This window comes from Capnocytophaga cynodegmi DSM 19736 (assembly GCF_000379185.1).
GTDB lineage: Bacteria > Bacteroidota > Bacteroidia > Flavobacteriales > Flavobacteriaceae > Capnocytophaga > Capnocytophaga cynodegmi.
In genome coordinates this window covers 193,050-235,235 of sequence record NZ_KB900715.1, presented here as the reverse complement: position 1 = coordinate 235,235, position 42,186 = coordinate 193,050, and the positions used below count along the sequence as shown (strand labels likewise).

Sequence of the window (42,186 nt, the reverse complement as noted above, 5' to 3'; positions counted from 1 at the left end):
AAAAGTCTCAAAAATTTTTAGCATTTTTGTTTTATATAACAAAATGAAAATCAGTGAACCTTGAGTAAAGATATGATAAAAAATGGATTATTTCCTATTTGAATATTGGAAAAAGAGTATTTAAAACAAAATTTGATTTATTTTTAATTTTTCTTCTGATAATCAAACGATTAAAAATAGGTTACCAGTGGAGGAGTTTCCAACAGGAGTGTATTTTAAAGACTAAAAAATAAGCTGATGCAAGTTTTGATAGTCGAGATTTGAGAAGTTTTTTACAGAAAGAAAAGATAATACCTAATATCAAACAAAATCCCAGAAATGGACAAAATGAAAACATTTATTTTGACGAAGAATTATATAAAAATCGGTTTAAAATAGAGGGTAGTTTGCGTGGCTTGATGGTTTTAAAGGGTTGATTGTAAGATATGAAACCCTAACATAACTTGGATAGCTATGTTGTGTTTAGGATTTATACCAACATTTATTCGAAAAGTTTAAACAAGTTCAACGAGAAATCTGAATTTAGTTTTTAGGTTTCTCGTTTTTTATTGTCCTAAAAACGATTGAATTTTGTCTCTTTCTTCTTTTTTATGTACTTTTGCCAACATAATTCAGGTATCAGCAGATGTTAAAACAAAATTTACAACTCAAACTTTCACAAAAACTTTCGCCTCAGCAAATTCAGTTAATGAAATTGGTGCAATTGCCAACACTTGCTTTCGAGCAACGGATTAAGCAGGAATTAGAGGAAAATCCAGCTCTGGAATCGGGACGTGAGGAAGATGAGTTTGACGAATTTGCCGATGAATTTGACAATTCCAAAGATGAATATAATGATAGTGAAGTGATTGATATGGAGGATATTAACATCGATGAATATCTTAGCGATGATGAAATTCCTGAGTATCGATTGCAAGCAAATAATTATAGTGATGACGACGAGGAGAAAGAAATCCCTTTCAGCGCTGAAGTTTCTTTTCATCAATCTCTTCTAAATCAGTTAAATACATTTACACTTAATGATGAAGAATATCTGATAGCTGAATTTTTGGTTGGTAGTATTGATGATAGCGGTTACATTCGCCGAACTATTCAAGATTTAACCGACGATTTGGCTTTTACTCAAAATATTTACACAGAGGAAGATAAGGTAAAACAAGTTCGGGAACAAATCATTTTCCATTTAGACCCATCAGGCGTTGGGGCTTTTGACTTGCAGGAATGTTTGTTGATACAACTACGCCGAAAAAAAGCGACTCCATCAATTCTTTTAGCAATTGAAATTATTGATAGTGGTTTTGAGCAATTTTCTAAAAAACATTATGCGAAATTACAGCAAAAATTTTCCGTTTCGGAAGATGAACTAAAAGACGCGATTCAGGAAATAGAAAAACTGAATCCTAAACCAGGGAGTTCATATTCAGGAAGTAACGTTCATACAGAGCAGGTTATTCCCGATTTTACGGTGCGTGTTAATGATAATGAGTTAGAATTGACTCTTAACGGAAGAAATGCTCCTGAATTACACGTTTCGAAGGATTATTCCATAATGTTGGATACGTATAAAAAGTCGAAAGAGAAGAGTGCTTCTCAGAAGGAGGCTGTCTTTTTTATAAAACAGAAATTGGATTCTGCCAAGTGGTTTATTGATGCTATAAAACAACGTCAACAAACGCTTTTGGTTACAATGGGGGCTATAATGGAACATCAGCGTGAATATTTCCTTACGGGTGATGAATTGAAAATTAAACCTCTTATTCTGAAAGATATAGCTGATAAAGTTGGAATGGATATTTCTACCGTTTCACGTGTGGCGAGTAGCAAATATGTTACAACGCCTTATGGAACCAAGTTAATTAAGGATTTCTTTTCTGAATCAATGAAAAACGACCAAGGAGAAGATGTTTCGACGCACGAAATAAAGCAAATTCTACAAAAAATCATTGCCTCTGAAGATAAAGGCAAGCCTTATCCTGACGATGAATTAGCACAACTTCTTAAAGAAGAGGGGTATCCAATAGCACGAAGAACCGTTGCGAAATATCGTGAACAGCTGGATATTCCTGTAGCAAGGCTCAGAAAAGAGTTATAATTATTTCTTAAAAGATTTTATTGGTAAAACTATCCAAATGTTGGATAGCTTCTGCTAAATTGTCGCGCATTTTTTTACAAAATGGTTTGTTATTTATATTGAAACGTATTATTTTTGCACGTCGTTTAAGATTAGATAGATGAGTTTACAGACAAAAGTAATGGAGGCATTGAAAGATGCTATGAAAGCTAAAGATACAGTAGCTTTAGAGTCTTTACGTGCAATTAAGTCAGCTATTTTATTAGCCAAAACAGAATCAGGAGCTTCTGCGGAACTTTCTGAAGCAGAGGAGTTAAAAATCTTACAAAAGCTTGTGAAACAGAGAAATGATAGTGCTGCTCTGTACACTTCTCAAGGGCGTAATGATTTGGCAGAGCCTGAGTTAGCACAAGCCGCCATTATTGAGAAATTTTTGCCTAAACAGCTTTCTGAGCAAGAAGTTTCTTCTGAAATTGCTGAAATTATATCAAGTGTTGGGGCTTCTGGAATTAAAGATATGGGCAAAGTAATGGGGGTTGCTACCCAAAAATTAGCGGGAAAAGCCGACGGAAAGCTTATTTCGACTATTGTAAAAAAATTATTGTCATAACATATAGATTAAAGGCCGCGTAGTTCAACTGGATAGAATATCAGATTTCGGCTCTGAGGGTTAGGGGTTCGAATCCTCTCGCGGTCACAAGTAGATAAATAACTCTTTGTTTTACAGAGAGTTATTTTTTTTCTTTATATAATATCTCCATTCTTGTAGTAAATTACTACCCAAAAGTTTTTCTTCCCAATTCTAATCAAAAAATTTTTTATCTTTGCTTCCTATGGATACAGTTAAAACCTACACCGTTGAAGAAGCAAAACGAAAGTTGGAGGCTTTTTGTGCCTATCAGGAACGTTACCATAAAGAAGTGATTGATAAACTCCAAAAAATGCGTATGATTCCTATTGCTATTGACGAAATTGTAGTGCATTTAATTCAAAATAACTTCTTAAATGAAGAACGTTTTGCTAAAAGTTTTGCCAGAGGAAAGTTTAGGTATAAAAAATGGGGACGTATTCGTATTGTACGAGAATTAAAACAACGAGGTCTTTCCACGTATATCATTCAATCAGCTTTAAAAGAGATTGATAATGAGGAGTATATTGCTACTTTTGAAATTCTAGCTGAGAAAAAACAAGCAGAAATAAAAGAAAAAAGCGTATATAAGGCAAAACGAAAACTTGCTGATTATCTACTTTATCGTGGCTGGGAGTCAGATTTAGTTTATGACAAGGTAAATGAATTATATGAATAAATTCAATTAACCTATTTCTTATTAAAATAATATGGAAAATTTCAGAAATCAAACTGTGCAATTGCTTGAAGAGTATGGATTTAGTAATCTATGGGCTGTCGTTATACAATCTGTAATTACTTTTGCAATCATACTCATTGTAGCTTGGCTGATAGATAAATTGGCAACTTTTATTATGAGGCGAACTATCCCGAAATTGGTGGGACGTACTGCAACCGAATGGGACGATATTTTTATGGAAAATTTAGTTTTCGCCAGATTTGCACACTTCTTTCCTGGATTATTAGTACTTTCTTCGTATCACATAATTGCCTCAGAATCGTTAAGATGGCTGATTCAAACATTAATAAGTACTTATTTCATCGTAGTTCTAATAATATTTTTGAATGCGGTGCTTAATGCCATAGAGCAACTTTATATACATTTGAAAGGCATTGAAGTAACTATTAAAATATACATTCAACTTGCTAAAGTTATATTGTATTCACTTGGTGGTGTTGCTATCATTTCTATTTTTGCAAATAAAAATTTTATTGATATTTTAACAGGTTTGGGGGCAATGATTACCATTCTTTTAATTGTTTATAAAGATATGATTATGGGATTTGTTGCTGGTATTCAATTGTCTGCAAACAAAATGCTCTTTGTGGGTGATTGGATAGCCTCTCCAAAAGACGGAGCTGATGGAACTGTAATTGATATTGGGTTAACAACCGTAAAAGTTCAAAATTGGGACAGAACTATAACTACAATTCCCACTTACAAACTCACTTCGGAATCTTTCACAAACTGGCGAGGAATGGAACTATCGGGAGGTAGGCGAATTAAAAGACACGTAAGTGTTGATATTGAGTCAATTCACTTTTTGTCGGAAGAGGAAATAGAAAATTTTAAAAAGATACGATTAATTTCGGATTATATCGAAGAAAAGGTAAAGATAATTAGTGAAGTAAATGCCAACGAAACGGAATGTTTCAATCAAAGAAGGCTTACAAATATTGGAACTTTCCGAAAATATGTAGAAAATTACCTTCGAGAATCGGATTTTGTGAATTTAGATATGATGTTTGTTGTTAGGCAATTACAGCCTACAGAGAAAGGTGTTCCGATTGAGATTTATATGTTTTCAAAAGTGAAGCAATTTGTTACTTATGAGCAAATACAGGCTGATATTTTTGATCATATCCTTGCTATTGTTCCTACATTTAATCTTCGATTATTTCAAGAGCCTTCAGGGCATAGTTTTTCAAAATATGGAAAATAGGTTATTTTTCTGTTTTTGGAGTATCTAACGTGAATGAAAACTCTGAGCCTACGCCATAAACACTTTCTACATAAACTTTTTGTTTATGAGCCTCGATAATATGTTTCACGATGGAAAGTCCTAACCCTGAACCACCTTCCTTACGACTTCCGCTTTTGTCCACTCGGTAAAAACGTTCAAATAAGCGTGACAGATTCTCCTCAATGACTCCTTCACCATTATCCATAACGCGAACAATTATCTTTCCTTTAGGTAATTTGTCGATACTTATTTCTGTTGTTCCGTTGTATTTTCCGTACTTTATGGAGTTAACTATCAGGTTTGCAATTACTTGTTGTATTCGTTCTCGGTCGGCATAAACGTAAATTGGAAGATATTTTTTATCAAAAATGAGTGAAATTTCCTGCTTAGCCGCTTGCATTTCAAACATTTCAAATACATTCTGAATTAACTCAACGATGTCAAATTCTTCAAAATCAAGATTAAGTTTTCCTGTTTCCAGTTTTGAAATCATTTCGAGGTCTTTTACCACATAAATTAATCGTTCAACTCCTTTTGCTGCACGTGAAAGGTACTTTTTACGAACAGATTTATCTTCTATTGCACCATCTAAAAGTGTTAAAATATAACTTTGTACGGTAAAAAGTGGTGTATTCAACTCGTGTGAAATATTTCCGATGTATTCTTTTCGATATTTTTCTTGGTCTTTAAGGGCTTGTATCTCAAGTTTTTTTCTACGTGCAAATTTGTTTATATCTTTACTTAAAGAAGCTACATCTGTGATAATGGGCTTACTTCCAGTGCTTGAACTTTCCAGAAGGGATACGTCCTGATATATTCTCTTAATCCTTTTGTACATAAATCTTTCCACTCGATATTGCAATATAAAAAAACAAACTACAAACAAAACTAAAGCGTATGAAATTATAATCCACAAAGAGACTTTTTCAAACAAAAAACTTACAATTCCGAGTAAAAAAATAGAAAAAAATGTAATGTACAAGGAAGACCTTAATGCAAATCGATATGATTTTTTTAATTTCCACATATTTAAAAAAGATAGGGATTAGCAAAAACTAATCCCTAATTATAAATCTTATTTAATAAGCGACAAACTTATAGCCCACGCCTTTGACCGTTTTGAAATAACTATCTTTTGTTTTTTCTCGCAGTTTTCGGATGTGAACATCAATAGTTCTATCGCCAACAACAACCTCGCTACCCCAAACTTTGTCCAGAATATCTTCTCGTTTGAAGACTTTTCCTGGTTGTGAAGCTAATAACCACAGGAGTTCAAACTCCTTACGAGGTAAAATTATCTCTTCTCCTTCGTGAGTTATTTTGTACTCGTCTCTGTTGATAATGAGATTGTTTACTTTCAAAATTGAGTCACTTTCTTCATTTGTATTAAAGCGACGTAATAGTGCCTTTACTTTACTCACAAGCACTTTAGGCTTTATGGGCTTTGTGATGTAATCATCTGCACCAGCCTCAAAACCTGCGAGTTGAGAATAATCCTCGCCTCTGGCTGTTAAGAAAGCTATTACCGTTTTTGATAATTCAGGTTGTTTTCGGATACGCTCACAAGCTTCAATGCCATCCATTTCAGGCATCATCACGTCCATAATGATGAGATGGGGTTGCTCCTTTTTCGCTTCTTTGACTGCTTCTAAGCCATTCTTTGCTGTAAATACACGGAAGCCTTCTCTTTCTAAATTGTAGCCTACAATCTCTAAAACATCAGGCTCATCATCAACCAATAAAATTTTCAATCCCTTCATAATATCCTCCAAAAATTGGTAATTTACAACAAAACTATAAGTATTTTTCTAAGACGATTTATTTCTATTCAAAATAATCATCTAGCATTGTTCCAAATTCTGCTTTACAACGATAAAGTAACGCTCGTGTTATGCCCAGATTTGAGTGTTCGCGTTCAAGTGCAGTAACCGAGAAAAATTTACCCAAAGCGGAAACCATAATGATAAATACGATTTTATTGGTTTCAATGATGATATCATCAATTTCCAAATTCGCTTCTGCATTACTATCAACCACCATTTTTACCTGATTTAGGATAGTTAAATGGAAGGCGGACCCGCTTTCGATATTATCAGCCAATGGGTTGTCATTAGCTTGAGCTTTAGACAGTGTAGTACCATCTGAGGAACTAAGAATACCATAGAACAAGAAACCAGGCATATTGTCCTTCATTTCTTGACAATGGTCATTTAACATTTTTTGTAATTCTAGTGCATTCATCTGTAATCAATTTTTGCGCAAAAATAAAAACTTTTTTTACTTGTGAAATAACATTTTCAAAATTACTTTGCTTTTTTACTCAAACTAAATAAATACTTTACTCCCGCAAATACTTGAAGACTATGAGCAGGATAATATGCCCATCGATTATAACTGCTTGATGTCAAATTGTTTACTTTTGCAAAAATCATCCATTTTTTGTTAATAGTGTAATCAGCGTGGAGGTTTAGGTCAAAATATCCATCTAATGTTAATTTTCTTGGGGAAGCTTGTATTGAGGAAATATAATCCTTCTCGTATCGGTCTCCTACATAGAATAAATCAACTCCTGCGAAAAGTCCATCAATAATTTTAACATCTGTAAATAATGAAACTCTTGTTCTTGGCAAATTCCAAGCTTCTTCCTGATTTTTAGTGGAATATCCGTTAATTCTTCCTTCTAAATCGAAGAAAAATATATCATCTATATTTCCTCCTATTTCTGCTAAAAATCCAAACTCGTTTACATTGTCATACACTAATCCAAACGAATTATTATGTTGGTAGGCAAGCGTTCCTACTTCTGAATAGGTCGTAAATAAAGGGAGATTTTCGTATTGTTTGTAAGCTCCTTGTAACTTATAGTACAGCCCTGTTGTTAGTTCTCCTTTAATGGAAACAGAAGCATCTACATTAATATTTGTAGGGTTAATCAATTGTGTTGGAGCTAAATGTGGATTGGCTTTTGTCAGTTTTTCAAAAGTGTTTTGCTGAAACATTCCGCGAACGGCTCCGTGTAAAATCATATTATTTTCTGAAAATTTGTATAACACTTCCACATCAGGAAATGCTTTAAAATTGCTTTCTTGTGTAGGATTAGCTCCTGCATAAGCCAAGGTTGCCCCCAATTTTAATTCCAATCCGTTAGTGGAAAAGTGATACGACGGATTAGCTCCAATCAACAACCATTTATTCTTTTGCTCGGTAGTTGTTAGGTGTCCTCTTTCAAAAGTTCCTGAATAATAATCTAAGAGAAGATTTAAACGAATTTTATGCTCATCTTTGCTAATAGGTACTTGAAATGATGGGGTTACTCTGAAATTCATTTCACTGGTATTAAACTTATCTGAAAGCCCTCTGAATGAAACATCTACACTCTCAAAATATGAGTCGGAAAGTTTTGCATATCCCGCCAGTCCGTAATCCAAGTATACTTGTTTTAAGTTTGTTAACTGCCTTAGCTGCTCTTCAGTATAGAAATCTTTTTGTACTCCGTACCAATTGTAAGCACGTCTTCCAAAATCAGCATTAACACCCCAATTAACGTCTTTATCCAGATAATCATAACGTAGTCCAGCAGTGGTTTTTGCAAAATTATTATCCAAAACTACATCTTTCACTTCTGCATTGGAAGATAAGTGATTGAACAAAAAAGCAACATTGCCCTCATCAGTTACTGGAAAATTAATAGATGCATCGCCATACAAAGTGTTCAGGTTACCAAAAGCTCCTCCCGCATACGAATCAGGATAATATTCTCTTTTGATAGTTTTTTTCATCGTTGTGGCTTTTCCCTTTTCTGGAACGAAAGTAGATGCTACAGGAACTGAATAAATTGAATATGTAATCTGTTTTTTGGTTAGGGCTAAAGAATCTTTTTTGATATTAGCATCTTCCCTTTTTTTGTAAGCATCTGCGATTGTAGGGGCATACGATTTTACCACATCAATCACTTTAGTTGTTAGGCTATCTTTTTTGTTTTGTGCAATTGATATAGAACACATTAAAAAAGTGATTAACAACGCATTAAGTTGAAATATATTTTTATTCATTATTGTCATTTTTTTATTTATAAACTACATCTTAACCGAAGAATTACTTTTTGCAGCTTCAGCTTTTACTATTTCCAGTTCTTTTTTAGCATCGCTAACTACATCAGGATAATCTTTAAAGTTATTAATCACGCTTTCAAGTATATAGGTTGCTTGGTATGAATCTTTCAAACCATAGAAATTTTTCGCCATTACTACTAACCCTTTGGCTGCAAACTCCTTATAACCACCATAATCTTTTGCTAATTTTTGAATAACCTCGTTTGATTCTTTAAATTTTCCGTCTTTATGTTTGAAGTATGCATCGTAGTACATCGCCTCGGCAGCCAAACTTCCTGTGGCTGTTTTTGCCACTTCCTGATAAGCTTTTCTTGCTTCCAACTCATTTCCTAACTGAATGTGCGAACGAGCCAGAACGTTGTAGGCATCACTCTTGATTCTGGAGTCTATTGTTTTATCTTTCAGAACTTTACTGGCGTATTCGATTGCCTTATCGTACAACTTCTCGTTATAACAAACTCGCATTAAATTGGATTGTGCATATACTTTATTTTGAGCAATCACAGCAGTTTTTTCCAATTCTTCCAGATAAGGTTTTGCTTTTAAATAACTTCCTGCATCTAACAGAATTTGTGTAAGCTTTGTTAATGACTGTTCTATAAATTCATTAACTCCACTTTTTATAACATTTTCGTATAATGAAACTGCTTTAGATTTCTGATTTGAAGCGTAATACAATTGAGCCAAGTAGAATTGTGCATTGGTATGACGCATTCCGTTAGGAAACTCTTTGATGTATTTCTCAAAACCTTGAATTGCCTCTTTTTCATTTTGTTGAATGTACTGGCGTTCTGCTGCTTCATAAGTGGCACTTTCTAATTCTAAATCAGAAACTTCCACATAACCAAGACCTTTCGCCCAAGAGGCATATTCACTAACTTTACCCATATCGATATAAATAAGTTTGGCGGTAGCTACTGCCTGTGCAGACTCATTTGTTTTTGGATAATCTCTGGCGATGGTTTTGAAAACTTGTAAAGCGTTCTGATTCTGGTTTTTATTGTAGTAAACCAATCCTTCACGCAACATTGCACGAGGCACAAAATTATTTCCTTTGTATTCTGTTTGTATTTGTTTGTAATATTCTACTCCTTTGGCTGTATTTCCTTCTGAAACGTACGTATTCCCTAACTCAAATAACGCATTAGGACGAAGATTTGAATTTCTATATTTTTTAATAAATTTCTCTAATTCATCTATCTTTTTGGAAGACCTATCAACAAATCCATAACTTATAGCTTTCTGATAGGCTGCGTAATCCTCGTCTGCTGTATTGCTGGCTATGAGCTTGTTATACCTTTCCATCGCTGGCCAATATTTGCCTTCAACAAAGTAAGAATCAGCCAAACGCAACAAAGCGTCGTTTGTCCAAGCATTTGATTTTGGATTTTCTTTCAAATATCTCTCAAAATTTTCAATAGCAGTTTTGTATTCTTTCAAATTGAAGTCAGCATATGCCAAGTTATAGTAAATATTCTTATATTCGCTTGTTTTTGAAGAATTTGGCTTGTTTAAAAATTGTGTATAATACTTTTTAGCATTTTGAAAATCTTTCAATAGATATGAAGTTTCTCCCAGCCAATACAAAGCTCTTACTGAAATAGTTGCATCTGAACTTTCAGTTGATTTTTGTAAATATTTAAGTGCTTCTTCATATTGGATTTCATTAAAAAGCTCCAACCCTCTGTAAAAAGATACTTTTCTGTAGACTTCTTGGTCTTTGGGATCAGTTGATTTTTCTAACAGATTGATAGCTGCTTGATAATTTCCTGAAGAGATGTAGGAATCAATTAATAACGATTGTATTTCTTCCTTTTTGTCGTTAGGATACGCTTTTGAATAGGAAAGTAACACGGCTGGAACACTTTCGTAAGGATTACCAATTTCGTAACTTAGACGAGCATAGTTCAGATGTGCATCTTTTTTTATTTGAGTATCAAAATTCATCTGATATGCATTACGGAAAGCGTTTAAAGCTTGTTGTTTTTGTCCTGTATTTAGGTAACATTCAGCCAAGTGATAGTATGCATTTTGTGCTACTGCATCATTTCCGCTTATAATTTGATTGAATTGCTCAATGGCATTTGTGTAATCCTTGTTTTTATAATAGGCATATCCTAAATAGTAAAAATCTGTGTTTGAGAACTTCCCTCTTTTTCCTTTATATTCTTTTAAATAAGGAATGGCTTGGTTGTATTTTCCTAAATTAAAGTAGCTCTCTCCTATGATTTTATTGAGTTCCGAAAGTTCTTGAGCGTTTTTGTTTTTGTCTTTTTGTTTAAGTCCTTCGCGTATAGCTTCTTCAAAAAGCCCTTGCTTAAACTTCATATTGGCTTGAAAATAAGAAACATTCTTATCAAGACTTTCCTCTCCTTGCACCTTTTCGAAATAACTTTCTGCTTTTTTATAATCATCTGAATCGTAGGCGATGTAACCCAAATAATAATTTGCGTCTGCCCCGTATTCTTTTGTATTTTTAACTAAATTCAAATACTTTTCAGATTCCTTTCTATTGCCTGTGGTAAACAATGAATATCCTTTTTGAAAATAGAACTTAGTCCTTTCCTCTCTACTTACACTAGCATCGTTCACTTGCTTATACCAAGTTAAAGCCTCTTTATAATTTCCTTTCTGAAAATAATAGTCCGCCATTCGCATAAAAGCTCCTGTACTTAGCGGAGATTCTGGATGTTCCTCAATAAACTTTTTCATCAGAACATCTGCCCCTGTCTCACCCAAAATAGCTGCAATCGAAGCAACATAATACTGAGATTTTATTCGCTTTTCCTGATCAAGTGATGTAGTTTGTTCAGTTCTAAATAAATGCTGTGCGGGTTTGTACATTTTCCGATTATACAAAGACATAGCCTTCTCAAAATTAACCGAAGGGTTGGTGTACACTTCTGTTTCTTGTCCCAATAAAATTTGAACAAAAAACAAGAAAAAAGAGATTGAATAAATTTTTTGTTTCATAAAGAAATGTTTTTAACGCCCAAATTTATGGATTTTTGTTTTGTAAACCAATTCTAGGTGTTTATATTTGGAAATATATGGAGTGTTGTATTTGTATGTGAAGTAAAATAACGTATTGATTACTAGTTATTTGTTTTTTAATTATCCGAAAGTTAAAAAAACGCTAAATGTTTTATTTTAATGATTATAAAAAACAAAAGAGGCTACCATTATGGTAACCTCTTTGTATTTGGTATAGTTCTTTTACGTATCTCTATGAGATTATTTTACTAAGTTAATCTCAACGCGACGATTCAAAGCTCTCCCCTTTGCATTTTTGTTAGAAGCGATTGGTTTCTCAACTCCGTATCCTTTTGCAGACAAACGAGTGTCAGAAACTCCTCTTTGAACCAAGTAAAGTCTTACAGCATCAGCTCTTTCTTGTGAAAGTGTAAGATTTTTAGCTTTGTTTCCTGTGCTATCGGTGTGTCCTTCGATAGTAAATTTAGAGTTAGGATACTGATTTAACACGCTAACGATTTGCTCTAATACTGCAGCTGATTGAGGTTTGATTGTAGCTTTACCAGTGTCGAATAAGATAGTTTTAGCGTACTCATTCAAAGTTTTTTGAACTTCTTCAGTAACTTCTGGACAACCTTTGTTAGAAGCTGGACCAGCTACCTCAGGGCACTCATCATCTTTGTCAAGAACACCATCTTTGTCTGTATCTGGCCAAGGACAACCTGCATTTTCTTTTGGACCAGCTACTTCAGGACATTTGTCATCTTTATCAGCAACGCCATCTCCGTCTGTGTCAGGACATCCGTTAAGTTCTCTAGGACCAGCTACTTCAGGGCAAGCGTCATCTTTATCAGCGATTCCGTCTCCATCTGTGTCAGGACATCCGTTGAATTCTTTCAAACCAGCCTCTTCAGGACAAGCATCATTTTTATCAGCGATTCCGTCTCCGTCTGTATCAGGACATCCGTTGAATTCTTTTAGACCAGCTACTTCTGGGCACTCATCGTCTTTATCGAAAACTCCGTCTCCGTCAGTGTCTTTACCACCAAATTTGATAGCTACACCCACTGAATGTTGGAAGAAATCGTGGTTTTTCTGATCTTTTTGGAAAGTAGAATTAAACGCAGTTTGTAAGTTCAAACCGATATTTTCTGTAAACCAGAAGTTCAATCCTCCACCTCCTAAGGCTCTGAATTTTCCTTCGTCTTCAATAGCTGCATATCCTCCACCTAATTGTAGGTATGGATCAAACCATCTTGCACCTGTCCAAAGAGAGTTCAAGTGATATTTAGCTCTCAAGTCAACTCCCCAAAAAGATTGGTCTACTTTAGGTGCATCTTTAACGTACCCATAGCCTTTTTCAATTTTGTTTAATGATCCTGAAAGCTCAGCAGAGAAGCCGCTTCCGATGTATCGACCTACAGAAAGGCGAGAAACAGCTGGAAGGATGTTTAAATCACTAGGTCCTCCCCAATCTTTCATAAACTCTCCAAATTCATCACTTGGCGTGCGGACGTCAACAGAGTTAACTCCAAACCCTATTTTCCAAGGATTATTTGCATCTTGTGCATAAGCTCCAACTGTAAGAGCCGAAGCCAAAGCAATAAAAGTTACTTTGATTTTCTTCATACTTAAAAATGAATTTTTGATTACTACTTTATTTTTGGGACAAATATAAATATTATTTTGATATATTCACAAATTCCCTTTCTTTTTTTTTACTTTTTTAACTACACTTATATAACGCCCAATTCCTTGCCGACTTCTGTAAAAGCTTGTATTGCCTTGTCTAAGTGTTCTTTAGAGTGTGCTGCTGACAACTGAACACGAATACGAGCTTTTCCTTTAGGAACAACAGGGTAGAAGAAGCCTATAACATAGATTCCTTTTTCAAGAAGTTTGTCAGCCATTACTTGTGAAACCTTTGCGTCGTAAAGCATTACTGGAACAATAGCACTATCTCCTTCAATGATGTCAAAACCAGCTGCTTTCATACCTTTTTTGAAATACTCAGCATTCTTTTCTAACTTATCACGAAGCGAAGTATCCTTTGATATTAAGTCAAATACCTTTATTGAAGCACCAACAATTGCAGGAGCCAGCGAGTTCGAAAACAAATATGGACGAGACCTTTGGCGTAACATTTCAATGATTTCTTTCTTTCCTGTTGTGTAGCCTCCCATTGCTCCCCCGAGAGCTTTTCCTAAAGTACCTGTGACAATATCAACACGCCCCATTACTTTTTTAGCCTCAAGAGTTCCTTTTCCTGTAGCCCCGATAAATCCTGCTGCGTGGCATTCATCAACCATTACCATAGCATCGTATTTTTCTGCTAAATCACAGATTTTATCCAGCGGAGCAACCAATCCGTCCATTGAAAATACACCGTCTGTAACAATTATTTTGAAACGAGCTCCAGCGGCATCGACTTCTTTTAATTTGGCTTCTAAATCTGCCATATTACTATTTTCGTAACGAAAACGTTTTGCTTTACACAAACGAACTCCATCAATGATTGAAGCGTGATTTAATGAATCGGAGATTATGGCGTCTTCATCGGTGAATAGAGGTTCAAAAACACCTCCGTTCGCATCAAAAGCTGCTGCATAGAGTATTGTGTCTTCCGTTCCGTAAAAGTCAGCAATTTTTTTCTCTAATTCTTTGTGAATGTCCTGAGTTCCACAGATAAAACGAACTGAAGACATACCAAATCCGTGTGTATCGAGCGTATCCTTTGCTGCCTGAATTACTTCAGGATGAGCAGAAAGCCCCAAGTAGTTATTTGCACAAAAATTTATTACCTCTTCACCAGAAGAAATTTTAATTTCAGCTCCTTGTTTTGAGGTTATAATTCGTTCCTTTTTGTAAAGTCCTGCTTCTTTAATAGCTTCTAATTCAGCTTGGAGATGTTGTTTTATTTTTCCGTACATAGCACCAAATTTAATTTTGATTGTCTTTGAGAGCACAAATGTAGCTAATTTCTAACATAACGTCAAAAAAATATACACTTTTATTCTTAATTTTCGTTTGCAGATAGGTCAGTTTGAAGGAAATTTTATCTTCTCGTCTATTATTCTTACCTTTGAGGCTTGATTTAAGCAGAAATTTTATGATGTTTGATGATATTCTTGGATACGATTCTATCAAAAAATACCTGAAAGATAGTGTGGAAGCTCAACGAATTCCGCACGCACAGCTTTTTGTAGGGAATGAAGGTAGTGGTACTTTGCCAATGGCTATTGCGTATGCATCTCATATTCTATGTAAAGAAGAAGGTTCTTGTCTGTTGAAATGCAATAACTTATCTCACCCCGATTTACATTTTGTTTTCCCTACAGCAATTACTACAAAAGTTAAAAAAGACCCTATAAGTGCTTTATTCTTAGATGAATGGAGAAAGTTTATAAAAGAGAAACCATACGGAAGTCTTTTCGATTGGTATCAACAATTGGGAATTGAAAACAAACAGGGCAATATTGGTGTTAACGAAGCCAAAGACATTACTTCAAAATTGTCATTAAAAGCTTTCGAGGGCGGATACAAAGTAATGGTTATTTGGATGGCAGAAAAAATGAATACTGAATCTGCTAATAAATTGCTGAAACTATTGGAAGAACCGCCTCAACGAACTATTTTTCTTTTAGTTACAGAAGACGAATCTTCGATTTTGGATACCATTCGGTCGCGTTGCCAGATTTTGCGGTTTCCTCCACTAAGTGAAAAAGCAATCAAAGAAGGACTTGTAAAAAGAGGTGTCGCTGAAAATGAAGCTGTTAAATTAGCTGTGAGAGCTCAAGGAAACTTCAACAAAGCATTGAGCTTTTTGGAAAATACTGATGAGGAGAATATCTTTGAAAAATGGTTTATCACTTGGGTTCGTTCTGCTTACAGAGCCAAAGGAAATAAATCCTCTATTCACGGACTTTTGCAATGGAGTGAAGAAATTGCGACATCAGGGCGGGAAACTCAAAAACAATTCTTGTTATACTGCATTGAAGTTTTTCGTCAGGCACTATTGATGAACTATAATTCAGCGAGTTTGGTGTATTCTGACTTTAAAGATTCGTCTTTTAAATTAGAAAAATTTGCTCCTTTCGTACACGGAAATAATATTCAACAAATTCATCAACAGTTGGAAGAAGCTCTCTTTCACGTTGAACGTAATGGAAATGCGAAAATTATCTTTACCGATTTATCAATAAAATTAACACGACTTTTACATACAAAATAGTTCAATTTTTATGGATTTTGCTTTGGTTTTTGTATTTCTATTTCTGATTATAACATTTGGATATAGTGCTTTTGAGAAGATTGTAGATTTCAGAAAATCAGTAATTTATTATAGAGATTATCTTTCAGATACTTTTTTGGAGAAATATATCGCTATAATCTTGATTTTTGTTATTGCTGCAGAAGTGATTTCTACAATTTTCTTTTTGGTTGGGATTTTTGAAATTTTCAGTTTAGGAGCTGTTTTCTATGGCTTCTATGGGCTTGTTATCGCTTCTTCTACTTTGCTTTGTTTTTTGTTTGGACAACGTTTAGCAAAAGACTATGAAGGAGCCAGAGGAATTGCTATTTACTTTATTATCTGTTTAATAGGACTTCTTGTGTGTTAAAAAGGTTTATTGAGTTGATTTTGCATCTGCTTCCAATTCTTGAAGTATTATGTTTCTGACTTTTTCTTTTAAAGAATTTTTGTCGTTAAAGGTAAGCCCTTGTGTAGGAACAAATGGATGTATTTTTACTCGCATCTTACCTGGACTTCCAGCAAAAAAACGAAAAGGATACAGTCTTTTATTATCAAAAAAAGTCATTGGAATAATAGGAATCTGAAAATCAATAGCTAAGCTGAAGGCTCCATCTTTGAATTTATCTAACACAACAGACTCATCCGGTACACCTCCTTCTGGAAATATGCAAATACTTAACCCTGAATTGAGTCTTTTTTTAGCAGAAGCATACACCTGTTTTCTACTTTCTGCACTTGATCTATCCACTAAAATGGCAAATCTCTTATAGAAATAACCAAATACAGGAGTTCGTGCAAGTTCTTTCTTTCCTACAAAAACAAACGGATTTTTACTACAAACGTACATCAACATTACGTCCGTTACACTGGTGTGATTTGCAACCAAGATATAACTTCCTCTTTTTTTAATAAATTGATTTTTAGATATTTCTGGATAAAAGCCCATTCCGTAAAGAATTGGTTTTGCCCAAAGGTTTCGTGCTACCCAGTAAAATTGTGGATACCATTTTTCTCGTAACGTAAAAACGAACAAAATTGGGGTCAATAGTAGTATAATGATTGTTACCAATACGTAAAACCATATTTTCCAAATGAGCCAAAAGGCGTATTTCAGAAAAGTCATTCCTTTTTAAAATTTTGAGGGTGCAAATATACAAATTTGTTGAATATACATTTTTTGAGGATTTTATTATACATTGGTACTGATACATAAAAAAGTAAAACACGGCAATTGAACCGTGTTTTTATGTTTCCTTTTTGCTTATTGGATTGATAAACTTGGTATTACACAAGAATAGATTTATTGTTGATGTCCAAGAAAATCATTTCCCTGTATTTTAAAAAGAGATAAAACTATAACTAATCTGACGAAATGTTTTTATTCTTTGATTTTTGTTTTTCGTTTGTTTTCGTTTCGTTCAATTTTATGTTCAGGGCGTGTCCATTTTGGATTTTCACCTAGTGCGACATATTTGGAATCTTCTGCTTCTGTGGTTGTAGGTTGTGTGTGTTTTTCAAAAGGTTTCTGTGTACGCATACCCAACATTTCGAACATCATCATATCTTCGTTAATATTCGGGTTGGGAGTTGTCAGTAGTTTATCCCCAGCAAAAATAGAATTTGCTCCTGCAAAGAAACACATCGCTTGTCCTTCACGGCTCATTTGGGTTCTTCCAGCTGAAAGACGTACTTGAGTTTCAGGCATTACAATACGAGCAGTGGCAATCATTCGAATCATTTCCCAGATTTCTACAGGTTTTTGGTCTTCCATTGGGGTTCCTTCTACAGCTACTAAAGCATTTATAGGAACAGACTCAGGTTGTGGATTTAAGGTAGAAAGAGCTACGAGCATTCCTGCACGGTCTTCTAAAGATTCTCCCATACCGATGATGCCGCCACTACAAACAGTAATGTTTGTTTTTCGTACGTTTTCAATGGTTTGTAATCGGTCTTCGTAACCTCGTGTTGAAATTACTTCTTTGTAGTATTCTTCTGAAGTATCTAAATTATGGTTATAAGCATAAAGTCCTGCTTCTGCCAATCTTTTTGCCTGATTTTCGGTTAGCATACCCAATGTACAACAAACTTCCATATCTAATTTGTTGATAGTTCGAACCATTTCCAAAACTTGGTCAAATTCGGGACCATCTTTTACGTTTCGCCAAGCAGCACCCATACAGACCCTCGAAGCTCCTGATGATTTTGCCCTGAGAGCTTGTGCCTTCACGTGTGAAACAGTCATCAATTCCTCTAATTCAACGCCTGTGTGATAGCGAGCTGCCTGAGGGCAATAACCGCAATCTTCCGAACATCCTCCCGTTTTTATAGATAATAAGGTAGAAACTTGTACCGCGTTTGGATCGTGAAACTGACGATGTATTGTGGCAGCTTCATAAAGCAAATCCATTAAAGGTTTTTTATAAATAGCGATGATTTCTTCTTTAGTCCAATTATGTCGAGTTTTGTACATATCCTTATGAATTTATTTTTATTTTATGATTAGAAAAAGCCAGAAAAGAAATGGGGTTCTGGTAAAACTTTTTCGAGTTGCAAAAATAATAAATATAATGAGTTGTTAATTCTTTTTCATAACTTTTATGTAAAAAAGACAAGATTTATAAATTTCAATTTTAAAATAATTTTGATTCTGTTTTTATCTAATTGTTTTATTTTCAGTTGTTTATTTGTTGTTTTGAGTGTTAGGAATATTGTGGTTATATTAAAACTTTTTATTTTTAAAATTAAATTCTCTACCTTTGTAGCTTCTGAAATTGTTAATAAAAACATAAGGATATTTAAAATATGGGTCTTGTAAGTGCAAAAGAGGTTGCTAAGGCTATAAACCTTGACAAATATGGTTTTATTGGGACTTTTGGAGGCTGGGTGCTGATGAAGCTACTTAGGCTTTCAAAGTTGAATGCCATTTATGACAGAAATAAACACTTGCAAGGGCTTGATTTTTTAAATACAATTTTGGATGAGTTTGAAATTCAGTTTCAAATTCCTGAGGAAGATTTAAGAAATATTCCCAAAGAAGGAGCTTTTATCACAATATCAAACCATCCATTAGGAGGAATTGATGGGATATTGCTATTGAAGTTGCTTTTGGAGAAACGCCCTGATTTTAAAATTATGGCAAACTTCCTCTTGCAACGTATTGAACCACTTGCTCCTTACGTGATGCCTGTGAATCCGTTTGAAAATCATAAAGATGCCAAATCAAGTGTAATCGGGTTTAAACAGACAATCAAGCATTTGCAAGATGGAATGCCTTTGGGGCTTTTTCCTGCAGGAGAAGTTTCTGTTAGTCGCGAAGGCAAGCTTGTCGTTGATAAACCTTGGGAAGAAGCCGCTATGAAACTTGCTAAAAAGGCCCAGGTGCCAGTCATCCCCATTTATTTTCACGCTAAAAATAGCAGATTATTTTATTCGCTTTCAAAAATTAGTGATACATTACGCACGGCAAAATTACCTTCGGAATTGCTAACTCAAAGGAAGCGAACTATCTACATCCGAATAGGAAAGCCAATATCTGTAAACGTACAAGAAGAATATAAGGACATTGATTCTTACACAGAATTTCTGCGTAAGAAAACGTATATTTTAGCAAATACATTTGAGCAAGATAGAAAATTTATCCCTTTGGCTGCTGTATTGAAAGCAAATAAATTTCCAAAAACTCCTGAAGAAATTATTAAACCTGTTGGTACAGAATTGATAGAGAAAGAAATAGAATGCATCACCGAGAAAGGGCATCGTTTGCTAAAGACAAACAATTATGAGGTTTTTTTAGCACCTTGTAAGGATATTCCAAATATAATAAAGGAAATAGGAAGGCTTCGTGAAATCACGTTCCGTGAAGTAGGGGAGGGGACGAATGCCTCCATCGATTTGGATTCGTTTGATGAGTACTATCATCATTTATTTTTGTGGGACGTTGAAGCTAAGAGAGTTGCAGGAGCGTATCGTATGGGATTGGGAGCTGAAATTTTTCCAAAATATGGAATAGAAGGCTTTTATACGCACGACTTATTCCGTTTCGAACCCGAATTGTATGATATGATGAGCAAAACCATTGAAATGGGACGAGCATTCATTATTCCTGAATATCAGCAGAAACCAATGCCTTTATTCCTTCTTTGGAAAGGGATTGCACACACTACATTACGTTATCCAGAACATCACTATTTGTTGGGAGGCGTAAGCATAAGTAATCAGTTTTCGAATTTTTCGAAATCGTTGATGATTGAGTTTATGAAATCAAATTTTTATGATCCTTATATTGCTCAGTATGTGCGTCCTAAAAAAGAATTTAAAGTGAAAATAAAAGATGCTGATAAAGATTTTATTTTTGACGAAACTCAAGCTGACCTTAACAAATTTGATAAAATTATCGATGAATTAGAGCCAGGGAACTTACGTTTACCTGTTTTGATAAAAAAATATATTAAGCAGAACGCTAAAGTAATTGCTTTCAACGTAGACCCAATGTTTAACAATGCTATTGATGGTTTGATGTACATCCGTATTGCTGACCTTCCTGAGAGTACAATGAAGCCAGTTATGGAGGAATTTCAGGCAGAACTAGAAGCGAAAATGAAAGCTAATTAACTTAAAATTAATTATGTATAGGAATTACAAACTTCAGATTTTTTTTATCCTTATTTTAGCATTGTTTGTAAATAATCTTCTTGCACAGCAACATTCGGAACTTTTCTATATCGAAAATAATGTTTTAAAAGGTTGTAATTGTGAGGAAATTCCCGGTGATGGAAAGATAAAAATCCCGTATTTTGTAAAAATGATTGAAAAGGAGGTTTTCAAAGATTGTAATCAATTACAATTTGTTGAAATTCCAAATACGGTAGAAATTATTGAAGAGAGAGCTTTTTTCAATTGTACTAATTTAACTTCAGTTGATATTCCTGATTCGGTTGTTCGAATAGGAAAGAATGCATTTACTTCTTGTGTTAATCTGACTTCTGTAAACTTTTCGGAATCATTGCAAATCATTGAAGATGAGGCTTTCAAATCCTGCTACAATATTGAGAGTATCAAACTGCCTAATTCGGTTACTTTGTTGGGAAAAGGGGTATTTATGGAGTGCTTCAATTTGAAAAATGTGGTGCTTTCCAGTAAGATTTCAGAAATTCCGCAAAAAGCATTTTATCAGTGTAAATCTCTTAAAATCATTCAAATACCTTCAGGGGTTACTCATATCAGGGCAAGTGCATTCGCTTTCTGTGAGTTGCTTAATTCTGTTAAAATATTGGGAGATTTGGAATATATTGGGAATGATGCTTTTGAACATTGTAAATCACTAAGAGAAGTGTATTTGCCTGATTCTGTGGTATATCTTGGAACGAGTGTTTTCTACAATTGTTCACGTTTAGAATCTGTTGTTCTTCCCAAAAATCTTGCACAAATTAAAAATGATACGTTTTTGAATTGCCATCGTTTGCAAAATGTTATTTTGCCAGAAAAGTTAGAAAAAATAGGAATGCATTCGTTTCGTAATTGCCATAGTATCAAATATGTAGAGTTCCCTAATAGTGTTACTGATATACTTTTTGGAGCGTTTAATGAGTGCAAGAATTTGCAAGAAGTTAAGTTGTCTAAACTATTGAGTCATATTGGCTCTTTTGCATTTGCTAATTGTATCAATTTAAAGAAGATAGAAATTCCTAATCTGGTAACAGAAATTGGAGATAAAGCCTTTTATGATTGTAAAAGTTTAGCTTCAGTTAAATTGTCAAATCAAACTCAAGTGATTGGTGTACAATCTTTTTATGGTTGTTCCTCTCTGAAAAAAATAAGACTTCCTAATACCATTGCGAAAATCGGCTTGGAGGCTTTTCGAGGTTGTTCTTCACTGCTTGAAATGCGTTTAGATGCCCCAACACCTCCCGAAATAACACGCACGATAGGTTATAAAGGAGTTCTGGTGGTGCCTCAAAAAAGTAAGGAAATTTATCAAGAAAATCCGTTGTGGAAGGATAATGTTTTTAAGTGATAAATTATTTGTTTTCAATGAAATAACTTTTCGTTGTTTCTCTTTCTCGCTTTTATAACTCCATTCAATACAATTGCTAAAAGCATCACTGCTGAAGCAAGATAGAAAACAACACTCATATGCTCCGATTCACCAAAGATAAGATACGCAAAGAAAATACCATAAACGGGTTCTAAATTCACTGCTAAGACCAATGTAAAAGGTGATATATATCGCATCAATCGGATAGACTCAAACATCGGATAAGCTGTGAAAACACTTGCTAGTAATAACGTCCACCAGAAATCATTTAGAGAAATAGTTCCTACTCCCACAAGGTCATCCGTAAACAAAAAATAGAGTGTGAGTATCAAAAATCCTCCAAAAATTTCATAGGTTATAATATTCCCCGAAGATGTTTGTCCGTGTAATCTGCCGTTAAAAACACTAAAGAGAGCTCCAAAAAAAGCACATAAAATCCCATAAATGATTCCTTCTTTGTATCGAATTTCTGTTTTGAAGATGAGTAACATACAGGCTGTAATAACAACTCCCATTAGTATTTCTGTCCAATCAATTCGTCGACGAAAAACCAAAGGTTCTATAAAAGCTACAAAAAGCGTAGCAGTAGAGATGCACGCTAACGTGATGGATACATTTGATATTTTAATTGAATGAAAAAAAAGAAGCCAGTGAATCGCCATTAACGAACCTACTCCTACGAGTTTTACCGCCAAATCTCTTTGTACAAAGATGCTTTCCTTTTGAAAAAAAGTTATGAAGGCAATAAGAAAAACAGACGTAAGCCCCATTCGATACCATACTAAATGGTTGGCATCTAATGAAATCAATTTTCCTAAAACGGCAGTAAATCCCCATAGGAAGACAATGAAATGCAAACGTAATTGTGCTGACATCTATTCTATTTTGAATTGGAGGGCTAAAATAAATAAAAAAAGTAGAACACAAAAACCAACTTAGGAAAAAGCATTTTTCAAACTAATACACTTATTTTAATGATAAGAGGAGAGTTTTTAAAAATACACTTAAAGAGAAAAACAACGGAATATTCTAAAATTAAAGTGTACCCGAACGGATGTAAATGTATCCTGTCTTTTGTTTACCATCGTCAAAAGTAATGACATAGAAATAGGTTCCGTTAGGTAAAACCTCTTTGCTTACAGTGCGTTTGTGCTCGGAGAATCCGTTGAAGCGTTCACCATCAAGCATATAGTTTTCTTTTTCGTACACTTTTACTCCCCAACGGTTAAAGATGGTAACAACGTTTTTCTTGTTGCATTTTTCGCAATACTTTTTGAGGTCTTCTAATTGCCATATGTCGTTAGCACCATCATCATTCAAAGACAATGCATTAGGGATAAACATATTTTTAAAGTCTTCCTCACACGAATTGTTGGAAATAACCTCAACTAGTAGGCTTATTGCTTGGCTTTGACAGCCTTTTTCCGTTTGACAAACAGCATAATAAGTAGTAGAATTTGAAGGAATTACTTCAGACTGATTGATTTCCTGCGTAAGGGCAGCATCTGCAAACCAACGTACAGTGTCATCACCACACTGAATACTTGTAATGCTCACCGACTGACCTAAATAGATACGTACAGGGAAGGCTGAAACATCAGGCTGTTTGGCTGGTAAATTTCGTTCAATATGTACTGTTGTAAGTTCACTTTGGATGCCATTAACAGTTTGTTGTACCCAATAAGATACGGTGTTTCCTTTTGGAATGTCTTTAGTGTCTACTACAATCGAAGACGTAGTTTCACCTGTATTCCATAGTAATGTTCCAGTATAATCGGACGCCTCAAGCAAAGCCGTAGCGTTATCACAATTGTATTTTATATTAATTTTTGGAGGAGGAACAACTTCAACTACCTCAATAGTTCCTATTTTGAAGTTAGAAGAACATCCATCAGAAATTTGTACTTTATAATAGTATTTTCCTGCTTCAAGCCACTGTACTTGTACTTGATTTCCAGTATTTCCGTTAAGAAAAATTGCTTTGGAAGGAGGACAATTTCCTGCTGTTTTGGCAAAATCTAAATTTGAAGTAGGTACATACAACTCCCAAGTGTACGTGCTTTGAGGTACGTCACTGACAGAAAATGTGGAAGTTTGCCCAACAACAATCCTACTCTGTGCAGAAATTGTACTGACAAAGCAACAAGTTAGTAGGCTTAATACCCACAAGAATATAGGAGTGATATGTCTGTTTTGCCTGAGCATTTATGTTCTCTGTGAGAGGTGTAATTTTCTGGAGTATAAAAACCTCCAGAAAACTACGCCGCATTTGAGAAAGTTATCAATTTTTTTATTGAATTTGAATTATAAACTCACCAGATTGAGCATTAACAGTTGGTCTTGCTAAAATAATTTGATTAGCTTTTCTATTGTTAGCATCATTCGTGATTTCACCACAATTGTCATCAACATCTCTTGCACCTAAGTTACCATCAGCAAGGATCATATTACCTTTAGAAGAAAGTGTAACGTTTTCTTCTGTAAGTCCCTCATAAGTACCATTATCAATAACAACCTTTAATATAAAAGAATTTTCGGTAGTAGGATTATCTGTAGTTAAATTTGTTATTTGAGAACTTACGTTGAACGAATTAGAAAAAGTTTGAAACGCATTAGTTCCTGTTTTCCACTCTATTGACTCATATGTTCTATTTGTAGCATCAGTTTCTGTTTTTGTATGTCCTAAAAGTTGAGGTAATGATATAGTTGGTTTCCAATTACCTGTGAAACCACTCATCTCAACTTTGTAATAAAGTGTGGTTTTTCCATAAACATATTTTACTTTTTCTCCAATAATAGTAGCAGAAGTAATATCCGCCGCACAAATTCTTTCTTGTCCACTAGTAAAAGCAGTTCCGTTTTCATCTTTAACTGGTGTAACATTTAGCTTGAAGTTGTTAAGAGGCTTAATTTTGATAGCTTTTATATTACTTGTTTGACAATTATCTTTTTCTTCAGTGTATTTAACCACTAAATAGAAAGGGTCATTAGTTGTCAAAGCGTCTGCTTTCCAAGTCAATTCCAATGGGTTTTTGGTGTTGTTTTCGTCGTTGTAGGAGGCTTTATCTGCTGCAGAACCAACGGAGAAAAAATTATTAGTATTTTCTATTTTTCTTCCTCCTAATAAGTCGGTTTGCTGGGTAATATACCAATGGTACTTACCATTTCCTGTAAAGCCATTGGCTGTAGGAATACTAACCTGATAGGTGTAGGTTGTTCCGACGGCAGGTTTGTTTTGGTCTGGAGTACAATCATTTGCTGGTGTATTCTGTGCATAAGCACTTGCTGAAAAAATGGCTAAAGCCGTACTTAAAATTAACTTTCTCATTGTTAAAAAATTGGAGTTAATAAATTATTTGTTAATATTTTATTGAAATTCAAGGTTGGGTCGTGGGGTAATCCGCACTTGTCGCGTTATATGGTTATATTTTTGTCCGTTGCATTCTAGCCAATAGGTTATGGTATAAGTTTTATCGGAGGAAGTCGCATTTTCAAAAGATATATTCCCCAAAGTGGATGGCTGACCCGTTCGCGTATTACTCAAATCGTTATTGATTGTCCATTTCAAGGTAGGATTTGGGCAACAAGGAACTGAATTTACCACTACATCAAGTGCTGTATCTCCCAAAGGCAATACATAACTATTTTCCGTTATGATGGTATTTCCGTTATTATCATAAACCGCCGATACAATTTCGGGCAAACACCACGCAACATCCTGAAAAGGAGCTATGGAAGGAGCTACCACATTTATTACCTTCTTCTTGTCAGTGAAATACGTAGTACAACCGTTCGCGTCTCTAACCCACAAAATCTCATAAGTAAACTCACCTTTATCATTAGGATTGTGTTTTATGACTAACCTATTTTGGTTATTTTCCAATGAGTATTCCTTTTCTTCAGAAGCTCCTTCTGTCTTTGAACCCTTGACTCTCACAGTGAAAGGAGGTGTCCCTGTAAAAGTTGCCCACGTAATATGTTGCTCTGGTGTATTTAAACATAGTGTGGTATTCTGCTCCAAGAATGTAGCTGTGGGTAAGGGATTTATTGTAATATTGTCAGTTTTGTGTATTGAGGTTGTACAGCTTTTGCCATCAGTAATGGATATGTATTCATACTTAAATGTTCCTGCTTGGTTAGAATTGATAGGAATATTGAACGTATTCTCGTTGCTGTTGATTTGTGAAGTTATGCCATTTACCTTATAAGAAAGTGTAAAAGGCGGTGTTCCTCCACTACCATTATTTACCACAACTTTGATCTCAGCAATCCCTCCTTGGCAAAGCCTTTTTGAACTAGGTCTTATGCTGACGCTCGGTTTCTTTAAAATTTCTATTCTTACAGGGTTAGAAAAAATATTCTCCCTTTTTTCTCCCATTCCAATATTTTTGAAACGAACTGAAGCTTCTCTAAAAAGGTAATACACACCAGCTTCATTAAAATCGGTGTTTGTATCTGGCGTATAATCTTTTGAAGTTGCTCCAATGATATAGGCACGGTTACTGCCGTCAGAAGATGTTGAGTAATACCATTGGAAGTCAAATGCCGCATTATAGCCTTGTTGTTGTCTTCTATTAAAGTCATCTCCCGTTATGGTATAAGCTTGACCACCTTGGCAAATAGTTTGCTCTCCAATAATGGTGTTTTCAATAATCTTGTTATGATCACTAATTTCAAACAAATACTTAAGGGGAACACTTTTGTTAAAGTATTCATAATGAAGAGTGTTGTCTCCTGTTAATTTGATTATTTGATTTTCAACTGGTCTGTAACCTGTACTACGACTAGTTCTCCAATTATCATAAACTGGTTGATTGTCCACAGAAAGGCGAGTACCATCATCCGCCCCTAAAGTGACATAGTACAAACCTTTTCGGGTGGTTTTCATAAAAGCTTTAGTTGAGAAGTAATTTGAAACTTTAAGCCTTTCAACACTATCAGAAAAAACGCCAATGGGAGTTATATCTTTAACAACATGTGAACTAAAAAAATGAAAACTTTCATTTTCATCTCGATATCCTAGATAATTTTGGAATCGGGCATCTCTTCCACTTTCTGGAGCAATATTGTTTTGTTCTCCATAAAAATGAATTCGCCATTTATTTGTTTGAGAAGGAGGTGTATTGGGTGTGTCTGTTGTGTTTCTCTTTCCAGCGACCTTGATCTTAATTCTACTGAATAAGCCTCTATAATAAATTTTTAATTCTCCTGAGAAAGTGGGGGTAAACCTAGTTTTAGGATTTAAAAATGATGAAGAAGTATCATCTATGTTTATTTCATTTCCTTCCGAGCAAATATTAAGATTGTCTTTATGTGCATCAATCTCATATTGAATGCCTTTTATTACATTAAGTACTATGTAGTTGTTTTTGCTTATTGGAGTCTCTACTCCTGTATTATCTCCAAGTCCCCACTCAGGCGTGATCACTTGTCCTACTTGCGTTCCGCCTTGGCATTGAGAATACAAAAAACACTCCCCTAAAAAAGAGAATATTAAACACGAAATAAGCTTTATTTTGAGTGAGTTAGTCATCTGAAAAGATGTAGAAATGGCATTGTATTTCTGGTGTGCAAATATATATCAAAAAAAGAATACTGCAAAATTTTAATGATTAAAAAATAATAAATACAAAAACTCTTACGTTTTTCGTAAGAGTTTATGAATCATTTTTGATAAAAACTATTATTGAATTAATTCCTCAATCGGTATTTTTTGGAAAATCAAATCTCCTGCTCCTTCGTAAAGAATTCCGATGTATTTATCGTCAACAATCGACATACACGAATACCCAAATCCTTCGTTTTCATAAAGTTTTAGGGCTGGGAGTTTGTCCCACGTATTGCCGTTGTCATCACTTACCTTTATGGTCATATTTACACGCTTTTTGGCATCGGCAGGGTTCGAGAAAAACAAATATTGTTTACCGTTATTAGCCGAGTAGGAAATGATGCTCGCCATACAATTGGGCTCGGTTAGTGCTTTACGTGATGTGCTGTGTTCTGTCCACGTTTTTCCAAAATCGCGAGTAACAGCCACTGAACGTCCGTGAAAGGCATCGGAAAGCGTGTAATTCTGCCGATTTCGGTCGTCACGCATATTAAGCATTATACTTCCGTCGGAAAGCTGAACCACCTGAGCCTCTGTAGTATGCGATTTAGCTCCCGTTCCACAATGCCACGTTTTTCCGTGGTCGTCGCTATATATTAAGGTAGAATGTGGTACTTGATTTTCATCTTTATATTGTGCCGCAAACATTATTTTTCCATCGTTTAGGGAAATGCCACTACCTGGTCCGTTGAAGAAAAGATACCATTTTGGGTCTTTGGTTTGAGCTGTGATGTTGATAGGTTCGCTCCACGTGATGCCGTCATTTTCACTTTTAACGAGCATCAACTGACCGGTTTCGTGAGGTGTCATACCCGTTTTGGAAGCCCACCACGCCATTTTGTCTTTATCGTGTCCGTGGAGCCAAAGCGCTGCAACCCAAATTGTTCCTGTGGTTTTATCGACTAGTACGGCAGGGTCGCCAATTCCGTTGAGACGATTATCAAGTCCGCCCCATTCGCCCAAATCCATAATTTCCTTCATCGGTTCCCAAGTTTGTCCGCCATCGGTGCTTCGGCTCATTCCTACGTTTACATCTTCTTGTAAATCTTTGCAATTGTTGTAACGATTGTCGTACACCGCGATGAGCGTTCCTTTGTTAGTGGTCGCCAGTCCAGGGATACGATAACATTCAATGCCGTCTTGTTTCTTATCGCGAAGCGTTATCCCGAAGCGTTGTGAAGCACTTTTCGGATTTACATATACGTATCGTGACCCATTTGATAAAAATTCGATTTGAAAAACTTTAATTTTGTTCAAAAGATTCGGATTTTCAGTGGTTTTTGTTGTCACCCAAACATAAGTGTTTTCAGTTTTGGGCAAATAATTACCTTTCAGAAGTGTTGTCGATTGAACGCTTTTAGTAGAAGCGAATTGTTGTGCTTCTTTAAAATTTTCTTTATCACTTAAATAGATAGCTATTTCACTTAAATCCAAAGATTTTAATTCGGATTTGAGTAAAACTTTTACCTCTGTGATAGCATTCAAATTTTTAGTAGCTAACTTGAAAGAAGCTAATAAATTCTCCTTGCCTGTGACCAAAGGCATTTCGGGTTGTGTAAATTCGCCTCCGCCGATTACGTTTTTTTGGCTTCCACAAGCCGACAAAAGAACAAAAGCGAATAAAAGATAAAAAATTCGATTCATTATGATGCGTTTTATTTATTTTGATTTATTTTCACATTTGTACTTTTGTCTTGAAACAAAAGTACCAAAAATTCAAGGCTGTGGATACTTCGCTAAAAATCAATTTATTCCACTGAAAATCTCCGAACTTGCTCCCTACGGTCGCTTCGAACAGCGAATATTTTCTACGTTCCATTCATTGATTTTCTTAACGCTTCGTTTCCAATGCCGATAAAAGTACAACAAAATACTAAAAATCAACACTTAATCATAAAAATATTATTAAGAGTGTTGAATTTAATATTGATTTTCAATTTTTTCAAAAGTTTTCCAACATTGGAACATAGCTCTTGGTACGTGGAAGCAGCCTTTCCATTTTCCGCCTTTAAGAGTGAGCAAAGGTTTTCCTTCACGATTCAGGTAACCGAACCATTCACCGTACTCAGGGTCAGAGAAATGCGACCAAGCATAGTTGTGTACTTTTTCGTACCACGTCCAAATTTCCGAGTTTTTGGTGTGCAAATACGCCTTTGAAAGTGCTACCAAAGTTTCTAAATGCACCCACCAAAGTTTTTGGTCCCATTCCAATTGTTGTGGCGGATTTCCTTTGGAATCCATAAAATACAGAATGCCTCCGTGTTTTTCGTCCCAACTGTAATTGAGGATGTTAAGAATGGTTTGTGTCGCTTTTTCGATAAGCGATTGGTCACCACGACGCACAGCAATATCAATCATAAACCACATCGCTTCGATGCCGTGACCGGGGTTTAGCAATCGACCGTTGAAGCTATCTTCTTTGCTCCCGTCAGGGCGAACATTCTCAAAAATAATTCCCGTTTCAGCATCTAAAAACACGTTCATTACTTCGTTGATACTGAAATCTATCGTTTTGTTGATTTCTTCTTCCGAAAGAACACTTTCCAATTCCAATACCAAATTAGAAAGAATCATCGGGAGTGAAAACCCTTTGAGTGGACGCACATCGGTTGTTTTTTCGTATTTGCCTTTGGGATTGTTTTGTTTTTTTAATATGTTGTGATATGTGCTGATAGCCAGTTTTTTATAAGTTTCATCGCCCGATGCTTTTGCATACTGACTAAAAGCCATCGCTGCAAAACAATCCGAAAAAATGTTGTAAGGTTGAACCAGCGGTTTGCCATCGCGAGTGAGTGCAAAATAGAAATTCCCGTCGCTGTCCATTGCGTGATTTTTCAGAAATTCAACGCCTAATTTTGAGATTTCAAGCCATTTTGGGTTTTTCTCTACCTGATTGTAGAGCATCGCAAAAGTCCACGCTTGTCGTCCTTGCAACCAGATGAATTTATCGGTGTCAAAAACGTTTCCTTCGCGGTCAAGGCAAGTGAAATATCCACCAAATTCGTGGTCTAACGAATGTTTTTCCCAGAAAGGAATGACATCTTCCAGTAATGTTTTTTTGTAAAGTTCGCTATGTTTCATTTTTCAACTTTGATTTTGTTTGAATTATTTAACTTTGTATTAAAATCACTTTTTTTATGGCAAAAATTTGCTTTTTTTATGATAAAAAAATATTTTAGCATCGTTTTTAAAAAAAAGATAAAGTTAATCGCCATCTAACAAAGGCAAAAATATGGAAAAAAGTCGAATATAAAAAGGGATTATTTTTTATTTCGCCCGTATTTGTTACGTTTTAATTGCAATTAAGTATGGAAAAAATCAAGTTTCAACCCCTTGAAAATATCACATTGGTTGATCGCATTGAAAAGCATATTATAGAACATATTAAAGAACATAAGCTCAAACCTGGAGATGCTCTTCCAAAAGAAATGGAACTGGCTGAATGGTTGGGAGTGAGCCGAACAGCTGTCCGCGAAGCAATGTCGCGTTTACGTACTTTGGGGTTAGTGGAATCAAAAAAGCATCGCGGAATGATTTTAAAAGAGCCAGACTTGATTAATAATATTCAAAAAGCAATTGATACTAAGATGTTGGACGAGAATACATTGCAAGATTTGTTTGAATTTCGTTTGATGTTTGAAATTGGTATGGTTGATTTTGTTTTTGCTCGGAAAACTCCAGAGCAAGTTGCTGAATTGGAGCGATTGGCAAGAGAGGCTAATTATGAGTATGTAGATAATTATTTTTCTTTGAAAGATGAATTTATGTTTCATAGTACACTCTATAAAATGGCTAATAATCAGACACTTTTGCGTTTTCAAGAGATGTTACTTCCTGTTTTTCAGTATGTTCACGATTTTCAGGAAAAAGAAATTACCAATTTAAATGAAGGGAATACATTAGTTACACATCTGGATTTGGTGGAAGAACTCAAAAATGGTACTCCACAGTCATTCAGAGAGGCAATGCGTATGCACTTAAGTCCTCATTTTCAAAGAATGAGAACACGAAGAGTAATTTAATTTTTAACTTAATTATAAAGTATATTTTAAAACTATTTTGAATAGTTACTTTTGCTAATTATTTCTAAAAACAACCAAAATGAATAAGAATTTCACATTGCTATTTCTATTATTTCTGAGTTTTTCTGCTTATTCTCAACAATTTACCATTACAGGAAAAGTTTACGACAAATCTACTCAAAAACCTCTTGAAGCTTCTACGGTTTTTTTAAAATCAGTAAAGGATTCTACTTTAGTGAATTACACCATTTCTGATGCCAAAGGGATTTTCAATTTAAAAGGCAAAAGCCAAGAGCAGGAATTGGATTTGTTCATCACTCACATTGGGAATGCTCCTTATAAAAAACGTATTTCCACTCCAAAAGGTACACTCGATTTGGGGCTTATCCAAATGGAAATACAAGCCGAAGAATTGGAAGGCGTAACGGTGCTTTCCGAAGCGATTCCCATTACGGTGAAAAAAGACACCCTCGAATTTAATGCGGATGCTTTCAAACTTCGTCCTGATGCTACGGTAGAAGAATTGCTTAAAAATCTACCAGGCGTTGAGGTTGATGCTAAAGGAAACATCACGGTAAACGGAACGCCTGTGAACGAAATTCTGGTAAACGGAAAACCTTTTTTTGACGACCCCAAAATCGCTACAAAAAATCTTACCAAAGAAATCGTCAAGAAAGTCCAAGTGAGTGATACCAAAACTAAAGAACAGAAATTTACCAAAGAAGAAGGTGACCCAAACAATAAGTCGATAAACATTGTACTGAAAGAAGATAAAAACAAAGGCTATTTCGGACGAGCCACTGTGGGGTATGGTAATAAAGACCGCTACGAACTCAATGGTTTTGGAAATTATTTTCAAGACAAAACCCGTGTCTCCGTATTAGGTAGTTCAAATAATATCAACACTTTAGGGTTTCAATATGATGAAATCTTTGGAATGATGGGTAATGTGGAAAGTCGTACGGTTTCAAGAGGTAGAATTTCTATGGATGGAATGGATTTTGGAGGCGGTGACGGATTTAATCAATCGCACATTGCAGGAATAAGTTATGTAGATGAGTACGGCAAAACGATGGAAGTGGACGGTAATTATTTTTATACCTACAATGATAACGAATCTTACTCACGAAACGACCGAGAAACTACCTTGCCCGACCGCCATTATTTTTCACGCAACGAGCAGTGGGGCAATTCGTGGAATGATTCGCACAATTTCCGAAGTGAATTGGAATACAAAATCGATTCGTTGACTCAAATTTCGGTACGTCCGCGAATTGCTGTAAGTAAAGGTAATAGCAGTAACAAAAGCGAAGAAGCCTCTTATGATAGTGATAGAAATCCTGTAAATCAGAGTCTTTCCAAAAGTAATTCGCACAATCATAATGTGAATTTTGAAAATCGGGTTTCTTTCAATCGGCGTTTTAAGGGGACAAAAGGTTCGTGGGGAGTATCTCTGTCAAACACTAACAATCGTTCAGAACGGGAACAAGAATTGTACAATACACGTGTGATTTTCAGAAGTCATCCGCATCCGTTCATACAAATTCGTGACCAACACCAAGATACCGATAACCAAAGTGACCATTACTATGTTCGGGCAACTCTTCGTTATCCGCTTTTTAAAGATTTTTTGCTTCGGGCGGGATATAATCTATCTAAAACCGATGCTAAAAATAACGTAAATACTTATGATGCAGATGCTAACGGAAATTATACCGATTTTAATACAGCATTAAGTTCTGATTTTCTGACGGAAAACACGCGGCACAAACCCGAAGTCGGATTTGAATGGCGTACGGGGAAATTCCGTTTTAATAGCGATGTGGGAATGATTTACAATAGAATTGAAAATCAGGATTTTCTTCGGAATTTGGAGTTAGATAAAACGTTTCAAAACCCAGATTTCCGATTCCGAATGAATTACGAAATGAAAAAAGGATCAAGTATCAATTTTAGCTATGATACCAGTACACGCGTACCGAGCGTAACTCAGTTGCAACCTATTGATAATGTGAATAATCCGCTACATACATTTACTGGAAATCCGGATTTGAAACCCTCTTTTACAAATGCTTTTCGTATGTCTTTCAATAATTACAATTGGGAGACCCGTAGTGGAATATTTGTATATTTTACTACTGAATTTCAGGAAGATAAAATTACGTCAATTACTTTAACCAATGATGATTTGACCCGAAAAACCACCTACACTAATGTTGATGGCGATTTTTCAGTATATGGAGGTTTTAATTTGGATAAGTCGTACAAAGTGGGGAAAAATAAAATTGGATATCAAGTTAATCTTTGGGGGAATATCAATAAAAATAATCTTTTTAGTAACGGAACGCGTTATGCCATAACGAATTACGATTTATATCCAAACCTAGGTTTGAATTACAACTATGATGAAAAAGTGGATTTGGATTTGGAATACTCTCCTTGGTTTAAAAAAGCGACGTATGATTTGGAAGCTTTTGAAAATCAGAACTATTCAGGGCAACGTGCTTCGTTTAGAATCACAACGTATGTGCCTAAAAATGTGATTTTTGGTAGTGATATTGAGTTTTCTTATCAACCCTATATGAATGATGGTTTTAGAAAAACTTATTTTTACTGGAATATGAGTTTGGGCTATAAATTTTTGGGTGAAAAAGCCACTTTGCAACTCAAAGCCTTCGATTTGCTAAACCAAACTGTAGATGCATTGCGAACCATTACACAAGATTACGTGCAAGACTCTCAAAAACTGATGCTTAAACAATATTTTATACTTAGTTTTTCATACAAAATCAACAAAGTTGGTGGTAAAAGGCAATCAAAACCGAAGACGTAGTAACGTGAAAGTTTTCAGATAAGTTCATCATTCAATTGTATTTAATAAGCTAAAGACGTAAACCAGTTTTGTTTTTTATTTTAAAGTGTATATTTTTGTGTCAATAACTTCAACAGAAATTTTATATTTATGAAAAGATGTTTTGTTTTTTTACTGCTACTTTCTTCGTTAATAGCGTACTCGCAGGAAACTTCCAGAAAGTTAAATCCAGATTTTAGAAAGAATGAACTTAGGTTGAATGCTCTTCTTTTACTTTTTGAAGGAATGGAGTTTTCATACGAACGGGCTTTGAATTATGATTGCTCAGTAGGAGGTTCTTCTTTGATTTTAGCATACAAAGATTCTGATTTAGAGTCTGGTATGAATTACAACGTAACTGCTTTTGGAAGGTATTATTTCGGGAAGAAACCTGTGTCAGGATTCTTTTTAGAAACCTTTCTTATGTTCTTCAACAGAGATAATCTTATAGATTATTATGACTATAACAGAAGTTATTCGTTGAGAAAGATAGAAAGGGAAACTAATGTTGCTCTTGGACTTGGTTTTGGAGTGAAATGGATAAGAAGAAATTTCAGTTTTGAACTTAGTACAGGTTTAGGACGCGTTCCACGTTCTGCTTACAATGGGTATATTCCTTTTGTGGGGCGGGGTGCTTTTGGTGTAGGCTATCGATTTTAGTTTAGACAATAAACTTCTATAAAATTACCTGAGGAACAATATATTTTGTTGTTTTTCAGGTATTTTTTATTTTTGTGATGAATATAGACAAATTATGGATAAAAAATTGCCAAAATCGGTATTGATTTCTGGAAAGAAAATTGAAATTTCAGGTTCAAAGTCAGAAACTAATCGTTTGTTATTACTACAAGCTATTTATCCTGAGATTGTAATGAAAAATGCCTCTGAGTCAGATGATTCTGAAGTGATGAGAAAAGCTCTTCAGCAACAATCAGGTAAAATAGATATTCATCACGCGGGAACTGCAATGCGTTTTTTGACTGCATTCTTTGCCGTTCAAGAAGGAAAAGAAGTGATTCTGACAGGTTCAACTCGAATGAAACAACGTCCAATTCATATTTTGGTACAAGCCCTTCAAGATTTGGGAGCAGAGATTTTATATTTGGAAAACGAAGGCTATCCACCGCTACATATAAAAGGTAAAAGGTTCGAAATTAATGAGGTAACTATGTTGGCTAATGTAAGTAGTCAGTATATTTCTGCATTATTGCTGATTGCTCCATTTCTTTCTAAAGGTTTGAAAATAAGGCTACAAGAAGAACTTACTTCTGTTCCTTATATCAAAATGACTTTATCCTTGCTTTCTGAAATTGGTGTAAGTTCTGATTTTGAGGGGAATACGATATGTGTCCAACCTTTAAAAAATATTCAGAAAAAAGAAATCACTGTGGAATCGGATTGGAGTTCTGCTTCATATTGGTATTCTTTTGTGGCATTGTCGGACATAGGAATATCTTTAAAGTTAAGTAGTTATAAGGAGAATAGTTTGCAAGGAGATAGTATTTTGTCGGAAATTTATACGTTTTTCGGCGTTGAAACAATCTTTTCCAATAATGAAATTATAATTCGTAAAACTAAATTAGCTAAAAGTTTGATTTTTAAGTATGATTTACGAAATGCTCCTGACATAGCTCAAACTATTGTTGTAACTTGCTTTGGATTAGGATTGGCCTGTGAAATCTCAGGACTTCATACCTTGAAAATTAAGGAAACAGACCGTTTGGAGGCTTTAAAAACAGAATTATCGAAATTGGGAGCGAAAATAGAAGTATCTGATAAGGCTTTATTTTTAGAATCAGGAGGGATAATCCGTCAGAATGTGAGTATTCAAACTTACAATGATCATCGTATGGCTATGGCTTTCACTCCGTTAATGCTCAAAACAGATATCATAATTTGTGATTCTGAAGTGGTTTCAAAATCATATCCTAATTTTTGGAAAGATGTAGAGAGCGTACTTATTCAAGATGAGATAGGTTAAATAAGGTTTTTGATACAGTGATGTGTTTTTTTATTTATTGAAAATCAGGTAGCTGCGATTGTGTTTTGTTTAAAACCACTAAAAATGAGGGCGTAAATGAAAAAAAAGTGCTAACATTGTGTTTTTTAAATAATTAATTTATATCTTTGCACTCCGATTTTATTCAAAATATTAATATAAAAAACATATAAAATGACAAAAGCAGAAATCGTATCAAAGATCGCTGATAAGTTAGGTCTTGATAAAAATGACGTTCAAGCAACAGTAGAGAATTTTATGGAGGAGGTGAAAGCTTCTTTGGAAAGTGGTAATAACGTGTATTTGAGAGGTTTTGGTAGCTTCATCATCAAAACAAGAGCAGAAAAAACAGGAAGAAACATCTCTAAAAATACTACTTTGAAAATTCCTGCACACAACATTCCTGCCTTTAAACCTGCAAAAGTTTTTGTTGAAGGTGTAAAAGCTAAAGTTAAAGTAAAATCAAGTAAAAAAAATAATTAATTAAGTAGATAAGCTATGCCAAGCGGAAAAAAAAGAAAAAGACATAAGGTAGCAAACCACAAACGTAAAAAAAGAGCGAGAGCTAATCGCCACAAGAAGAAAAAGTAGTTTTTAACTACTTTTTTCTTCTTTTTAAGGAATGTTCTTTGAAAAAAAACTGATATGAATAAAAAGTATTCATAATCAGCTAGATAGTGTTTAACAAAAATCCAAAAAAGAGTGAATAAAGAATTAATCATTCGTTCTGGTTCCTCTTATATAGATTTTGCTTTATTGAAAGAAGGAAGACTAATAGAGCTTCATAAAGAAGAAGGTTCAAACGGATTGGGAGTAGGCGATATTATGCTTGCCAAGATACGTAAACCTATTCAAGGGCTTAATGCCGCTTTTGTAGATGTAGGTCACGAAAAAGATGCTTTCTTGCATTATCACGACTTGGGTCCGCAACTTGCCTCATTATTAAAATTTGTGAAGCAGGTAATTTCAGGGAAACAGAAAGATTATTCTTTGAAAGACTTTCCCTTGGAACCAGACATCAACAAAGATGGCAGTGTGGTTGATGTTCTGAAGGCAAATCAGCCTATTTTAGTCCAAATTGTGAAGGAACCAATATCGACCAAAGGACCAAGGATAAGCTCAGAACTATCCATTGCAGGAAGATATTTGGTTTTGGTTCCTTTTTCGGACAGAATTTCCATCTCTCAAAAAATAGAAAGCAAAGCTGAGAAAGAGAGACTTCGACGACTTCTGCAGAGCATAAAGCCCAAAGGATTTGGGGTGATTGTTCGCACTGTTGCAGAGGGTAAGAAAGTTGCGGAACTAGACAAGGACTTGCAAGTTTTATTCGAACGTTGGGTTTTGATGTGTAGGAAGATACATAAGGCTGTGTTTCCGTCGAAGGTGATGAGTGAAATTAACCGAACGGGAGCCATTCTTCGTGATATGTTTAATGACACTTTCTCCGGAATTCACGTAGATAATGACCTATTGTATGAACAAGTTGTAAAATATGTTCAGAATATTGCACCAGGTAAGGAAAATATCGTTAAACATTACCGCTCATCGGTTCCAATTTTTGAAAAATTCCATATTGAGCGACAAATAAAAACAGCTTTTGGACGCACCGTTTCGATGACAAAAGGAGCTTATTTGGTTATAGAACACACAGAAGCTCTGCACGTTATCGATGTAAATAGTGGAAATCATTCTAATAAAGCAAACGACCAAGAGTCCACAGCTTTAGCTGTAAATTTGATTGCTGCCACAGAGATTGCAAGGCAACTCAGACTCAGAGATATGGGAGGAATTATCGTGGTGGATTTCATTGATATGTCAAATACAGACAATCGAAAAATCCTTTTCGACCACCTTCGTAAAGAAATGGAGGAGGATAGAGCGAAACATAAGGTGTTGCCTCCGAGTAAGTTCGGACTGATTCAAATTACACGTCAGCGGGTACGCCAAGAACTAAACATCAAAACTAAGGAAGAAAATCCAAGTAAGGAAGGTGAAATAGAAGCACCAATCGTTCTGATTGATAAAATCAATACAGAACTTGAAAGCATTATTAAGGAGGGAACTTACAAAGGAAGGATTGTGCTTAATGCTCATCCTTTTGTTTCAGCATATTTAACTAATGGTTGGAATTCAATTCGTTTTAAATGGTTTTTGAAATACAAACGATGGATTCAGATTATGCCACGTGACGCATATTCTTACTTAGAATATCGTTTTAAAACAAAAGCAGGAACTCCTCTTTAAAAAATAGAAAGCTTTGCAAGAAATTGCAAAGCTTTTTTGTTTTCTTGAATCTAAAGAAAAATGGAAAAAATCCATAAAGTTTGAAAAATAATTTATTACCTTTGTCAGAGTCAATCATTAAAAAAAGTAATATTCAAAATACATTACAACATATTTACACAATGAATACACCAGAAAAAATATCTCTTTTAAGAAAGCAAATGCAGGTTGAAAATATCGATGCATTTGTGGTTTTTAGTGCCGACCCACATCTGAGTGAATATTTACCAGAAGAGTGGCAAGAACGCGTTTGGATTTCGGGTTTTACAGGTTCGGCAGGTTTTGTAGTTATCACAAAAGATAAAGCTGGACTTTGGACGGATTCTCGGTATTTTGTACAAGCTCCTATTGAGTTGAAAGGTTCGGGCATTGACTTGTTCAAGGAGGGAGTGGAAGGAACTCCTGATTATACAGAATGGCTTATTGCAGAACTTCCAAAAGGAGCTACGGTGGCTTTAAATGCTTTGGCAACATCACATTTGGCTTGGGAAAAGTTAGAAAAAGCACTGAAAAGTAACGACATAAAACTTGTAAATAATCCATTACTAAAGCAAATCTGGACAAATAGAGGTAAGGAAGCAATTCACCCAATTTTTGTCCATCCTGATAAATGGGCTGGGCAATCAGTAAAGGATAAATTGAGTTCCATTCGTAAGAAAATGTTGGAAAAGAACACGGAATTACATATAATTACAGCTCTTGATGATGTTGCTTGGACTTTAAATCTTAGAGGAAGTGATGTGGCTTATAATCCAGTTTTTTTGGGATACATTGCGTTATCTGAAAAAGAAGCCGTTTTGTTTGTTGATACAGAAAAGGTGAATAATGAAGTGGAAACTCACTTAAAGTCGGCTAATGTAACGATAAGTGAATATGATGATTTCTTTAAGTATTTGGCAAATATAAAAAATCAAAGAATATTGATTTCACCTAATACAAATCAGGAGATTTTTAATGTTTTACAAGATAAGAACACATTAGTACAAGCTCCTGCTCCAGGAAATTTGATGAAAGCAACCAAAAATGAAACAGAGCTAGAAGGATTCAGAACGGTAATGGTGCGTGATGGTGTGGCTATGGTTAAATTTTTGTATTGGTTAACGCACCAAGTAGGGAAGGAACCAATGACAGAATATAGCATAGGTAAGAAGTTACGTGATTTTCGTGCTGAAGGAAAGAATTTTGTAGGGGAGAGCTTTGGAAGCATAGTTGGTTATCAGGGAAATGGAGCAATTGTGCATTATTCTGCACCTAAAGAAGGTAGTAAAGAGGTTTTTGCAGAAGGGAGTATTCTGGTAGACTCAGGTGGGCAGTATTTGGAAGGAACAACAGATATTACACGTACTATTCCTTTGGGTAAAGTTTCTCAGGAATTTATTGATGATTGTACGTTGGTGCTCAAAGGAATGATTCAACTTGCTATGGTCCAGTTTCCTAAAGGAACTAAGGGTGTACAATTAGATGCATTTGCCCGTATGTCTTTATGGAAAAATAAAAAAGATTACGGACACGGTACAGGACACGGTGTAGGTAGCTTTATGAACGTACACGAAGGACCTCAAAACATTCGAAAAGATATGAATCCACAGGAATTGTTGGTAGGAATGGTTTGTTCCGATGAGCCTGGCTTTTATTTGGAAAATAAGTATGGCATACGTCACGAAAACTTAATTGCTGTACGTGAAGCGGAAAGTAATGAATTTGGAACGTTCTACGATTTTGAGACGCTGACTCTTTGTCCGTTTATGCCTAATTCAATCAATGTAGAATTACTTTCAGAGGAAGAAAAAGACTGGTTGAATGATTATCATAAAACTTGTCAAGAGAAATTGTCTCCACACTTGGAAGGTACTGTGAAACAATGGTTTTTGGAAATTACAAAACCAATTTAAGATATTTTTTAAGAAAAAAAGGCTTCAAAAATGAAACTTTCGAAGCCTTTTCTTTTTTTCAATTCTAAAAATTTAGAAACGAAAAATCCCGCCTACTTCTAAGATTGTTTCAAAAAAGGAAAATGTTTGATTTGCTTTATCCGTAATGCTCTTTGTAGTGCGGATATCATACATATTGATATATCCTCCCTTGAGTTCGCTAACAAGTAAAAAGTGTTTGAAGAAAACCAAATGTAATCCTTCCTTAGCACTCAAGCCATAACCAGCGATGTGGAATTCATCATAGCGTTCTTTGTTGAGGAGCTTTGTGTCTGAACGAGGGTAAAGCACTCCAGTACCTAATCCTTCTGTTAAGTTTACTTGAAATTTATCTGTATTTCTGATACCAAATAATTTTGAAATGTCATCAACTCGTGAAAATTCAATGGTAACATAATTCAATCCGTCGGTATGTCCAAAAGTAAAAAAATATTAAGTAAGTAGCTTATATTCAATATTATATGTTTCTTCGTTATAATTACTTCCTTTGAACTGAGTATTTGATTTACTATAATATCCTATTTCTTCCTCAATACATAAAAAAATCCTTTGTTATTGGCGGTGTAACACTCGGGACTAATCTGCTCTGTTTGTGCAAATAGCGAAAGGAAACTTTTATACCCGATAAAAATGTAGTTATACTTTTTCTTGTACGTAAAAATTAAAGAATGTAGAAGTATTATATTTGTAATTAACAGCAAAATATTTTTTAGCAACGATATAAATAAAAAAGAGGCTTCTTGAAGCCTCTTTTTGTGTTTTTTTATTCAGTCCACTCAATATCGTCTATAACAATCTGACCTTGAGTTGATTTTAAGGTTATTGTAGTGCTTTCTGATTTGTTGATTTCTATAGTATGTGTACCAGAAGTATCTTTAGCAATTTTAATCTCATCTAATTTCGTATCACTATCTTCAGCACCAGAATATATTACCAAGTTTCTATCTTTAGAACTTGTGTAGGCTGCTTTGTGTTTGAATTTTAGTGTTTTAACTCCTTTTGAGAATGTTATTTTTATATATGGATTATCCTTATGGAAGTTTAGCATCAATCCTTTTCCACTTATGGCAAACTTATCCATATCTAAACGGGCTTTGTAATGAAGTGTTACATTGCCATTGGTTAGGCTTCCTGTGTTGCTATATTTGTTCGCATCAGCAATAGTATTGTTAAGAGATTCAAAATCAAATATATTACTTCCTGATGAACCTCCGCCAGAGTTATCTCCATTGTTGTTGTCAGGAGCTGTGCCGAAAACTAAATCGGCTTCTTGTGAGTAAACAATTTCTTTTATAGTAACTCCTGTTTTAGNATTGGTGTAATCTTCAAAAGTTCCTGTTACAGTAATTTCTTGACCTTGAATTTTTAGTTTGTTCTTTACTTCTTGAGAAATTTTATCAAAAACAGNTTTAGTTTGTTCTTTACTTCTTGAGAAATTTTATCAAAAACAGCTTTTGG

At 34.9% G+C, this 42,186-nt stretch carries 33 protein-coding genes, 1 tRNA gene and 1 pseudogene; 18 read left to right on the top strand and 17 right to left on the bottom strand.

Annotated features, from left to right (window positions below):
• Nucleotides 1-625 precede the first annotated feature (625 nt).
• The 5 genes from rpoN (at nt 626) to YW9_RS0106310 (ending at nt 4,642) form a co-directional block, all read left to right on the top strand.
• Nucleotides 626-2,092, top strand: a complete 1,467-nt coding sequence (gene rpoN, locus YW9_RS0106330) for an RNA polymerase factor sigma-54 (RefSeq protein ID WP_018279351.1) — start codon at nt 626-628, stop codon at nt 2,090-2,092.
• A 139-nt stretch (nt 2,093-2,231) separates the two neighbouring features.
• A complete protein-coding gene (locus YW9_RS0106325) occupies nt 2,232-2,681 on the top strand; it encodes a GatB/YqeY domain-containing protein (RefSeq protein ID WP_018279350.1) in 450 nt (149 codons plus the stop codon).
• Between the two features lie 13 nt (nt 2,682-2,694).
• Nucleotides 2,695-2,768: transfer RNA gene (locus tag YW9_RS0106320), tRNA-Arg, on the top strand.
• Between the two features lie 136 nt (nt 2,769-2,904).
• On the top strand, nt 2,905-3,378 hold the full coding sequence (locus YW9_RS0106315; RefSeq protein ID WP_018279349.1) for a regulatory protein RecX: 474 nt from the start codon (nt 2,905-2,907) through the stop codon (nt 3,376-3,378).
• 31 nt (nt 3,379-3,409) lie between these two features.
• Nucleotides 3,410-4,642, top strand: coding sequence for a mechanosensitive ion channel family protein (locus YW9_RS0106310; RefSeq protein ID WP_018279348.1), 1,233 nt, complete (start codon nt 3,410-3,412; stop codon nt 4,640-4,642).
• Nucleotide 4,643: 1 nt separating this feature from the next.
• On the opposite strand, the gene YW9_RS0106305 is transcribed toward YW9_RS0106310, so the two are convergent.
• From YW9_RS0106305 to kbl, 7 genes are all read right to left on the bottom strand, one after another.
• Entirely contained in the window at nt 4,644-5,690 is a 1,047-nt protein-coding gene (locus YW9_RS0106305) for a sensor histidine kinase (RefSeq protein WP_018279347.1), read from the bottom strand.
• A gap of 52 nt (nt 5,691-5,742) precedes the next feature.
• Nucleotides 5,743-6,423, bottom strand: a complete 681-nt coding sequence (locus YW9_RS0106300) for a response regulator transcription factor (protein WP_018279346.1) — start codon at nt 6,421-6,423, stop codon at nt 5,743-5,745.
• Nucleotides 6,424-6,487: 64 nt separating this feature from the next.
• Nucleotides 6,488-6,904 (bottom strand): hypothetical protein, encoded by a 417-nt coding sequence (locus tag YW9_RS0106295; RefSeq protein ID WP_018279345.1) that lies wholly within the window; start codon nt 6,902-6,904, stop codon nt 6,488-6,490.
• A 62-nt stretch (nt 6,905-6,966) separates the two neighbouring features.
• On the bottom strand, nt 6,967-8,715 hold the full coding sequence (locus YW9_RS0106290) for a TonB-dependent receptor (RefSeq protein WP_018279344.1): 1,749 nt from the start codon (nt 8,713-8,715) through the stop codon (nt 6,967-6,969).
• Nucleotides 8,716-8,739: 24 nt separating this feature from the next.
• Nucleotides 8,740-11,748 (bottom strand): tetratricopeptide repeat protein, encoded by a 3,009-nt coding sequence (locus YW9_RS0106285; RefSeq protein ID WP_018279343.1) that lies wholly within the window; start codon nt 11,746-11,748, stop codon nt 8,740-8,742.
• Nucleotides 11,749-12,009: 261 nt separating this feature from the next.
• Nucleotides 12,010-13,377: an OmpA family protein gene (locus YW9_RS0106280; RefSeq protein ID WP_018279342.1), complete on the bottom strand. Its 1,368-nt coding sequence runs from the start codon at nt 13,375-13,377 to the stop codon at nt 12,010-12,012.
• A 107-nt stretch (nt 13,378-13,484) separates the two neighbouring features.
• Complete coding sequence (gene kbl / locus YW9_RS0106275; protein ID WP_018279341.1) at nt 13,485-14,678, bottom strand: glycine C-acetyltransferase; 1,194 nt, start codon at nt 14,676-14,678, stop codon at nt 13,485-13,487.
• 179 nt (nt 14,679-14,857) lie between these two features.
• Between kbl and YW9_RS0106270 the strand changes: the two genes are divergently transcribed.
• Together YW9_RS0106270 and YW9_RS0106265 are read left to right on the top strand one after the other, a co-directional pair.
• Entirely contained in the window at nt 14,858-15,979 is a 1,122-nt protein-coding gene (locus YW9_RS0106270) for a DNA polymerase III subunit (RefSeq protein ID WP_018279340.1), read from the top strand.
• Between the two features lie 10 nt (nt 15,980-15,989).
• Nucleotides 15,990-16,367, top strand: a complete 378-nt coding sequence (locus YW9_RS0106265) for a hypothetical protein (protein WP_018279339.1) — start codon at nt 15,990-15,992, stop codon at nt 16,365-16,367.
• A 6-nt stretch (nt 16,368-16,373) separates the two neighbouring features.
• Here YW9_RS0106265 and YW9_RS0106260 read toward each other — a convergent pair whose 3' ends face one another.
• Both YW9_RS0106260 and bioB read right to left on the bottom strand, forming a co-directional pair.
• On the bottom strand, nt 16,374-17,123 hold the full coding sequence (locus YW9_RS0106260) for a lysophospholipid acyltransferase family protein (RefSeq protein WP_018279338.1): 750 nt from the start codon (nt 17,121-17,123) through the stop codon (nt 16,374-16,376).
• Between the two features lie 255 nt (nt 17,124-17,378).
• Entirely contained in the window at nt 17,379-18,470 is a 1,092-nt protein-coding gene (gene bioB, locus YW9_RS0106255; RefSeq protein ID WP_018279337.1) for a biotin synthase BioB, read from the bottom strand.
• 332 nt (nt 18,471-18,802) lie between these two features.
• Between bioB and YW9_RS0106245 the strand changes: the two genes are divergently transcribed.
• A complete protein-coding gene (locus YW9_RS0106245; protein WP_018279335.1) occupies nt 18,803-20,611 on the top strand; it encodes a GNAT family N-acyltransferase in 1,809 nt (602 codons plus the stop codon).
• Between the two features lie 13 nt (nt 20,612-20,624).
• Nucleotides 20,625-22,013 carry a leucine-rich repeat domain-containing protein gene (locus YW9_RS0106240; RefSeq protein ID WP_040353836.1) on the top strand — a complete coding sequence of 463 codons (1,389 nt, stop codon included), beginning with the start codon at nt 20,625-20,627 and terminating at the stop codon, nt 22,011-22,013.
• 14 nt (nt 22,014-22,027) lie between these two features.
• Here the strand turns inward: YW9_RS0106240 and YW9_RS0106235 are convergent, their stop codons facing one another.
• From YW9_RS0106235 to YW9_RS0106215, 5 genes are all read right to left on the bottom strand, one after another.
• Nucleotides 22,028-22,909, bottom strand: a complete 882-nt coding sequence (locus YW9_RS0106235; RefSeq protein ID WP_018279333.1) for a DMT family transporter — start codon at nt 22,907-22,909, stop codon at nt 22,028-22,030.
• 160 nt (nt 22,910-23,069) lie between these two features.
• Nucleotides 23,070-24,239 carry a gliding motility-associated C-terminal domain-containing protein gene (locus tag YW9_RS0106230; protein WP_018279332.1) on the bottom strand — a complete coding sequence of 390 codons (1,170 nt, stop codon included), beginning with the start codon at nt 24,237-24,239 and terminating at the stop codon, nt 23,070-23,072.
• Between the two features lie 85 nt (nt 24,240-24,324).
• Nucleotides 24,325-25,362, bottom strand: coding sequence for a hypothetical protein (locus YW9_RS0106225; RefSeq protein WP_018279331.1), 1,038 nt, complete (start codon nt 25,360-25,362; stop codon nt 24,325-24,327).
• Nucleotides 25,363-25,401: 39 nt separating this feature from the next.
• Nucleotides 25,402-27,567: a PA14 domain-containing protein gene (locus YW9_RS0106220; protein WP_018279330.1), complete on the bottom strand. Its 2,166-nt coding sequence runs from the start codon at nt 27,565-27,567 to the stop codon at nt 25,402-25,404.
• A gap of 150 nt (nt 27,568-27,717) precedes the next feature.
• Nucleotides 27,718-29,286 (bottom strand): sialidase family protein, encoded by a 1,569-nt coding sequence (locus YW9_RS0106215; protein ID WP_026193862.1) that lies wholly within the window; start codon nt 29,284-29,286, stop codon nt 27,718-27,720.
• Between the two features lies 1 nt (nt 29,287).
• Here YW9_RS0106215 and YW9_RS13300 point away from each other — a divergent pair, with 1 nt between their 5' ends.
• Entirely contained in the window at nt 29,288-29,500 is a 213-nt protein-coding gene (locus YW9_RS13300) for a hypothetical protein (RefSeq protein ID WP_174269782.1), read from the top strand.
• Nucleotides 29,501-29,562: 62 nt separating this feature from the next.
• Here the strand turns inward: YW9_RS13300 and YW9_RS0106205 are convergent, their stop codons facing one another.
• Nucleotides 29,563-30,723 (bottom strand): AGE family epimerase/isomerase, encoded by a 1,161-nt coding sequence (locus YW9_RS0106205; protein ID WP_018279327.1) that lies wholly within the window; start codon nt 30,721-30,723, stop codon nt 29,563-29,565.
• 227 nt (nt 30,724-30,950) lie between these two features.
• Between YW9_RS0106205 and YW9_RS0106195 the strand changes: the two genes are divergently transcribed.
• The 7 genes from YW9_RS0106195 to YW9_RS0106160 all read left to right on the top strand — a co-directional run bounded on the left by YW9_RS0106195 (nt 30,951) and on the right by YW9_RS0106160 (nt 40,689).
• Nucleotides 30,951-31,664, top strand: a complete 714-nt coding sequence (locus YW9_RS0106195; protein ID WP_018279325.1) for a FadR/GntR family transcriptional regulator — start codon at nt 30,951-30,953, stop codon at nt 31,662-31,664.
• 79 nt (nt 31,665-31,743) lie between these two features.
• A complete protein-coding gene (locus YW9_RS0106190) occupies nt 31,744-34,497 on the top strand; it encodes an outer membrane beta-barrel protein (protein ID WP_018279324.1) in 2,754 nt (917 codons plus the stop codon).
• A gap of 129 nt (nt 34,498-34,626) precedes the next feature.
• The gene (locus YW9_RS0106185; protein ID WP_018279323.1) at nt 34,627-35,175 is read left to right on the top strand and encodes a DUF3575 domain-containing protein; all 549 of its coding nucleotides are present in this window, start codon (nt 34,627-34,629) and stop codon (nt 35,173-35,175) included.
• A gap of 94 nt (nt 35,176-35,269) precedes the next feature.
• The gene (locus tag YW9_RS0106180) at nt 35,270-36,496 is read left to right on the top strand and encodes a 3-phosphoshikimate 1-carboxyvinyltransferase (protein ID WP_018279322.1); all 1,227 of its coding nucleotides are present in this window, start codon (nt 35,270-35,272) and stop codon (nt 36,494-36,496) included.
• Nucleotides 36,497-36,688: 192 nt separating this feature from the next.
• On the top strand, nt 36,689-36,997 hold the full coding sequence (locus tag YW9_RS0106175) for an HU family DNA-binding protein (RefSeq protein ID WP_018279321.1): 309 nt from the start codon (nt 36,689-36,691) through the stop codon (nt 36,995-36,997).
• Nucleotides 36,998-37,216: 219 nt separating this feature from the next.
• On the top strand, nt 37,217-38,758 hold the full coding sequence (locus tag YW9_RS0106165; RefSeq protein ID WP_018279319.1) for an Rne/Rng family ribonuclease: 1,542 nt from the start codon (nt 37,217-37,219) through the stop codon (nt 38,756-38,758).
• A gap of 161 nt (nt 38,759-38,919) precedes the next feature.
• Complete coding sequence (locus YW9_RS0106160) at nt 38,920-40,689, top strand: aminopeptidase P family protein (protein WP_026193861.1); 1,770 nt, start codon at nt 38,920-38,922, stop codon at nt 40,687-40,689.
• 72 nt (nt 40,690-40,761) lie between these two features.
• On the opposite strand, the pseudogene YW9_RS12600 reads toward YW9_RS0106160, so the two are convergent.
• Both YW9_RS12600 and YW9_RS12595 read right to left on the bottom strand, forming a co-directional pair.
• Nucleotides 40,762-41,247 (bottom strand): annotated as a pseudogene (locus YW9_RS12600) (hypothetical protein); the annotation flags it as partial.
• A 244-nt stretch (nt 41,248-41,491) separates the two neighbouring features.
• The gene (locus YW9_RS12595; RefSeq protein WP_155848736.1) at nt 41,492-41,809 is read right to left on the bottom strand and encodes a hypothetical protein; all 318 of its coding nucleotides are present in this window, start codon (nt 41,807-41,809) and stop codon (nt 41,492-41,494) included.
• A 64-nt stretch (nt 41,810-41,873) separates the two neighbouring features.
• On the opposite strand from YW9_RS12595, the gene YW9_RS13775 reads away from it, so the two are divergent.
• A complete protein-coding gene (locus YW9_RS13775) occupies nt 41,874-42,008 on the top strand; it encodes a hypothetical protein (RefSeq protein ID WP_262481894.1) in 135 nt (44 codons plus the stop codon).
• Nucleotides 42,009-42,186 lie beyond the last annotated feature (178 nt).

Bases quoted from the DNA above. Each gene is read 5' to 3' on its own strand.
- rpoN (WP_018279351.1), top strand. From the start codon at position 626: ATGTTAAAACAAAATTTACAACTCAAACTTTCACAAAAACTTTCGCCT.
- YW9_RS0106325 (WP_018279350.1), top strand. From the start codon at position 2,232: ATGAGTTTACAGACAAAAGTAATGGAGGCATTGAAAGATGCTATGAAA.
- YW9_RS0106315 (WP_018279349.1), top strand. From the start codon at position 2,905: ATGGATACAGTTAAAACCTACACCGTTGAAGAAGCAAAACGAAAGTTG.
- YW9_RS0106310 (WP_018279348.1), top strand. From the start codon at position 3,410: ATGGAAAATTTCAGAAATCAAACTGTGCAATTGCTTGAAGAGTATGGA.
- YW9_RS0106305 (WP_018279347.1), bottom strand. From the start codon at position 5,690: ATGTGGAAATTAAAAAAATCATATCGATTTGCATTAAGGTCTTCCTTG.
- YW9_RS0106300 (WP_018279346.1), bottom strand. From the start codon at position 6,423: ATGAAGGGATTGAAAATTTTATTGGTTGATGATGAGCCTGATGTTTTA.
- YW9_RS0106295 (WP_018279345.1), bottom strand. From the start codon at position 6,904: ATGAATGCACTAGAATTACAAAAAATGTTAAATGACCATTGTCAAGAA.
- YW9_RS0106290 (WP_018279344.1), bottom strand. From the start codon at position 8,715: ATGAATAAAAATATATTTCAACTTAATGCGTTGTTAATCACTTTTTTA.
- YW9_RS0106285 (WP_018279343.1), bottom strand. From the start codon at position 11,748: ATGAAACAAAAAATTTATTCAATCTCTTTTTTCTTGTTTTTTGTTCAA.
- YW9_RS0106280 (WP_018279342.1), bottom strand. From the start codon at position 13,377: ATGAAGAAAATCAAAGTAACTTTTATTGCTTTGGCTTCGGCTCTTACA.
- kbl (WP_018279341.1), bottom strand. From the start codon at position 14,678: ATGTACGGAAAAATAAAACAACATCTCCAAGCTGAATTAGAAGCTATT.
- YW9_RS0106270 (WP_018279340.1), top strand. From the start codon at position 14,858: ATGATGTTTGATGATATTCTTGGATACGATTCTATCAAAAAATACCTG.
- YW9_RS0106265 (WP_018279339.1), top strand. From the start codon at position 15,990: ATGGATTTTGCTTTGGTTTTTGTATTTCTATTTCTGATTATAACATTT.
- YW9_RS0106260 (WP_018279338.1), bottom strand. From the start codon at position 17,123: ATGACTTTTCTGAAATACGCCTTTTGGCTCATTTGGAAAATATGGTTT.
- bioB (WP_018279337.1), bottom strand. From the start codon at position 18,470: ATGTACAAAACTCGACATAATTGGACTAAAGAAGAAATCATCGCTATT.
- YW9_RS0106245 (WP_018279335.1), top strand. From the start codon at position 18,803: ATGGGTCTTGTAAGTGCAAAAGAGGTTGCTAAGGCTATAAACCTTGAC.
- YW9_RS0106240 (WP_040353836.1), top strand. From the start codon at position 20,625: ATGTATAGGAATTACAAACTTCAGATTTTTTTTATCCTTATTTTAGCA.
- YW9_RS0106235 (WP_018279333.1), bottom strand. From the start codon at position 22,909: ATGTCAGCACAATTACGTTTGCATTTCATTGTCTTCCTATGGGGATTT.
- YW9_RS0106230 (WP_018279332.1), bottom strand. From the start codon at position 24,239: ATGCTCAGGCAAAACAGACATATCACTCCTATATTCTTGTGGGTATTA.
- YW9_RS0106225 (WP_018279331.1), bottom strand. From the start codon at position 25,362: ATGAGAAAGTTAATTTTAAGTACGGCTTTAGCCATTTTTTCAGCAAGT.
- YW9_RS0106220 (WP_018279330.1), bottom strand. From the start codon at position 27,567: ATGACTAACTCACTCAAAATAAAGCTTATTTCGTGTTTAATATTCTCT.
- YW9_RS0106215 (WP_026193862.1), bottom strand. From the start codon at position 29,286: ATGAATCGAATTTTTTATCTTTTATTCGCTTTTGTTCTTTTGTCGGCT.
- YW9_RS13300 (WP_174269782.1), top strand. From the start codon at position 29,288: ATGATGCGTTTTATTTATTTTGATTTATTTTCACATTTGTACTTTTGT.
- YW9_RS0106205 (WP_018279327.1), bottom strand. From the start codon at position 30,723: ATGAAACATAGCGAACTTTACAAAAAAACATTACTGGAAGATGTCATT.
- YW9_RS0106195 (WP_018279325.1), top strand. From the start codon at position 30,951: ATGGAAAAAATCAAGTTTCAACCCCTTGAAAATATCACATTGGTTGAT.
- YW9_RS0106190 (WP_018279324.1), top strand. From the start codon at position 31,744: ATGAATAAGAATTTCACATTGCTATTTCTATTATTTCTGAGTTTTTCT.
- YW9_RS0106185 (WP_018279323.1), top strand. From the start codon at position 34,627: ATGAAAAGATGTTTTGTTTTTTTACTGCTACTTTCTTCGTTAATAGCG.
- YW9_RS0106180 (WP_018279322.1), top strand. From the start codon at position 35,270: ATGGATAAAAAATTGCCAAAATCGGTATTGATTTCTGGAAAGAAAATT.
- YW9_RS0106175 (WP_018279321.1), top strand. From the start codon at position 36,689: ATGACAAAAGCAGAAATCGTATCAAAGATCGCTGATAAGTTAGGTCTT.
- YW9_RS0106160 (WP_026193861.1), top strand. From the start codon at position 38,920: ATGAATACACCAGAAAAAATATCTCTTTTAAGAAAGCAAATGCAGGTT.
- YW9_RS12595 (WP_155848736.1), bottom strand. From the start codon at position 41,809: ATGGATAAGTTTGCCATAAGTGGAAAAGGATTGATGCTAAACTTCCAT.